Below are 57,671 nucleotides of genomic sequence, written 5' to 3' on the forward strand. Positions count from 1 at the left end.
TCCCATCGGCGAGCCGAAGTATTTGGTAAGCGGCAATTCATCAACCGGACGACTCACGATATTTGCCGGTAGAAGCAGCATCTCCATCACTGAATCAATCGTTCCCGGCACATATTCTTTGAGGAACATATCCCGAATATAAGGGTTTTCATACTGAGAGGCTGCAAGCATCGATTGACTCAGATATTTCCAAGTTGTATTCGGAAGCGTATAGAGATCTTGATACGAATCCCCATCACGCAGCAGTTGTCCATCCGGCCGGCGAGTGTAGATAGCTCTCATCAGAACTTCCCCTTGCTTTTCTGAAAAGATATCCTCATGTCCCATACGGCGCATAATGATCTGCGAATACAGCTCCGGTTCATATCTCCCTTGCATACCGTAGGAGTCACCTTGATGATGCATGCCCGATTCATACCAGAAATTGCGTACGGGAGCATATTTGTTGAAAATCGGTTCTGCAGCTTTATTGTAAATTTCGGGATCCTCGTCATAAACCGCGACGCCAGCCGCAAACAGGTCTTTCATCACCATACTCTCGCTGGGATGACCTTCCACGGCATTCGTTATCAAATTCGTATATCCAATTTCCGAATATTCCGCCATAGCCTTTATCTTATCTCTGAACGCCTTTCGATCCCCGTCGGACAGCAGATCGTAACACCAATCATATACGATGGCAATCGCGTTGATCGTACTTCCGATTTGATTATATTGCTCAGGGCTTGTGAAGATAATCGAATTCAGAAAGTTCTTCATGATGGAGATCGCTTTATTCCCCTGCTGCACGTCTCCTAATAACACATATCGCAATGCAGAAGCCTCGATGGCCTCACGAATACTTTTGTTATAGTTAGGTCCAACCGACGGCAGTTGACCCACATTAGCCGGTCCCATACCTAGATCGACACGAGTCCATTGTTCACCATCTGCCGATACATCAATGTCAAAGTACGCGTTGCGTACGTTTCCTCTAAACCAAGCCAAGGCAACGGCATGAATGTATTGTAAGGAACCTAAATCATACTTTAACCATACGCCTGAACCTTCTGCTGTCCAATAGGTTGTCATATTTCCATCAATCGATTTCGTTCCGTCATAGTCGCTGCCATTCGCTGCGCTCCACTGCACATTTTGAATGGGTAGGCTTGTAAATACGCCAGCTTGCTTCTGTCCATATATCTTCGTTTCCAGTATGGAATTCCACACACCTTGACTGGTTCCTCTGCCAACGATTCGCACATAGCGGGCCTGCTGTACACTCGGCAACTCATAGGTTTCAAGCTCCTGGGTTGTGCCGCTGCTCTTCGCCGTATAGGAACCTGCCTCGCTCTTACTGATGACTTGATCCCATACTTTTTGGAAAAGGGGATCCGTCATCTTGTCCTTAATCCCTTGGATATCCGATTCTCTCAGGTACAAACGGGGATGTACGTCCTCCGGCGGCTTGGGCATCGCTTCTAGTGATACCGTTTCTTTCACCGGCATTGCGATCACTTCATCCGTCTTATCCGACTGCCATACAGCAACTGGAGAGGTTGTCGGAATGTAGCCCGTCCGCTCCGCTTTCAACCTGTATCGACCGTTAAACACCTGAGGTTGTATGGTAAACGAACCATCAGCCGACGTCGTAGCCGTACCTAGCACCGTTGTAAAGGTAAGATCAGCATCACCAAATAATTTCACAACTGCCCCAGCTATGGGAGCCTTGGAACTGGCCTCAAACAATTTGCCGCCGATTGTATACCACTTGACTTCAGGATCTTCAGACATCGTCAGAACTGCATTTCCAACACCGGAAGTAGAAACCGTAAGAGGCTTCGTCACCGTAATAAGTCCGGTTTTTACCGCTCGCAACACATAACTACCGCTTGTAATAGCGTTAAATGTGTAGCTGCCATTCACGCCCGTAACGCTGCTGGCGATCGGGTTAAGAAAGCCTGTATCGGTTGCATCGTACAATTTCACATCGACCCCGGAAATCGGGGATCCGACCCCATCCAGTACCACATTTCCGTTAACTGGAAGCACCACATACCCGGAATCAATTAACATAGTTAGTTCCGTATTTCCAATAGCTGATGCCGAAACCACAATCGGGTTGCTCACCGTTAAGTACCCTGGTTTTATTGCCCGTAGCACGTAACTGCCGCTTCCAATGGTATTTTCAAATAAATATTTTCCATTCGTTCCCGTACTAGCAGTGGCAATTGCGTTGAGGAAACCGGTATCGCCTGTATGATACAAACTCACATTCGCACCTGAGATTACGGCCCCTGTATTGTCTCTTACTAATCCGCTGAACTTACGGTCCATCTTCACATAATCGATATCAATTGTTCCTGTATTTTCTACCGTCTCCAACGTGAAATTATTCAAGCTGACAAGCCCGTTTGTCGAAAATGTCTGATCTTTAATAACTGCCGAATTCGCATCAACTCTTACCGCCGGCGGTTTAATATACGTTCCTGCCTGAATGAAATCACTCGTCATATAGGTATCATATTTCTTGTTATCCAGATCAATGGCAAAACGAACCGTATACCATTTATCCGAAGCCAGAGGCCCATTCCCGTTCGGAATGTCATTAAAGGCTGTGGCACTTACCACTTTGGCCGGGCCGGCCTTCACAATCCGGAGCTGAGCTGCTGGCTGCAACACGCCTGCTGCGGTTTTCCCCATCACTTTCAGGTTAGCAGCCAGCACCTGGTTCGTCAGTGGCGAATCAGATACATAGCGAAACCTAGTCTCGAATTCATAACTTCCGTTTGTAACCGGCTGAAAAGTACGAGTTGCAACAACACCCGCATTTGACCCTTGCTGGTCATGAAGTGTTAAACTACGGTTCCCTCCTCCTGGCATATCCGTTACTGTTACATCCCCTTCTCCGTAAGCCGTGTATGCATTTGGCATCGATCCGACAGAAGCATTGTCAAACGTATCGTGAAAGGGCAGAACGGCTGGAGCGCTTTCATACACTCTGATTTCGTCGTAATAGCTCGTCCCTGTATTTGAATTTCCTGTGTTCAAATAAATGCTCCACTTCATCGCATTGGCTGGGGCATCCGCCGCAATGTTAATGCCCGTCCATGCGCCGATCGGGGTAAACACATAGGCCATAGGAGGAGTTCCAATCACATTATTCGCGCCATCATAGAATCGGAGATTGACTGTCGTCGTACCGGATGCCAGATATACTTGACCGGTTACCGTGTAGAAATTCCCAGGTATGGCATCCAACCTTGTACTCTCCACGGCCACGGTTGTGCCGGCGCTTGCATCTACAACTTTTAAACTATTAGTGCCCGAGAATTTCTGTTCAGCGCTAACCGAAACACCCGTTGATCCAACCGTCTGTGTCCATCCTATCAAGCCGTTCTCAAATCCTCCATTGATAATCTCCGTTTCAGCCGCTGACACAGTATCCGAGAAAACAGGGATAAAACCAAGGAATAGAACAAAAACCAGCCATATACTTAACAACTTTCTCATTCTTTCACACCTTTCTTCATAAATTTGTCTATTGGTCTTTCCGAAGACCCAAATTTCAATTTTCGACTCATCAAATGGTTGGGACTAACCCCTTGCCAGTATGTTCTTCTTTTGATTTTAATTATTAAGGATATGATCTTCTATTCATAGAGGAGTGATTTGACTTTCAAATGGCACTTTTTTGACAAACTTGGATTTGAGTTCGTTCCATATGCTATTAGAAAAGAAAAGAACCGTCAGGGATATACCCTGACGGTTCTTTTCCTACACCTTCACTCTTTTCTTGATCAAATTAATCTGGCCTCTGTGATTGATTTCATCTTCAAACACATGAAACCACATAAAATAATGATTCGCTTGTTTCCTGTACCAGAACTCTTCTTCTTGGTATAACCATTCGTCATCCACCGTTTTGAATAATTCGTATGTACGATTTCTAATTTCATTTAACCTATCTACATAGTAGGCCAGATCATTTCCTTTAATCTTTTCTCGCCCTTCTGCACCTAGATTCACAGCGGGACCCCATATTGCCATGTCTTCGTCGTTCAATTCTCTTTTATCAAAAGTTTCCAACTGATACGCATATTCAACTGCTGCGAAATGCAGTAATAAAGCGCCAATTGAATTACTCTCCTCATCCAGAAGATAATCTAACTCATGTACGGTAAGATTTTTCACGGACTCAAGCGTTGTATGCCTGACATAGTTCATCATCGACAGTAGACGACTTATTTGTGGGGGATAACCAGGTAGGTCTGTAATGAGATAAATTTGATTCATATTTAACATGCGTATCCTCCTTATTTTATAGAACCACTTGTAAGCCGCATTCAGCTAAAATGACTTCTCCCTGAAACATCAATGCCGCCTCTTCCTTTAATAACTGAATATCCCCGAAATGTGGCAAGTGTGTTAGAAGCAATTTCTTTACTCCTGCTTTCGATGCTAGCAACCCAGCTTCAGTTGACGTCATATGACCATACCGAGCGGCGTCGAAGTTGGCATAGAATGAGGCTTCTGTAATAAGGAGATCCGCATCTTTCAGGTAAGGAACAAGTGATTCATCGTATCGTGTATCCGCTGTATACACCAGACTTTTGCCCTCATATGATAATTTCACGCCTAAGCAATAAACATCATGATCGGTTTGAAAGAATGTCAATGTCAAGCCATTCTCAAGTGATACGACAGTGTCTTGGTTAATTTCATGTTCGATTGTTCCATTCAGTACAGGAATTGTCCATTCGTCTTTCGCATCCTTCGCAATGAATAAAGGCAAGGGTGTTTCGCGTTGTTTTAAATCCATATCAATTAAACAAGCATACTGTAGAGCACCTAAGTCTGCCATGTGGTCAAAATGATTATGTGAAATAAAAACAGTCGTTAGTTCATGAAGTTCAATACCATTTTGTAAGACGGACAATACACCACTGCCACAATCAAGCAAGATTTTATGATTTCCTACTTCTACAAGAAAGCCTGCGGTTGCCTCTCCTCGCTTTGGATAAGCGCCCCATCTACCAATAACTGTTATTTTCATATGGTTCTCCCCCCATTTTCACTCAACTTGTTCGATAAAGAGAAACGCTTTTCCTGCTTATATCTAATGAATCACCTTCTACAAACCTAGGCACGATTAGAATATAGCATGAATATGGTGTTAGACACAGTTCTCACAGTTCTCACAGTTCATCTCGGTTATCCAAATTGATTCAAAGGGAGTACAACATGACACCAAATAAGACAGGATTACTCAGTTTTGAACATACTGTGGCCAAAGACGCCATTCGAGGTCCATTTCATGTACATTATTCGGAAAGCGAGCTTGCTCAATTACGATGTCGCGTAAACGCGGCAAAATGGCCTGAGAAGGAAACGGTCGCAGATGCCTCTCAGGGTGTGCAGCTTTCAACTATTCAAAGACTCGCCCACTATTGGACAACAGGTTACGATTGGCGCAAGTGTGAGGCAAAGTTAAACTCCTTGCCGCAATTCTTTACACACATCGACGGTCTGGACATTCATTTCATGCATATTCGTTCGAAGCACGAAGATGCTTTGCCGCTCATCATCACACATGGATGGCCTGGTTCGATCATCGAAATGTTGAAGATTGTTGATCCTCTAACGAATCCTACCGCTTATGGTGCGAATGCATCGGACGCTTTCCATTTGGTTATACCGTCGTTGCCCGGCTACGGGTTTTCTGGCAAGCCTGCTACGACAGGTTGGGACACTGTCCGAATTGCACGCGCCTGGGCAGTACTTATGAAGCGACTTGGTTACACGAAGTATGTGGCACAAGGCGGCGACTGGGGAGCGATTGTTACCGACATGTTGGCATTACTGTCACCACCTGGGCTGATTGGCATGCACACGAATATGCCTGGAGCAGTTCCCCCCGCTATTGATAACGCACTCCAAGCTGGCACCCCGCTTCCTTCAAATCTATCCGACGAAGAAATGCGTGCATGCATGCAATTAAGTTTCGTGTATAAGCACATCGGCTATGCCAAAATTATGGGTACTCGACCGCAGACACTGACTGGATTGGTAGACTCTCCTGTTGGTTTGGCTGCTTTCATGCTTGATCATGATGCATGTAGCTTGGAGTTGATTACACAAGCCTTTAACGGACATCCCGGTGGACTTTCTCGAGACGATGTTCTTGATAACATCACGCTGTACTGGCTGACCCAAACTGCGATTTCTTCTGCACGTTTGTTTTGGGAAAACAAGCTCTCTTTCTTTGCTGCCAAAGGAGTCACTATTCCCGTAGCTGTGAGTGTGTTCCCATATGAACTATATCAAGCCCCACTCAGTTGGAGTAAAATGGCCTATCCTAATCTGATCTATTACAACAAGCTCGACAAGGGTGGACATTTTGCAGCCTGGGAACAGCCAGAACTATTCTCTTCAGAACTCCGAGCTGGCTTCAGGTCGCTACGCTAATGCACCTTTTCCATAATATGCATAATCCAATATCATTTGAGAGAAGATACTGATGATAGGGTGACTAATCCCCTGTCCATTGTGATGCAATCGTTCTTAAGGAGATGGAGTGCCATATCTACTGTACTTAACTCAAACTTAACCCCTACATCTCCTGAACATGCGCTAAATGAATCCATAAGTAAATCTTTAGAGATGAATGAACACAACATCCGACAACTATTTGCCAATTGTTATGATATTGTGTTTCGACATATACAAATATTCGGGAAAGTCCATGTGTTGTTCGTTTATTTGGATGGTTTGGTGGATACCAAATCGCTAGATAGCAATTTGTTAAAACCTTGGATGCTAGAAAGTCCGCCACCAGGATTAGAGAAACTGAATCCAGTAGATTGGATACTTGAACAACAGCTGGTTTCCATTGCCAAAACAAAAACGACGAATACAATGGTCGATATTGTTCAGGGCATTTTAACCGCAAGTGTAATCATCCTGTCAGAAGGAATAGACACAGCTGTTATTGCAGAGCTGGCAGGATTTGAGAAGCGTGCCATTGAAGAGCCCACGGGGGAGACTACTCTTCGTGGACCTCGAGAAGGCTTTACAGAAACCCTTTCTGTGAATACAACCCTTCTTCGCAGAAAAATTCAAAGCCCCAAGTTAAAAATGGAATCCATGACTATTGGCAATCTTTCCAAGACCACGATTGTTATTGCTTACATAGAGGGTATTGCGCTTGAATCCATTATTGAAGAAGTTCGTAAACGTATTGCTCAAATTGAAATCGATACCGTGCTTGGCGGGAATTTTATTGAGGAATTTATTGAAGACCACCCTTTCACCTTATTCCCACAAGTGCAGAACACCGAACGCCCTGATATTGTAGCAGCCTGTCTAGCAGAAAGAAAAGTTGCCATTTTCATTGATGGTACCCCATTTGTACTCATTGTTCCCTGTACATTATGGAACGCATTTCAATCTGCCGATGACTATTACGAGCGATTTATATATGCAACTCTCATCCGTTGGGTACGCATGCTATTGATTATCACTTCGATGTTCTTACCTTCTATTTATGTAGCCATCACAACATTCCATCCTCAATTGTTACCCACTAATTTCTTGCTCAGTATTACTTCCGCTCGAGAAGGAGTGCCCTTTCCTGCTGTCATTGAGGCTTTGTTGATGGAATTTCTATTTGAAGGTTTACGCGAAGCAGGTATTCGAATGCCGAGACCAGTTGGTTCCGCAGTTAGTATCGTGGGTGCTCTAGTAATAGGACAAGCAGCCGTACAGGCAGGGATTGTTTCGGCTCCGATGGTCATTGTTGTTTCTCTTACCGGCATTGCATCTCTAATTACCCCTAGATACAGTATGGGAATGCCGTTCAGAATGCTTCGCTTTCCTATGCTCATTTCTTCAGGCATCCTAGGACTGTACGGTGTGACCATGGCGTCTGTCTTCCTGCTTATTCACCTTACCAATCTCGAGTCATTCGGCATCCCCTATCTAAGTCCAATAGCGCCACTAACGAAAAGCGAATTAAAAGATGTATTAATTCGCGCACCAAGATGGAGTATGAATACGTTACCCCTGTCAAATTCAACTACAACTAACATGCGATTTCGCAAAGGTCAGCGAAGAAAAGGGAACCAAGGAGATGAAGTGAAATGAACGTTCACCTCACAAGGCGCATTATTTTACTGCTTTTCATCCCTCTCACAACAGGGTGTTGGGACCGAAATGAGCTTTCAGACAGAGCGTTCGATCTTGCCGCATCTGCAGATCTTAATAAAGATGGTACATATTTAACAGCAGGTCAATTCATAGTCCCTTCCCGAATAGGTTCAGGCTCCACTAACGGGAGCGGTGGCGATAAACCTTATTTTATTGAGTCTGGCAGTGGAAAAAGTACGATTGAATCTATCCAAAAAACGCGGCAAAAACTTTCTCGAATCATTACTCGAGGGCATCGACACAATTATTACATCGGTGAGGATCTCGCGAAAAACGGCATCAAAGACATGTTGGATGCATTTTCTCGCGATCCAGGTAATCGCATTCGATTAGACATTTGGGTGGTCAAAGGAAGTACAGGCTTTGAAGCGTTGCAAGTACCCTACCCGCTTGAGAAAATTCCATCTGTGGCTTCTGTTAAAATACATAAAGCAATTGGAGGTACGACCGGTACCTCGTATCTCGATTTTATGATGGCCGCAAGTACCGAAGGTAGCTATCCTACTTTGCCTGTGGTAGACATCGTACAGGGAACTTCACCACAAAGAACGATTCGATTTTATGGACGGGCTATCTTTAGCCACGATTATAAACTAGTTGGTTATTTGAATTTTGTCGAAGGCGCTTATCGGCAGTGGATTCGCAGACGAATCTCTTATTTTGACTTAGTGGAAGCTATCCCCGAAGCAAATGGGGAAGTCGGGGTCATTCTTACCAAATTCGGCAGTAAAGTTAAGAGCAGTATATTACCGAATAACAAGGTGAAGTTGGATATAGAGCTTACTGGCGTTGGACATGTTGGCGAGAACACAACGAATTTGGATCTTAGCCAGCAGCACAATCTGATGCTTGTTCAGCATACAATCAATATGAAAACGAGCGAGCATGTACGAGATATGATTACGAAAGTTCAAAAACAATTTGGTACAGATGTATTTGGTTTTAATCAAACTTTGAATCGTCAGCATCCCCGCAAATGGAAACAATTAAAAGGACAATGGGATACTATTTTTCCAGACATAGAAGTCAATGTAAGTGTACATATCACGCTCAAATATATCGGTTTAGTTGGTCCATCACTTCAATTAAAAGAAAGTGAGATTAAGAAATGAAAATCTCCGGATATCAACTATTTTGGCTGATTTTCTCGATGGAATTTGGAATGACTGCACTTTTCACGATTTCCAATCCCGTATTTCTTGCCAAACAAGATGCTTGGATTTCAATGATTTTCGCCATGTTAATTTGCTTATTTACGACATTCGTTGCTGTCAAACTTAGCCTCCTCTACCCCGAGCAAACCTTTATTCAATACACGCAAACGATACTTGGGAAATGGTTAGGAAAAATCATACTGCTACTATACTTTGTGATGTGGCTATCCGTTACCGGAATCATACTCAGAGAATATGCGGATTTTGTCTATCTTGCCTTATTTAGCTCAACACCTCTCTGGATTGTTATTTTCATCATGTTAAGTGCCATCGTCTATGTTACCTATAGCGGAGGGCTTAGAAGTATCGGTCGTTGTGGTGAGATCATCGGTCCTATTAGTGCTTTAGGTTTTATACTCATCCTTCTATTTAGTATGAAGGATTGGGACTGGTTGAACATACTGCCGGTATACGCGAACTCTGGAATTATCCCAATTGTGAAAGCAAGTTTTACACCTGCCTCCTTTCTAGGAGAATCTTTTATAGTGGTTATGTTAATTGCCTTTATGTCGAAGCCTAAACGAGCAATGATCTCATCCTTATTGGGAGTTGCAGCCGCTTCCATCGCCGTTCTGGGAATGGTATTAGTTGTAATTCTGGTCTTTGGTCCAAATTTACCGGCTAATTTTATATATCCCCTTTATTCCGCTATGTCCTATATTTCTGTCATGGATTTTATCCAGAATGTTGATGTTTTGGCTGTTCTCTTATGGATCATTGGCATTTTCATTAAGCTCTCTCTCTATACATTCATAACCAGTTATGGTGCTGCACAAATATTTCATTTAAAAAAATGGCAACATGCCATTTGGTTGATAGCGCCTATTGTGTTTGTTATTTCCCTGCTGCCGCAAAACACGAATGACTCCATGAATTATGCGAAGTTTTGGCTAGCCGTGATATTTCCCATTAATCTTATTGGGATTCCATTACTTTTATGGATAATTGGCAGTATTCGAAAAAAAAGCACGGTGCAATAATAAGCTGTCTACCGCAGGTTGCGGCTACTAGCGAGCTACTTTAGTCAGATTATTTATCTACTCCAAAGGTTTGTCCCATGAAAGAAGGTAACGATAATAGAATCGTCGTCGGACTTTTGCTCCAGGAAGAATCTCTTTTGCAACTTGACGAATCTCCCTTAAGGTTTCTTTTGGAGCTGAAATCCTAACTTTAGGGTTGCCTATCCCGCCGTGAATTCGATCCATAATGCGGATCGGGAGAAGCAGGGATCCAGAAATCACCAAATCCATTAATGATTTATCCTCTGCTAAACCGATGATGAGGAGTCGACCACCAGGTGCGAGTACTTGCCTCATTCGTAAAAGTGCGCTTCTCAAATCCATATGATGTAGTGTCGCAACACTGATTACAGTTGCATATTGTTCCTCTTGCATTGGCACTGGCACAGTAAGGAAGTCGCTGTTAATGAGCGCCACATTCGAGATTGCAGCAAGTCGCCTTTGCGCAAGCGCAATCGCTGTATGATCTGGGTCGATCCCGATAACCTGGGGTACGCATGGCGAGAGGCGTTGAAGAAGTAGTCCGTCCCCACACCCAATGTCGAGCACGCGTCCTCCGCGTAACTTAGCATCTGCTATTAACTCATCGTGAAATGCTGTATTGTGATTCCAATAGCTGTCCATTTCCAATGTCACTCTCCTACATAATCGTCCGTTTTAACGAAAACTTCCCCTCATGGGATTGGTAAAACTCCCCTTACAATTAGACGATCATTCGGATCATCTGTTCAAAAATTAAAAAAAGCCCGCGAAAGACACGGACTTGTTTCTACAAATATACATTTGTTCTAGTGTATTAACACCTTACATGTTTACGCTTGAATCCGATTTGAGCTCTATCTACGGCTTTTTGAATATTATTCGTAGCGTTCAGAAATTTACTCTTCGTCTTGTCCTGTGTGACTTCAACTGGGCCTACAACTCTTGCAGTTTCAATTGCCTTATCATGAAGCGGCAAGAAGGATACGGCTACTGTATAGATGAAATTATTCATCGCATACTTCGCTCGTTCGGGTGCATCGTGAATCGTATTTGTCACCAATTCAAGCAAATTGGATATTTTGCTTACCTCAAATTCAGTGTCTTTGCGATTCCCCAGAAGCCAACAGTAACAACTCCATCCCGCTGACATTCTCAGTTCCTCACCACTGGCAATCCATGTATCCGCAACTTCCTGCGCAATATCCGCTTCAGATAGCGTTACAGCAACGACATAATCAGACAACATATAGAAATACGCTGCATCCATCCAACGTTCATAATCCCCAACCGTCATTGCTTTGGGATCTGCGATGATGCCGGCAAAGTACATAGCGTCATAGTTCCCTGTTGCATAAAGTTCTTCCGCTAATGGCTGGTTTATTTTAATTTGCTTTACAAGCGGTTTCATCGCGCCTGTTGCTACGCCAAATACGGGCTCATGAGCGCCATTCGTCATGTACATTTTCTTCATTCGTTCCTTGCCAAGTGCTTCAAGTTCTTGCATAACTACTTCTGCATTGATGATGGTTGCTGTCATAATGACTCCCCCTAGATTACTATGTCATGTAGCAGTTAGATCACTGAATTGTATTAACTTATCTTGGGTACTTAGCCTCAATATAGCTGATGAATTTCTGTGTTGCTGGGGACAGAAACCGATCTTTCTTGACATGCACACCGACTTCCCACTGCCACCCTGCGTCTTGGATCTGAAGCCACTGCAATCCATCTAGTTTCAATCCAGCTGTTTTCGGCAACACAGATACGCCAAGTCCTGCTGCCACGAAACCTGCCACTGTGGGGAGATCCTCCGCATCGTAGGATGAAGCTAGCGTGAAATTCATATGATGTACACGTGTTAGCAGCGAGTCCTTTAAAGAGCAGTTCTGTTTTAATCCTACAAACGGCTCCCCGGTAATTTCTTTTAACGAAATGAACTCCTTACCCGCAAAAGGGTGATCGGAGGAGACTACGACGTACAACGGCAGTGTCAGAATTGGCAACCAATGAAATGCTTCACTGACAGGTCTTTCAGAGGTGATCATAATATCCGAATAACCTTGCTCAACCTGATCTAGAATAGCGCCTTTGTCTCCTTGTGTTAGTTCAAAATTGATTTTCGGGTTGGCAAGTTGATATTCACGTATCAAATGAGGTATTAAATCTACACCCAAAATATTTAAATATGAAAGATGTATGATACCTGATTCCGGGTTAATGTATTCTTCAATTTCATTCTTCCCTCGCTCCACCTCTAGCATAATCTTCTCCACTCGCTTCGCGAACAAAGTACCGTAACGGTTTATTCGAAGGTTCCTGCCTTTTCTTTCAAACAAATCGACGCCAAGCTCAGTTTCTAGCTTCGAAATGGCGTGACTCAGCGCAGGCTGCGTAATAGATAAAGCTTCAGCAGCTTTCGTCAAATGTTCCATCTGGGCAACCTTTAAAAAGTACTCTAATTGCGTAAGTTCCATACACGAACCCTCATTCATTTTACTTATGTCTTATGAGAATATCATAACTTTTCTTAATGATTGGAGCAAGGAAAGTTTAAGCTCTTACCTATTATACATGAATTTTATTAATTAAATTTATTAGAATTATAAATTAGACGTATGTAGGGTTTAAGCGTAAGCTTACACATGTGATTGCATGTATGCCATATTATTTAAAAGAGGAGAATTTATAATGAAGTATTCTTATGAGAATGAATTTACAGGGAAACGTGCATTAGTAACAGGTGGTACCAAAGGAATGGGATTTGCGATTGTGAAAAGGTTGGCTGAAGCTGGAGCCACAGTATTAACAACTGCACGTACAATTCCCTCAGATGACCATATACAGAATGTACATTTCATCCAAGCTGATGTTACGCAATCGGAAGGTACGGCGCTTATCGTTGAGGCTGTGAAAGAACAACTGGGTGGTATCGACATCCTTATTAATACGGTAGGCGGTTCATCCACGCCACCTGGTGGAGCATTAGCATTAACAGAAGAAGACTGGTTGCAAACGTTAAACTTAAATCTACTTGGTTCCGTTCGTCTGGACAGAAATTTGTTACCATTCATGGTAGAGCAAGGCAAAGGTGCTATCATTCACATTAGCTCTATTCAGAGAACAATGCCATTATACGAAACGACACTGGCGTATGCAGCAGCCAAAGCCGCCCTAACCACTTACAGTAAAGGCTTATCTAAAGAGTTCTCCCCGAAAGGGATCCGAATCAATACCATTGCACCTGGCTTTATTCAAACCGAAGCAGCAGATCGTTTAATCGATCGAATTGCAACCGTTGCAGGAAGCCGCGAAGCCGCTTTGCAAGATCTTATGAATTCTTTAGGCGGAATACCGATTGGACGGCCCGGCTCGCCATCGGAAGTCGCCGAGCTCGCAGCATTCCTCGTATCGGATCGTGCAGCTTCCATTACGGGAAGCGAGTATGTGATTGATGGCGGCACTGTGCCTACCATTTAACAGGGTTCCCCATTTGACAAAAACTTAAAAATCCCCATCGCATTCAATGCGATAGGGATTTTTATGGTCGTGAGTAACCGAAGTTATTCAACGTTATCCGTTTGTTCATCTTGCGCATTCTTAATCCCATAACCTATCTTCTTCATCAACGCAATAAGTTGGAGCTTTTCCTCATCCGTTATATAAGACAAATTGTTCGAAATGGTTTGCACATGAGTAGGGAAAATCGTATCGAAGTAGTTGCGTCCAGCTTCAGTTAAAGCCACATTCGTTTTACGTCGATCTCCTGGAATGGGAAGTCGTTCTACGAACGCTTTCTTTTCCAACTTATCAACCACATACGTGATACTTCCGCTTGGGATTGCAAAGGTATCACTTATTTTCTGAATCGGGTGTGGGCCTTTATTGTAGAGTAACTCAAGAATTTGAAAGGTTTCTCTACTAAGGCCATAGCTGTCAATGTCGCGTTCTAAGCTTCCATACAATACGTTCACCATGTTTTTTAGTACGCGTGTAAGCCTTAAATCAAGTGCTTTACCTTCAGCATCGCGTTCAGTCATTCTTCAACCACCTTATCTAGCTTTGTTATACAAAGGATAATCGACTTTAGTAGGAACTTCAATTAGAAATATTCGAAGTGTCTCTCCAGCCGCACGAATGATGGTATCTTTCTCTTGGTCCGTTTGAGCGATCGCAAAGTCTTTATTCACAAATTGCACGGGCTCTTCTCCCGTTATCATGAATGTTCCACCGTTCCCTCTAATCGCAAGACCGCCAAGTGTGCGGTTGGGTAATAACCGATGAACATAGGACGCACCTGCTTCAACTTCGATGTCAAACATACGCGCGTCACTTACGAGATTACGGACAGGGGATCCTTCACCCAGAATGGTCTTAACCTTAACGCCATTCTGATTCGTTATAGGGAACTCCTCGGACTTGTAAAGTGAATAGGTTGGCTCTCGCCGCACAGCATCATTCAAGTAAGGCTCCAGCCAAATTTGAAAGCTTTCGAAGCCCGCATCAACGCTCTCAGCATGCTGCATACCCGAGCCCGCTTGCATGAGTTGAATATCTCCGGGCTGAAGTGTGCTTTCCGTACCTAACGTGTCGCGGTGAAAGCCTTGACCTGCGATCCCATAAGATAGAATCTCAAACCCCTGGTGAGGATGAAAGCCAATCCCTCCTGCCGCCGCTGCACGTCCCCAAGCCCAATAGAATAGCGGTCCCAATCTTACCGTAGCAGCACCTTGGCCAGAGAAACCTAATGGTTTCTGCGCCGTTATTTTACCACCATCAAATTCTTCTTTGCCTTGCTGTGCTGGTCCTAATATTTGAATTGTCATATGAATTGCTCCTTATCAGATAGGGTATAATGTTTATCTATTCTAATATCCTATAATTATTTATTCTAATAATATTAAATATAAACCTATTATAGCAATCAGTCAACATGCAAAAAGTTGAAAATAGTTAAAATAAAAAGACCGCATTCACCTAAGAGGAATAGGTGATTGTAGTCTTTTGAGTTGCCCGAAAATATTCATTACACACACGAATCACCCATGGTTGCATAGTTAATGATAGGTTGCTCCAAGACTTCTTTCGTTTGCTGCCCATCCCATGTCTCTACTTGATATCCATCTTTAAACAGCATTAAGGTTGGAACGCTCGACACACCGTATTCAGCTGCAAGTTCTTTTTCCTGTTGGATATCAACTTTAGTAATGGTAGCCTTATTTCTTACATCCAGAGCCAACTTCTCATCAATGGCAAGCTGCTCTTGACAAGTTTTGTTGCTAGGATCATAAAAGTCAACAAGTGTAATCCCATGATCGATCTGTCCCCTAAAAGTCTCTTTGCTTAATGAAAGGATTTTCATCTTTACCCTCCTCATTATGTACACTGTAAAATGGATATAGAAGCCTGAATTCCATATGTAGGTTTAAGATAATGAAAACCCCGCTTTCGGCAAGCGGGGTTTTTGAGAAATAAAACGTTAGCCAATCACATTCGTTATAACTTCGATATTGCCTTGTGTTGCTCTGGCATAAGGACAAACTTTATGGGCTTCATCGACAATTTCCTGAGCTACACTGAGATCAATGCCTTTTACTGTAATGTCGAAATGAACGGCAAGTACATAGCCGTCATTGGCATCCTTGCCGAGTGAAACGTTTGAAACTATTGAGATGCCTTCGGTTTTAACACCTTTTTTCCTAATAATAGTTCCCATTGCACCTTCAAAGCATGCAGCGAATCCAGCTGCAAACAGCTGCTCCGGATTAACTCCATTACCTGGGCCGCCTAGCTCCTTCGGATATCTCAAGTCCAAGTTAAGGTTGCCATCGGTCGAAACTGCTTTACCTTCTCTTCCACCTTCAACATTTACAGTAGCCGTGTACAATTTCTTTTCCATTGTTATCATAGTAACATCTCCTCTTTTTGACTGGTTTATTTTTCACAAGTTGTGTGCAGCTTATCCTGCCATACTGCAAATTATCAATGATCTAATTTTGATCCGCGTATGCGCAACTGTCTACCTTCCAGCTTCAACGCCATTATTATTCATCAGATGCGCCGCGGTTATAACAAGGAGTTTATTATTGCGACGTAATTTTAGTGAAATAACGATTGAACCTAACGGAATAAATTAACACATAGATGACAATTAATGCTGCGAACAGATTGAAAATAACCAAAGATACATTTAGATTAAAAAATTGAGTCAGGACGCCAACGCCAACAGGTGGCACAATAAACCCGAAATAAGCACATAAATAAAATGCTGAAATTACTCGCGGACGTTCTTCCGGCTTCGGCAACTGCCCGGCAAACCGTAATGCAACCTGAAAGGTCCATCCGGCGCCAATTCCTTGAATGAATATACCGGCCCATAGTAAGAACAAGCTCTCAGCCTGACCAGAAAATACAATAACCCATGATCCAGTGGCTAAAGACAAGATTGCAATCCGCATCCGTGTAACGGGATTACGCGGCCAAGGGAAGAACTGCATCAGCGCCCCTCCGCCTAATAGCAATAAGATTAACAATCCCGATATAGACAGATTGTTCGTGTGAATAACATGTTTGACGAATGATGGGATAAGTGAAAACACTACGCCACCTAATGTAAAGACGGTAAAGATCGGAAGCCCGATAAAAGACCAGAAATGCGTACGTATCTGATCAGGCACGCCCAGTGAAATCTTTGCTTTAACTGACTTCTGTGCCTCTAAATCCTCGTGTTTCGGCAGCAGTTCCAACACAACCAAAGAACTAAACAACATAACGAGCAGAATCCAAAACGGTAAACGAAGCGGTTGAACCTGCAGATATTGCACGATTAAACCCGAGATAGCTGGTCCCAGTCCAAAACCAATGTTCACTACAACCCCTGATAACTTTAGTGCTGTTCCCACTTTTTCTTTAGCGGTTTGTTTTAACAGAAACGCGCTGGCTGTACCTGTAAAAGCGCCATAGGCGATGCCTTCCAATATCCTCCCCGCATATAGCATCCAACTGTTGGTACTAATTATGAACATCAACGTTGACGCGATTGATATCCAAATACTATATCGAAGTACGTTCTTCAATCCCCAGGCATTCCCTCTCGCACCTACAACAAGTAAGGTTGGCAGCAAAGCAGCGGCATAAACGGCAAACAATATCGTGATTTCCAAACTGCTCAGTCGATAATGTTCCCCGTATAGAGGGAATATGGACGATATAAACGTGGCACCGCAAGACATGATTAATACAACCCAAAGCATTCTTTTCATAAGTTTCTCCTCTTTAAGAGCCCGTGCTTTATTTCTTTCTAGTTTGCTACAAATTGAGCTGTTTATTGCAAGTTAGTTATCGAATTTTAGTCTCATATGCCCCTATTAAGCATCACACAATACTGACCAAGTCATTATATTTCGCCATAGGCATACATCCAATCGACGAGAATGATAGATAATACTAAAATTATGATCATTACCGTCGATATTCTCATAGTTCTTCAATCATGTATGAAAACTGATGTTAATAACGCCATCCATCATTTTCCTCATAGAATCTGCATTGTCATTGCCAAATTTCCTTTCAAATTCAGCTTGGGCGCGCTCCCAGCCCCGTCTTCCTAACTCCATACGCCTTAGACCTTCATCGGTAATTGAAACAATTCTAGCACGCCGATCACGTTCACTTACCTGAATACTTACCAAACCATCACGTTCCAATGGCCGTAGATTATGTCCAATTGTTGCACGATCCATTGTCATAAGCTCCGCAAGTTCATTCATTGTCTGCGCTCCTCGGTTCTTCACGTATCCTAAGATGGCGTACTGCGTTGCTCGCAGCCCTGAACCCGACTCTGACAAGCAAGTATCATAGAAACGCGAGATATGACGTGCTGCGCGTCTTAGCTTTGTACAATTACACAGATCCATGTTGGTGATCATCATTTTACACCTCCAAACGTTTGTTGACTCATCGCATAGATTGATTTTAGTCTCATATTCCCCTAATTACAAGAGGAAGAACATGGTTCACATGAAATTGTCTTAATCGACTCTGTTTTCCTACATGACAAGCTCTTTATTTGTATAAATTTGGTACTAAAAGTCAATACTTGGAGCAACCTCTCTGAGGTTAGGAGAGGAGTGTAACGATGCAAACCACAGAAAAAATTACAGTTAATCAGTTTGGTATTATCCTTTTCTCTTTTGTAGCTTCAACGATCATCTTAACGCTTCCTGGGTTAATGGCGATGTATGCCAAGCAAGATGCTTGGATTTCCGTATTCCCATCCACATTGACCGGATTATTAAGTATTTGGGTGATGATCCTACTTTCGAAACGTTATCCTGGTTTGACGATTATCCAATACAGTCAAAAAATTCTGGGGAAATGGTTAGGAACATGTCTGGGCTTATACTACATCTACTTTTGGTATATGTCCATTTCCATTATGACCATACAGCATACCTTTTTCATTAAAGCACTGTTATTACCAAGAAGTCCGGCCATCATAGGAAGTCTGACATTATTAATTCTTTGCGGTTTAGCTGTCTATATGGGAATCGAAGTCATAGGAAGATGTACAGAGTTTTTGACACCAATGAAATTGATTTTTTTGATCCCTCTCTTGATTTTGACGATTGGATCTGTAGATTCTGAACAGTTAAAGCCTATTATAGGCGATGGAATTCTGCCGGTTTTACAAGGAGCAATCCTTCCGGGAGGCGCATTTATGAATCAATTGTTTATTCTGGGCTGGCTTCTGCCTTATTTGAATCAGCCCCAAAAGGCATTCAAAGTCTCTCTATTTGCACTTTTAGCTATATTTATATTTGTTTTTATCGTTGTCATTTCGGCGATTATGATACTCGGATCATTAACAGGTCAACTGAACTATTCGTATTTAAGTGTCATGCAATACATTGGAATTGAAGGTTCATTTGAACGTCTAGAGGCAATCGCTGTTATGATATGGGTTCTTGGAAGTTTTTCAAAAGTGTCCGTGTCGTTGTTTATATTATGTATTAGTATAAGCCAACTATTCCGCATCCAAAATTATCGTGATCTTGTTGCACCAATAACCCTATTGAGTCTCATTGGATCGGCCTGGGTTTTCAAGAATGGTGCGGAACTTCAAACCTATCTGACTTTGATTTACCCAAGCGCTGGTTTAGTCACACAAAGTCTTATCCCACTGCTACTTCTCATGATCGACACAATCAAAGGAAAAATGAATCGTTCACTGCATTAAAAGCAGGGTTCCAATAGGTTCAAATATAATTTTGAACGGGACAACCATGCTCGGCAGGTTGACCCGAAAAATTAATAACGAACCAACAATCGAGGATACACCAATCAAAGTACCGAATACAGCCGCTTCTTTGTTTTTTTGCACGCTGAGGAAAAAGCGAATTCTAACAAAGGACCATACAAGTAGGAAACCTACGAATACGATTGTATAGAAAATCATTTCTTGATCTCCTTTCTTTCCAAATGTAAAGGAGGACCTGCCATCCCGCTGCCTAAAATATTGATCGACACTTCAAGGGAAACGTCTACCTCTGGAAACTTATCATTCCATTCAGCTTTCAACATTTTCCACTGTTTCGGCTTATTTCGGTAAATTTCTCTGCCGAAACCAACACTATCAACTTTGTAAAGTGATTGGACTTTGGATAGTGCTTCATGGACTTGTCTTTCAACGGAGTTCTCCAATGACTTCTGTACAATTTTAATATTATCTGGTTTTCGAATATCTAAATTGGTATTATTTTCCCATATATTGCCTTCACCTTGCAGTTTTAATTTAAATGTAACCTTATCACCGTTGATTAGCGGGGTAATTTTACGGCTTGCTTTTGACAGTATCATCCCCACCGTTCCACCAGCTTCTGGGATACTAGCGTTTAAACTGCCATACTTCATTCGATCTGTCACCCATAGGAACCCATTGGTTTCACTCTCATTTAGAAATCCTGCTAATTTGAAGTCTTTGAAAATGGCTGATCCAGCTAGCTTAAAAATATGGCCTTCTTTTAAACCTTCTGTTATGCCATCAGGTGTTATAGCTCCCAACACAGGACTTATTCCTTCTCCAGATGAAGCTAGAAAAAAGTCGCGCAATGTGATCGCTAACTCGCTATTTAAAGCTTCCATTTCTTTAATTGCCTCGCTGGGCACTTGTTCAAAGGGGTATTTGACTTTCAATATGTCCCGCCCTTCTCCCCCCTTAACCACCATCATGTATGTTTTTAAACGTTGTTTCGAATCGTGCGTATAAATGTCGAGAATATCGGCAATTCCGCTTTTGGATAATCGCTCACCAATGAAAATAACAACGCGATGTGCCGTAAACAACCTGCGTGAACTCTTCTTCTGGAGCCTATAGAACGCTTCATTAATACTCTTGCCAACAGCAGATATCACAAAAAACTTCTCATTGCCGCTCCCACCACTCCCCGGTCCTCCCTGGGAGGAAGAAGGAATCGCAATTTGATGAGATAGGATATAGTCCCCATCATCCGTTATATCAAAGGCAGTCCCCATGATGAAAGCAAGATCATTAATCTCTGTACGATCCCAACATCCACTTGTGATCAATAATGTGAATAGCAAGCCAATGTAAAGGAATGGTTTCATTCTGAAGCCCCTTTCCCTTTCCCCGCATTTTCTGGACTTGGTTTCTGACCTGCTGGCTCACGGAACGGGTTGCTCGATCCTGTTGATTGTGGACGAAGCGTTTTTGCCCATATCGGCACCCGGATGAAAACATCCTTCAAATCCGAGAAAGACATCGGGGCTGCTGGTGTGAAATAGGGAACACCGAATGATCGAAGCGACGTGATATGTAACACAATGCCCATAAACCCAATGACAATGCCATATAGACCGAGTGTACCTGCCAAAAACAGCATTGGAAACCGTAGTAATCGGATGCCATTTGCAAAGCTATAGCGAGGAATCGTAAACGCGGCAATCCCTGTAATCGATACAATAATAACGACTGGAGCGGAAATAATACCCGCAAGTACAGCCGCTTGACCGATAACCAATGCCCCAACTATGCTAATCGCTTGGCCTATCTGTTTCGGTAATCGAATCCCTGCTTCCCGTAAGGCTTCAAAGATAATTTCCATGATGAATGCTTCGATTACAGCAGGCAAAGGAACAGGCTCTCTTGAGGAGGCAATACTTAACACCAGATTGGTAGGAATCATTTCCTGATTGAAGGTCGTAATCGCCACATATAGCGGAGGAGCAAATATCGCGATACTGATGAAAAGGAATCGAATCCACCGGACAAAAGTTGCAATAGGCCAGCGAACATAGTAATCCTCACTTGCTTGGAGACCCGTCCAGAACGTCATGGGAACAATGAGTACAAAAGGAGAAGTATCGACGATAATAGCTATTTTCCCTTCTAGTAACTCGGCAGCAACAACATCTGGTCGTTCCGTACTGTGCACAAGTGGAAAAGGAGAATACGGACTATCTTCAATGAATTCCTCCACATACCCGGAGTCAATAATGCCATCAATTTGAATCCGAGATACCCTTTCTCGGACTTCCTCAATGACCGTTTCGGAAGCAATACCAGCGATATATGTAATTACGACTTCGGTTTGGGTAAGCTCCCCTATCGTAAGGCATTCCATTTTAAGCCTTGCTGTTTTCAGCCTGCTGCGGATTAACCCAATATTCGTTGAGAGATTTTCAATAAATCCATCCCTTGGACCTCGAATGACAGGTTCAGATGAAGGTTCTTCAAGACTTCGATGTGATTTACTATTCACTTTGACCATCATGGCATCACTGTTCCCAATGGTTAGAACAGCTGCTTGGCCTTTTAACACTTGTTTGACAATTTCAGCTACTTTGGATGTAACACACGTCAATCCAGTGGAAATAATAAGATCATCCAGTGAGTCTGTTTTCTCAATGACGACCTGTTCCTGTTTGTCAGATTTGGCTATCATCGGTTTCAATACGTAGTCGTCAATCAGCACTTCATCAACAAGTGTTTCAAAGTAGATAACCAGCCAATGGTTTTGTCCACACATTTGAACTTTACGAAAAACAATATCATCACTGTTGTGGAATATACGTCTAAAAATGATTTCATTCTGCTCTAAATCCGTTGTTAATCCGGAGTTCTCTTCTTCAGATAAATGATCCTCAGGTATAATGGGATACCCAGGTTTCGTGTATAGCCATCTCCTAAACCATTTCACTGAATTGCCCCCCAAACACTAATAGAATTATTTTTCCAAATTTTTCTGAAAATATTCTCAACATGAGAAAGGATCCCAGTGCCATAATGGCTCTGGGATCCTTTTCCTAACTCGATGAATACTTAAGAACTTTTAATTTGAGTGAGAATGGTTTGTGCTTGGTCAATAGTTTCCTGTATGATATGCCCTGCACTTTGGCCAGCAGTCAGCAGTCGCAAACCTTGCCCTGCCCATAATGACATATAATCGGAATTATGTTCCTTGGCAGCAGCATTTCGAATATCTCTTGTGGCCGTATTTTGAGTCGGAAACGGTAGCGGTTCTACCCCGTTCTGATCCCACATTGTAATAAATTCGTTCGAGATCCCTCTGGCAGGTCTACCCGAAAAAACATTCGTAATCACTGTACTCTCCTCGGTACTAGCAAGCAGTTTATGTTGATACGCGATATGAGCTCCCGATTCAATGGAAGTCAGGAATCGTGTACCCATCTGAACCCCCTGTGCTCCGAGTACCAGCGCGGCGACTAGTCCACGACCATCCATAATTCCTCCTGCCGCGATAACGGGAACCTGAACATGAGCAACGATTTGCGGCACTAATGCCATTGTACCAATATTAGAACCCATAGGACGATGGGTGATGTCAAATGTTCCGCGGTGACCGCCAGCTTCACTTCCCTGAGCAACAATCGCGTCACATCCGGCTTGTTCAGCAAGAATGGCTTCATCGACCGTAGTCACCATCGTCACAATTCGAATCCCTGCCGCTTTAGCTTGCTCTGTCATGTGAGGTGGAAGTACGCCGAAAGCCGTACTGATCACTGGCACTTTTTCCTCTAGCAGAACGGCGATTTGTTGTTCAAAATGATCGGGTGTCTTCACGTCTTCTGCCACAACCTGCGGTATGCCAAGTTTAGCTCTCATCGCATTCAGTTCCTGTTGAACCTCTGGCGTTCTCGAATTGTCATCCGGAGTTCGAGCGACAAATACATTTACGCCAAATGGAGCGTTCGTTAACTTACGAATGTCCCGTATGGCTGTACGGATCGCTTTGGGTTCCATATAGGCGGCTCCGAGTGTCCCCAGTCCACCTGCGTTCGACACGGCAGCTGTCAAGCTGACCGTACCTGGACCCCCTGCCATGCCCGCTAAGAAGATGGGATAACGAATATCAAATATGCGGCAAAGTGCTGTATTCAGATGAATGATCTTCTGCCTCCTATCACTTGTGAGAGGATCGCTGATTGCGGAATTCAAGTGCTGGTAATCCGCCCCATCCCCAATTGTCCAACTCAACTTCCTCAATAATAACATGAGTTGATTCCAATGGCTTGTTAAGCACGTTAAGGAGAAGCTCGCTAACACCTTTGATAAGTGCAGCCTTTTCTTCTGCTGTAACAGATGAATGCTCTGGTGTTGTTCCCTCACGGGTTACTTTAATCGTAACGACCGGCATGGTAATAACCTCCTTAAGATTGTTAGTCACAATCCATCTATCTACTGAAAGGTAAATCAATTATACATCAATTCGTAACTACTCATTTCGTAACTAAAACCGGCTTTACTGTTTGAAGATGCTTAATGTAATCCTTGCTGCTTTGTGCTAACCGCTCATCGGTAACTGTAGACGTATCGCTTAGTGCAAAGTGAGGCAGATAGGAAGCGCTGATAAATTGGGCAAGTGCTTCCATTGGACGTAATATTTCTTGAAGTGTAAAACGGTTAGAGCCAGTATGCTGATAAGAAGCTTCCGTGCCATATGTCGATATCGCTACACCAATCTCTTTGCCAGCAGTTTTATTGCCATCTGGACCAAAAGCCCACCCATATTGCAAGACGGTATCGAACCACTTTTTAAGTAAAGATGGCGTACTATACCAAAAGAGCGGATATTGGAAAATAACTCGATCATGTTCTTCAATTAACTTTTGTTCTTTGGCAACATCGATATTTTCGTCTGGATATTCTTTATACAATTGATGAATTGTGATATCACCTTGTGTTTCTAAGGCTTCTAGCCAAGCTTTATTCCAGTTGGATTGCTCGATATTTGGATGAGTGATAATAACTAATGTTTTCATAGTAGGTTTGCTCCATTTCTAATTATATGATGGTTTAGATATAGTACTGTCAGTTTCATTTGTTCTGGAAAAAGGATGTGTCTTTCATAAATATACTTTCCTGATTGTTAAGATAAGGTCCATCCATTTCAGAAATCCGTTTCACTTCAATCCACTCCGGATCGTTTCGGAAACGTTCGTAATTTTGATTGCGGGTTTCCATATTGTCATGTTCAACAACATAATAGAGTCGGTTGTTTGACTCATTGATATCTTCCCAATAATGCGTAATCTTCATGCCATGTTTTAAAAATAAATCGATCGCATGATCTCTGAATCTCTCATGAAGAACCTGCATTTTACCAGGATTAACATGATAAATCCGTAGTTCATACAACATGATGTCTCACCTCCTCTTTGAAGCATATTAAATCATCTATCTATTAAAAAGTAGACAATTGATATGAAAAAATCCGCCTTCTTTTTCAAGTTAAAGCGGATATTAAACCCTCGGCAATCTTATCATACTTGCTTACATCATGGAAACTTCTTGCCAGTAATTGTGCACCTTGCAGTGCAGCCAGAAATTGGTGAGCTTGTGCATCCGTTGCGCCTTCGAAATTCAAATGTCCTTCACGTCGTCCCTCATCGAGCACTCGTTCCAACCAATCTAGATTGGCGGTAAAAAACTGAGATAACCCGTCCTGCACTTTGACGGATAAAGTAGCCAAATCCGTCGAAAGCATGACACTTAGGCAAGCGCAGTAATCTTGAACAGGACCACTGTAGAGTAAGATGAATTTGCGTAGCTTCTCTAGATTGTTCGTTATCTCTGCATCAATTCCAGCAACATATGCTTTAAAATTAGTGAGATAGCGAGCTATCAGAGCTTCTCCCAAATCCTCCTTATTCGGGAAGTAATAATGAATACTGGCATTGCGTATACCTACTTTTTCGGCAATATGCGAATAGCTGAATCCGTTAAACCCATATTGCTGAACAAAAGCTTGAGCTGTGTCCAGAATAAGTTCTGATGTGTTTTTATTGTTGTTGTTTTTGGTCATGTCATTATTCTACCTTTTAGTAGATAGTAAGTCAACTTGGATTTTTCCGTTTGCATCATTGGCACATATGGCGTTAGGCATAAATATTGAAATGCCAGCATAACGATCTAAATCAGTGATATGTGTACAGGAGGTTATGAAATGGAAGATAACAGAGGATTACCCCAAAAGCCTATTCAACAGAAGGGTGCTTCTGAATGGTCAGGAGACGCACCTGCGAAATTTCATTCCCAAACTGTTGGGAGTCAAGGACCTGTCCTGGAACAAGATAGTGTCTTACATGAAACCTTAGAAACTTTCGTGCATACCAAAATTCTTGAAAGACCTGTCCATGTGAAAGGTAATGGTGCTTTTGGTTACTTTCAGACCGTGAACTCGATGACAGCTTATACGAAGCTTCACTTTCTGCAAAAACCTGGCCAGCAAGTTCCTGTCACAGTCCGATTCTCCCTTGCTGTAAGCAATAAAGGTACACCAGACACGTCTCGAAATGTGCGCGGTTTCTCTACGAAGTTTTATACAGAACAAGGCGTGTTCGATTTGTTATGTAATCATATCCCTGTCTTCTCTGTTCGGGATGCTATTCGATTTCCAGAGTCTATTAAAGCCTTTCTGCCATCTCCAGTTAATAATTTGATTGACCCTGAACGATTCTGGAGCTTCATAGCCCGCGCGCCAGAAGCCACTCATTTCCTTGTCCGATTATACTCCGATGCTGGAACCATCAAGAGTCTCCGGCATATTCCAGGTCATAGCGTTAACACGTATGTCTGGCGGAACGAGCAAGGTGTCCGTACATTTGTGAAATATCACTGGTACCCAATGGCAGGTATACAGGTTATTGATAGCCGCGAAGCAGCTAAGTTAGCTGGGGAAAATCCCGATTATGCAGGTAAGGACCTCTTTGATACACTAGCCGCAGGTAAAACTGTCGAATACGGGCTATATGTTCAATTAATGGACCCGGACGATGGAACTCAGCTGCCTTATGATCCACTTGATGATACCAAAGTTTGGGATGAAAGGCAGTTCCCACTGATGCCGGTAGGCAGGCTTGTACTAAACCGCAATCCTGATAATTTTATGGAGCAAGTCGAGAAAATCGCCTTTTCTCCAGCAAATTTATTAGAAGGAGCCGAGTTATCGGACGATAAAATGCTGCAAGGACGTACGAATATATATTGGGACTCACAGCGACATCGCTTAGGCTCTGATTTCCGGAAGATCCCTATTAATCATCAGCAGAACTGGACGCCACGTTCACTCGAGACCAGCGGCGAAGGTAGATATGTTGAAGGTCGGCTCGTTCGGTCCGATATACCTGATCCGGATAATTTCACACAAGCGGGACAGTATTATACCTCCCTCCCTCCTGTTCAACAGGAGCATTTGGTGGAGAATCTTGCTGCCGATCTAGCTAGTATATCCACTGACATCCAACATATTGTTCTAACTTATCTATACCAAGCGTCGCATGAATTGGCAAACAGGGTTACTCAACGCATTCAGCTTCATAACAAAGCTTAATACAATGAAATGGCTGCCCATCAGGGTAGCCATTTGTGTTTCTACTACTCAGATCCATGTATTATTTGGCAGGATTGGTTCTATTTACACGCCTTAATAATGAAGATTTTAAGCTTATTTTCATCTTTGCTACAGTTTCATTTTGTATACTTATATTAGCTTGAACTGATTCAAAATTAGTAGAAAGTAGGCACTTATTATCATGAAGCTAGCGGGAATTACTTACAAACATGAGCAAAGCGTGAGCTGGCTGAAACGTTCCTTACTCATTTTTACGATAATTGCATGTGTATCTATAAGTTTTCTTTTCTTAACTCCACCAGGATCGAGAATTCGCCTGTTCCTTGCGGACACCTTTATTGCTACCCAACATCGGGAGTGGGCGTGGATCTTCGTAGGTGTGAAGAAACGGGATGAAATGATTCAAAACGTCCAGCAAATGAGCGAAAATAACTCGATTGAGAAGCAAGATTTGAATGCAATCACGATTCAGAAACAAGATGGCAAGATCATTGATGTTGAAGATATCGCTGGGCGTGGCTGGATTGGCAAAAAAATGGTTGTCTACGATCCAAGAGCAATCCGAGTAGTAGTTCCAAGTAAAGTGGGGCAAGGCGAAACAATCAGTTCAATGGTAAATCGTACAGGCGCACTTGCAGGCGTTAATGGTGGAGGGTTTGATGACCCACAAGGACTAGGTAATGGGTTTGCTCCTATTGGAGTTATTATGTCTGGAGGTAAAATTCTATATACGAGCGTTGACGGAACTGTACCTCAACAAGTCGTAGCGTTTGACCATACGGGGAAATTAATTATTGGAAAATATTCGATTGATGAGCTGTTAGCCTTGCATGTGACTGATGCTGTATCCTTTTACCCGCGGATCATTGCGAATGGAAAGGCACTTCCCATCGTAGGTGATGGTCTTAACCCGCGGACAGCCATTGGTCAACGGGCAGATGGCGTAATTGTTATCATCGTCATTGACGGACGTCAGACCAAGAGTATTGGCGCTTCTCTAAAAGATGTTCAAGACCTCCTTTTAAAAGAAGGTTGTGTTAATGCTGGTTTCCTAGATGGAGGTGCTTCCTCCGAAATGGTCGTAGGTGGCGATCTGATCACACATCCATCAAGCCGATATGGCGAGAGAAGACTGCCTTCTGGTCTGCTTATCTTTGAACACCCTGATCAGGTTGATGTTGCGAATATTTGGGATGGTGTGACCGACATTGATCCTGGTGGTGCTTATGATAATCCAGGTTATCTCGCGGAACAAAATCAATTAAATAATAAGTAAAACAAGAAAAGAGCTGTCCATTGGGCAGCTCTTTCTTCCTGTCGAACGGTTTTATGTCCATCTTTAAAACGTATTGTAGACATTTTGACATTCTTTGGCGGTCGGCTCATAAAAACAGTGCTTCTTGTAACGACCAGCTTTCGGCTGATTGTACCAGGTATCCGGACATGGTCCAGGATTATCGAACGTTCCCGGTCGGAAATACCAGAGTGAGAATTTACCTGGCCAAACCCGCTCGCCATTGACAGCTCTTTGTGCTAAGCGACGCTCTCTTTCTCTGGCGTTTTGATAGTACAACCCATGTTGTAACGCTTCAAACGCATGCGGTTGATTGATCATTTGGGGAATTGTCCGGAGATTTTTAAAATCAGAGCAATTTGCTCTTATTCGATTTATACCAACATTTCCAACAAGCAGCATACCTGTTTCGCCTTCGGTCTCCGCTTCAGCTCGAAGCAACCTTGCTAACATGTCGATATCCTGCTTTCTAGCTTTTACGACTGCCATTCGCTCACCTCAATTGAGTATATGTCTAGACCCATCATATTGTAGGTGAAGTGGAAATGTGACTTACTTACCGCGAAACGATAATATAATCTGGTTGTTCTTAACTTGCAGCGCGCAAGTAGAATCCATTGTTCCCTGCAGCAATTGAAAAGCTGTATATTCAAATTGGTCATACTCCATTTGCAATTCAGTTGCAGTTGCACGAATGATTCTTGGCAAGCTTTGCGCATTCGCATCATACTTAGGTATCCACACGACTTGTTGAGCATTTCTTTCAATCCAGACTCTATTTCAAGCATTTTCCCAGCGGGACTCCTTTTTGCAATTGGATGCGATCCCTAACTTGATCTCATTGCTGGCGCTTATCGGACGAACTGTACAGCAAGCCAAATCTCCCTTGTACGCCAATCACAAGCGAATTGAACAATCTCTGCGATACATTCACGAACATTTTCATACACAACTCACGCTACAGCAATTGGCTGACATGGAGCATCTGAGTGTTAGTCATTATCGAACGGTCTTTACCGATATCTTGGGCGTCTCCCCATATGAATATATTCTTCTTCAAAGAATGAATCGTGCTTGCGATTTGTTGCGCAATTCCCTGCTAAGCTGTGCGGAAATAGCGGAAATGATCGGTTACGAGGATCAGCGTTATTTCAGTCGCTTATTTAAATTAAAAACAGGTATGACACCACTATCCTATAAGCGTCGTAAACAGGAATAGGGCAGGCGCCGCTGGCGTCCTGCCCTACTCTTACTAACTTTTTACACGATAAGTAAATTAAACTTGTTTTCCCCATACGAAACGGTTTCCATATTAGATTCCGCAGCATATCGAACACTGTTTAGTAATACATGTTCTTGTAAGACATGGTCAAACCGTACTAAAGCAGTTTGTACTTGTGCGTCTACATCTAGTACAAGATCGACGCGTTTTTCGATCGGGAGCCCTATTTTTTTACGATAATCTTGAATAGCTCGAATGACCTCTCTAACTAACCCTTCCTGTTCTAACTCTTCCGTCATGGCTGTGTTTAAGGCAACCGTCATTTGGTAATGAGATGCCGAGGCGTAGCCTTCATTCGCTTGTTTCTCAATAAGAAGATCCTCGAGCAGAATGTGCAGGATTTCACCATCGATCTCCATCTCCAAGAAACCATTGTCTATCACCGCTTTAGCATCTAGTGGAGTTAACTGCTTCAAATGAGTTTGCACGGGTCCAACTAATTTCCCGAATTTCTTTCCAGCAGTTTTCAAGTTTAACTTGAACGTGAAACGAACGAAACTGGCATCACTTGATACGATTTGGATCGATTTAACATTGATTTCATCTTGGATAATATCTTCGAATCCTCCGATGGTAGATGCACCGTCAAACGAAACGAATAGCTCCGACAGTGGCATCCGGGTCTTGATCCCCGTCTCATTTCGAATATTGCGAGCCAATTCCACGATTTGCCTCACAGTTTCCATCGATTTCTCCAATGTTGCATCAAATAACGTCTCATCCATTTTTGGATAATCGGTCAGATGTACACTTCCCTTGCCTCCTAAGTTCGCATATAGATCATCTGCAATTAGCGGTGTATAAGGAGCGATCAGTTGTGCGAGTGTTAGCAAGACTTGACGTAATATTTGATAGGCTGCAATTTTATCTTCGGTCCATACGCTTCCCCAGAAACGATCTCGCGAGCGTCTGATATACCAATTGCTAAGTTCATCTACGAAAGTTTCGATTTGCTTCGCGGGATTCAAGAAATCGTTGACTTCTAGTCCTTTTACTACATTCTGCAAGGTACTGCTTAATCTTGATAAAATCCAGCGATCTAACACATTCACGGAAGTTATTTGCGGATAGTCCTCGGGTTCATACTGATCAATTTGTGCATACAACGCATAGAAGGCATGTGTGTTGTTGATCGTATCAATCACTTTGGATTTCGCCTCTGCGACTATCTGCTTGGAGAATTTCTTGCTGCTCCAAGGTGCACTATCCGATAACAACGCCCAACGGAATGCATCTGTGCCAAACTCATTAATGATTTCCCAAGGATCAATCCCATTGCCCTTGCTCTTGGACATCTTCTGACCTTTCTCATCCAGAACATGCCCCGTCGATAATACGGATTTATAAGGGATTTGCCCATTATAAAGGGTAGAAACCGCCAGCAAGCTGAAAAACCAGCCGCGCGTCTGATCAATCCCCTCGCAGATCATATCCGCGGGATACTGCTCTTGAAACAATTCCTTGTGTTCAAATGGCTGATGATATTGGGCAAATGGCATGGAGCCGCTATCGAACCAAACGTCAATGACTTCCGAGGTTCTATGCATGGTACCGCCACAAGAGCAGCGCAGCTTCACATGATCCACGTAAGGCTTATGCAGCTCAAGGCTTTCCTCGATCGGATGTATTGATTTATCACGAAGATCCTTATGGCTGTGTGGCGCATACTCTGCGTTGCAGTCTTCACAGATCCAAACATTGAGTGGTGTTCCCCAATAGCGATTCCTGCTGATATTCCAATCAACGAGATCTTCTAAAAATTTTCCAAATCGGCCTTCTCGCAGATGAGAAGGATACCATGTAATTTTACTATTGTTCGCGATCAACTGATCTTTGATAGCCGTTGTTTGAATGAACCAACTCTCCGTCGCGTAATAGAGAAGCGGCGATTTACAGCGCCAGCAAAATGGATAGCTATGCTCATAACGTTCCTTAGAGAACAACAAACCACGTTCAGATAAGTTTTTAACGATATCGATATCGCAATCCTTCACAAAACGACCAGAAAAATCGGAAATTTGATTGGAGTAACGACCTCTAGCATCAACAACATTCACAAAATCCAATTCATGCTGGCGTGCTGTGCGATAATCGTCTTCCCCGTGAGCTGGCGCTATATGGACAATCCCCGTCCCGCTGGTGTCGCTAACATAGTCCGCGTCTACGACGATATGACCCTTTGTCATTTCTACATAATCAAATGGTGCCACATAGGAGGTTCCTACAAATTCAGAACCTTTATGCGTGGATAGGAGCTCATACTCCCCTTTTATGATTTTTTCAACAAGGTTGCTTGCAACAATGTAGACTTCGCCGTTCTGTTTGACTTTGACATAATCAACATTTTTATTTACAGCTAAAGCGACATTGGCAGGCAATGTCCATGGGGTAGTCGTCCATGCAAGAAAATGTTCGTCTGCGTTCTTGCTTGTGAATTTCACAGTGGCACTCAAATCTTTCACATCTTCATAACCTTGTGCCACTTCGTGAGAGCTGAGCGTTGTTTGACAATCCGGGCAGTACGGGCTTACGCGATGGCCTTTGTATAAATGTCCTTTCGCATGAATCGTGGATAAAATGTGCCAAACACTCTCGATATAATTATTGGTAAGTGTGACATAGGGGTTCTCCATATCCGTCCAGTAAGCGATCGCTTCGGTCATTTCACGCCACTGCTTCTCATATTCGAAAACGCTGCGCTTGCACGCCTCCACGAATTTGGCGACCCCATAAGATTCGATTTCTTGTTTACCAGAGATACCCAGCTTTTTCTCTACACCAAGCTCAACAGGTAGCCCATGTGTATCCCAACCTGCTTTGCGTATGACACGAAAGCCTGACATCGTTTTGTAACGACCGATGAAATCTTTGATTACGCGTCCTAGGACGTGGCCGATATGAGGCTCACCGTTCGCTGTTGGAGGACCTTCATAAAATACAAAATTGGGTTGTCCCTCCCTGTTTTCAATCGATTTGCGAAATGTATCGTTGCGTTTCCACTGTTCAAGTACACGGAGTTCTCGCGTTCTTGCTTTCTCTTTCACATCCACTTTTCTCATCTGTCCCATCCTCTCATTTCATCCCACTTAACGTTCGCTTCTTGACGAAAAGGTTCATTGAAAAACACAAAAAATCCCGTCCCATAAGGGACGAGATTTCATCTCGCGATACCACCCTAGTTCCGTAGTGATTATGACTACCATAATCCTACGACACCTCTAACTACGTACCATCATACGCATCCTTAGTAACGGCTGGAACCCGGGTCAGCTTACTTACCTACTTCAGCTTTCCTTCTCGGAGAGGATTTTCTACGAAGTCTTGAACATTGGCTCTCAGCATGTGCCAACTCTCTGTGGATCAAGGGCTCCTTATACTCTTTCTCGTCAATGAATTTATTCGAACATTCAGTTAACTCATTCTTACATCTTCATCCCCAAATGTCAACAGGCACTATTTATTTCCTTCCAGACATAACTTCACCAAATCATCCACGTGTGCAGTTGCCAAACATTCGACGGTATCCGCTGCCCCATAGTAAATTTTCACTTCACCATCATCTTCTAAAATCATTCCACCTGGGAAAATAACATCATTTCGGAAGCCCCCATCTGTTTCATAACTAACTTCAGGTGCTAATAATGGCTCCTTATACAGTCCGATAACCTTCTTCGGATTATCCAAATCAAGCAGCATAATACCCGCTGTATAACGCTTTTTCCACGTCGGCTCCCAACCGTTTTTACCACGGTTTGGGTCAATATCAACGGCATGAATCGTCGTTAACCATCCCTTGGACGTACGAATTGGCGGTGCAGCAGGACCAATTTTGTCATTCGCATACGGTACATGTTCCACACCTAGGACGAGATCTGTATCTCCCCAGTATTTGAGATCAGGTGATTGCGAAAGCCAAATATCAAATTGATCTTTCCCGCGGCTGTAAACCGGGAAAGGACGTTCCAAACGCACATAATTGCCATTAATTTTCTCAGGAAACAGCACCATATTCCGGTTGTCTGGAGCTGACATGGATAAAATTTCAAATTTATCAAAGTCATCCGTTACTGCAATCCCACCTCGAACACCGTGGCGAGTATCAACAGCGAAACACATGTAAACACGTCCGTCCATCACCGTTAACCGAGGGTCATATACGCGCGTAATCTCCTCGTCATACAGCTTCCAACATGGTTTCGACTGTACATCCCAATGAATGCCGTCTTTGCTGTAAGCAATGCCTAGATCTGTTGTATGCGAAGGTTCTATCGTTTGATCTTTGATAGAACCATGATCATTCCGGAATACCATGATATATTGACCTTGGAACTTGGTAACTCCTGCATTGAATGTAAGCGCTGTAGGATAGGGCACGGAATCTGCCGTGAGGATCGGGTTAGCAGGATGTCTTGTTATCACTGAGCTTGATGTTAATGAACCAATGGTTAATGTCATGAGAGTTCCTCCTTCAATCTTATCTATCAATAGGTTACAATAGGTGTGCTTACTATACCTATCAATCCTTGAACAAACCTCTCATTTCTTGAATAGGCTGTGATTCTCATGACGTTTCCCATCAATAAGCAATTATCGGACTATCCCAATATCGGGGCATTCCCCTTTCATTTATCCATTAATCGAGTTGACCAGCACTTCCCCAGCCATCGTCATGATTTCTTAGAATTCTCTTTGGTTGTTGAGGGTTACGGGTATGAAACCGTAAATGGTCAAATTCATCCCATGCAACCTGGAACTTTTACCCTATTGCTTCCGTATCAAGTGCATGAAATTACTGCGAATCCTGGCAGTCCGCTCATTCTCTTCAACTGTATGTTTGGTTTAGAGCTGCTTGGGGATCCAGCGGAGCGCATGCTCCTCTCGGATAACAATCCGTTCTTGACTCACTATGACTTGCGTACTGAACAAAGTGAGCTCGTAAGGCAGAAACTGCAAGGTATGCTTCGTGAATATGAGCAAGCCGCTGATATCTGGCAGCCCCTTCTCTTGAAAGGTGAACTTCAACGCATACTTGCGTTCCTTCACAGACTTCACCCCAGCAACGCAGTCGTACATCCAAATGTGACCGAATTAGCTTCCAAAACCGCCTTACCTTGGGCAATTCTACGCTACATTCATACGCACTATCGCGACCCGCTCACGTTGGAGCTTATCGGTGCTCATTTCCACTGTCACCCTTCGAGGGTGACACAGATTTTATCGCAGCATCTTGGCGTAACTTTCGTAACCCTGCTTCAGGAAACACGGATTCGACACGCCTGTAGCTTGCTAGCTACAACGGAGATGAAGGTAACAGATATCGCGTTTGAAGTCGGTTACGAATCATTCGCCAGCTTTAGTCGTAATTTCCTAAAGCTTGTGGAGCTTTCACCGACCATGTATCGAGCCTCCATGAGGGTATAAATGAAGTGAAACAGGTATAGTAATAACCGACTGAGCTGGTGCTCGGTCGGTTATTTTTTGCAAGCCAGTGGTGAAAGTTTTGGAATTCTCCTATGTGACGTGATGTAGATCTGATGAATAGATGGATTATATACAGTTAAATAGTGGGATTTTCTGAACAAACGCAGAATAAATGGAAAACCTGTAGTTAATTTTGGCCATATAAGTCAATCTGAACAAAAACGATAGTTATACCTACATATTTTACAGTTAATTCAACTTTTCAAAGAAATCCATCGGAATTAGCTGTATATTTTCCAGTTAAAACAGATGCGTGAACTGGTGACCCTTCACAACCATGCACAACCAACGCATCCGATCAGCAAGTTCTCGCTACCGCTTTCAGAACGTTCATACCCAGCACCACTTGCACTACTTCTGCCCCTGTTTCACTCGCTCGGCAAGCACGGCTAGGTCTTGCCCTTTCAAAGCGCCTTCAATCAACTCAGGCAACTTATCTGGCGAACAACCAAAACATGGAATGCCCTGCTGCGCAAGCTTTTTCGCAACAACATCGTCGTATGAAGGAACACCTTGGTCGGTTAAAGCAAGTAAACAAATGGTTTTCACACCCGATTGGTGCATGTCGATCAATCGTTGTATCATTTCTGTTCGGTTGCCACCTTCGTAGAGATCCGAGACCAAAATAAACAACGTTTTCTTCGGCTCTGCGATAAAAGAAGAGCAATATGCCAGGGATTTGTTAATATCCGTCCCTCCGCCTAGCTGAATCCCAAACAACATATCAACCGGATCCGTTGCACATTGTTCGCTTAAATCAACAACCTCCGTGTCAAAAGCTACCACACGTGTATCCAACGCAGGCATACTGGCAAAGATCGAGCCGATTATAGAGGCATAAATGACGGATCCCGCCATGGAACCGCTCTGGTCGATATCAAGAATGACGGTCCACTCCTTACTGCGCCTTGCGCGATCGAAGAAATAAACCTTATCTGGCAACAAGAGTCCTCTCTCTTGATTGTAGTTCTTCAAATTCTTACGGATGGTTGTGTTCCAGTCCAAACCTGATGCAGACGGCAGTGGTGAATGCTGCCTGCGGTTAAGGGCACCAGTAACTGCTCTTCGTAAATCCTGCGATAGTCGCTTCACGATTTCATCGACAACGGCTTTTACGAGCTGCCTCGCGGTTTCTTTCGTTTTCTCTGGTATTTTCCCTTTGAGCGCCATTAATGTCGCTACCATCTGAATGTCTGGCTTAACTTGAGAAAGCAGTTCCGGCTCAAAGAGCAGCTGCTTCAAGCCCTTGCGTTCGATGGCATCATTCTGGATGACTGAAACGACATCTGGCGGGAAAAATGTGCGGATATCCCCAAGCCACTTGGCCAGCTTGGGTGACGATGGCCCAAGTCCGGCTGCTTTGCGTGAATTGCCAGTCGGAATCGCATCCTCTGCGATGGTGCCGCCCGTGTCATCATAAATGGCGGCAAGTGCCTCATCCATAAGACGAGACTCTTCGTCGAGCATAGCTTCTCCTACACCGAACGACTGCAACTTCTCCTCGGAAGCTGCGCCTAAGATCAACCGCCAACGTTTCATTTGCTCTTGATTGAACATTGTCATAGGCTACAAATCCCAAAAATCAAATTCATTGAGCTCATCCAGCTTCTCCTTCTCTTCCTCACTTAAAGGTTGCTGTAAAGCAGCACCAGCTGTATCTGCACCTACACCCCAAATATCACCCATCATTTCTGCTACTGCTGCTTTCTCCCTCGGATCAAATGAGCTGAAAGCACGGCGAAGAAAGACAAGCGAGCGATGGAAGGCGTCCTTCTCCAGGGATCCGATATACGCATCGAGTTGTTGCCACAGCGTTACCCTCGATAACAGGGCATAGCGGTTACGCATGGACATCCCTTCGAACCAACCTGCACCTAAATCGACAGGAATCCCAGGTGACAGACGGCGAGAAACCTCCCGTTCGACCTTCTCATCGGTTATTTCATTACGCTCAAGCAGAATGGCGAAGGCGAAACCTGATAACTTGGCATTCCGATCATCACGTGAAGCCAAATCCTGCAGTTTGTTGAACCATAACCCGTCATCGACTTGGCTATAATGTTCTTGGGCAACGGTATGGAGCGATTGAATCCCCCGCACCATGCCCCCAGCCGCATCATCATTGCAGCCAGAAGCATCGACAAGCAACAGCGTTCCCCGAAGAAATAGCTGCTGGAGCAATGGAACGAGCGTTTCTGTATCAATGCGACGAATGGATCCGTATCGGATCAGAACGGATAATTCATACGCTGCGCCAGCGATCTGTTCAAAGTTGCCAGCGTCAACGGCAAGACCTTGCAGTGTGGTTATAGCTTGATCCATAAGTTCCGTTAAATTACAATCGCAGGTGATACGAATCAGGTGTGAAGCGTCCGCGATGTCAGCACAAGCCTCAAGCTTCTCCTTCAGCACGAAAGCTGCTGCCAGCTCGATGGTCTCCCCTTTCAAAGTGGACTCCACCGCCTGAATTTCGCTCTCTGGTGTCCAACGGAGCACCCAATTCTCTGCCCAGGAGGCGGAAGTTTGGTGGACTCGTTCCTTCCTAGCAAACTGAATTCCGAGCACTTCCAATCGCTGTAAAAGAACAGAACGCTTTAAGTCCAAATACGCGGCTTCCTCGGACTTCACTCTTCGGTTTTCTCGCAAATCCAGCTCTAGCGTCGTGGCCACCGCTGTTTTATACTTGTCAAGCTTAAGTCGCTTAAGCTCTCTATTCAAATCATCTTGAATTGGCGTTTGGCTAACGCCTTCGGGCAAACGACCAATGGCTGTGCCGATATCCGTTCTAGCCAATGCCTCGGCAATCGTCGAAAGTTCGCCAAAACCAAGGCATACCATCGCCGCGTCACGTAAGTCTCTCCAGGTCGGTAAGTTTCCGTCGTGCATGGAGGCAAGCGCCTCCGCAAGCCTAACAGCTTCGATCAGCGAAGCTGTCGACCGATACGTGCCATGCGCTCTTAGATATGCCGCTACTTGTGAGAAATAGAGTGCAGGTAGCCTCTGAAGATCACCGCTTTGCAGACACTGCCAAAACAACTCGTAATACGCAGGAGCCTGATTCCCAGCGCCATAACCGGAATGGGAAGAAAGCTTATAGTACGAGTAAGGCATCAGTGTCAGCTTCGTTGTTGTTTTCGGCAACTTCTTCAGCTCTTCATCTGTCATAGCTGAGGCTTGCAAATTCATTGCTGAAGCGTGATGTGCACCAGTAACGACAACAATTTTGTCAGGAGCATGACCGTCAGCAATGGCATCTTGAATTTTACGCCTCATATACGATTCTCGGATTTCATTATAGGCGGCTTCCTGAGGGGCAAGCTGCATCTCCTGACATGAAGTTAGCTCACGCATTTGTAAAGAAAACTGACCAATACTTTGCCGATAAGCATCTTGATTCAAATTATGTTCAAAATGCCGCTCCCAATAAGCCTCATAGTCCGGCTCTTCGGACAGCTCGGCAATCCGTTGGTAAAGCGTGCTTTGTTCCTCAGCATACGTGGAAAAGTCTTTAGCTACTTGCGCTTGAGGATCGATGGCATTTCGCTTAAGCTGCCGCTGTTCATATAGCGCTAGAGCATGCACAGATGGCAAATCAATAAATGCAGCTTGCGCCTGGTTATGGCTAGCCCATACAAAAGCCTGATATTCTGGCGAATAATTGGCATACGGATAGAGGAGTGTCCTTACCGGCAGTTCATCCGTGTAAGCTAAAATAGCTATCGGCGGCACAACACCAAGCGATGTCATCTCCCGAATCAAATGACTTGCATCGCTGGGACCTTCAATGAGTACAATCGTAGGCTGTATCTCTTCTAAAAAAGCTAGAAGATGATGCGCCCCTGCAGGTGATAAATGCCGTATACCAAATACATGAAACCCCGGACTTGTGTCTACTTGTTCATCTCCGAACACGCGAAGTACAGATTTCTCCATGTCGATCCCCGCTTTTTCATCACATTTTCAAGATATTCCTTCCAGACGACGCGATCCTTCTCTTCGTCCTTCACAATCGCACCCTGAAGTCCAGCTGCGATATCTTCCTCACTGATGCGCCCGCTGCCAAAGCTTCCAGCAAGCGCCATACTGCCGGTCAGAAGTGAAATCGCTTCTGCTGTCGAGATAACACCGCTCGGTCCTTTCACCTTCTCTTTGCCGTCAAGTGTCATGCCGCTTCTCAGCTCGCGGAAAATCGTCACAACCTTCCGCACCGCCTCCTCATCCGGAAGCGTAGCTTTCAGTTCATAGCTGGCTGAGATTTCACTAACCCGCTTGCGAACAATCTCTACTTCCGTCTCGATTTCCGAAGGCGACGGCAGCACAATGATGTTAAAACGGCGTTTCAATGCCGCTGACATCTCGTTTACCCCACGGTCACGCGTATTGGCCGTTGCAATGATCGAGAAACCTCGGGTTGCGAATAACTCTCTACCTAATTCCGGAATCGAAATGGTTTTCTCCGATAGAATCGAGATTAAGGCATCCTGCACCTCCGATGCGCAGCGGGAAATCTCTTCGAATCGTGCGATCTGGCCAGTTTCCATCGCGCGGAAAATAGGGCTTTTGATAATCGCCTGATCAGATGGTCCTTGTGCCAGCAGCATCGCATAATTCCATGAATACCGGATATGCTCCTCGCTTGTACCTGCTGTACCTTGGATGACTTTGCCCGAATCCCCGGTTATTGCAGCGGTCAAATTCTCCGAAAGCCACGACTTCGCCGTCCCTGGCTCTCCAATTAACATCAAGGCTCGATCAGTTAATAACGTAGCAATTGCCATTTCCACTAATCGTTTATTCCCGATATATTTGGGTGTGATGGTAATCCCTTTCACTTGTCCGCCTGTTAGAAAAGTAAGCACGGCTTTCGGTGAAAGCTGCCAGCCAGCAGGCTTGGCATCCTGATCGAATGCTTTTAATGCCTCTAATTCTTCAACATATAACCTCTCGGAGGGTAATCTTACGACATCTTGCTTTTGATCCATCCCCATAATCCCTGTCCCTTCTCTTCATAATTTGAACGATCTTCAGCTGCTGTTTCTAGCTCGATTTCCTGCTTGGCCGCAATGCTATCAGCGATATCCAGCAATTGACTTTTCATGCCATGATACGATAAGCCTTCTGCGAATTGTCGCAGTCTTTCCGCATATGGCTTAGGAAGCAGATTAAGCAGCAATAGTTGGATTCGATCCAAGTAGTAGAACTGCTTGTTTCCGCCTATCTCCAGAAGGTTCATGAGAAGTTTAGGTGCTTCTGGAACGTTCTGCCGGAATAAGATCAGCAAGGCATGTGATGCTTTGGACTGCATAAAGTTAGCATATTCTTCACACTTCTTAACGAGATAAGCTGTCACTTTCGGGTCTGATTCATGAGCAAATCTACACACCAGCTCTTCCTCATCTATTTGGATGAAGAGGTTACTCCATCTAGGATCCCATTGCGAAAGTTCAGAAGAATCTACAGTGTCGTTGGCATATAATTGTGCATGCAAAGTTGGCGTTACCTCGTACAGCACTCGAAGTAAATCCTTGGCTGCTGTTGATTTGTGGTCTTTGAGCACTTGGCTATAACGATCATATACTTCCGCAGGAGAGTGTATTCGCAACGCCGCTCGAAAACTGTAAGCAATGAATTTGCGGTTGTAAGCCTCGTGCAAGGATACTGCGAAATGATTCGCCTCTAGCAAATCCAATTCCAATAACAAATTTGCTGCTGCCTCCTGCAGAGCTTCCGTTTCTGGAACAATAAAGCTCGGTGATGACAGCATAAGCTCGACTAAACTAGCGACTTCAGGCACTCTCTTACCATGTAAACTGCGGATGTCGGCCATCAATTGTTGTGTAGATTGGGCGACATCAGCACGATTGTTAATGTGGTTAATCATCGTAGTGGCATGCGCAATAATGTTTTGCGTCAGCTCATTTGCCTTACACAATTGGATCGGCTCAATGGCGATATCCTGATCCTTGGAGTTGAGCGCTTGATATAGGCGGGCAATCGCTTCCTCTGTTCCAAGACGAGACAAGGCGAAAAGTGCGGCTCTACGGATCTCCTTTTTCTTATCATCGGCCTGTTCCAAAATGAAAGCTTCTTGCTCTGGGAAGTCACTCAGAAGCTCTATGGCCATAGAGCGGACTTCTGTCGATCCATCTTTTGCAGCTTGTAGAAGCAATCCTAAGTCTGACTCAGGTTGCAGACGATGAAGGAGCTCCAGCCTTCGAGCGTCCCCTTTGCCACCGTCCAACTTGAATTGCTGCTTCAGAGCAGGAAGCGCTGCCAAGCCAAGAGCTGGTATTACCTTATTTTGAAGAAAATCAGGAATTTCCGCATAGCTGTCTTCTAATGCAGCCACGGCTGCTGGAATAACGCGAAGATCATGATACAACAATTCTTCATACCCAATACGCAGCTGCTCCATACGGCCTTGCCCCTTTTGCGTCAACGCCTCAATCAGCGGATAGACTTTGCGGTACGGATTCGTTGTGGGAGGTGTACCTGCTGTATGAACTGCCAATACTGGCGTGAGCTCATCTTGGGTCTCCGTCTTCCCTTGTGTATACAGGACCGAGTTCAGTAGTGTTCCCAGTTCCAACAACTTCTCGGCTGAATGGCTTATTCCCGGTTCTAGGACTTGATTAACGGACTGTGCAATTCGCTTAAAAACCGGTGCTGATTCGCCAAGCTTGTTTAATTGTGGCAGCATTTTCTGCAAACGTATATCGCCCGTCGCCATTCCGCTCCCAGCGATAAATAAACGCCGTATTTCCTGCTGGAGCTCAAACAATATGTCTATACTCATGGAATCGTCTCCTATTTCTATTCATCAAAACAGCAGGCGAATGATTTCATTGGCAGCAATAATACTAAGCGGCTGTGCTTCGAGCCGATTAGTCGCCCAATTGTGTTCAAACATGACAAGCATTGCCTGATTCTCAAAGTGCTGCCTCCCTAACATAGCAATTAAAGAGGTTGTTGGCTCATTCAGATACGGAATGTCGGCTAGGGGAATTTGCTTACCCTGTACATCTATTAATACGTAGCTCGTTTCTGTCTTTTTTATTCCTGCATAATAAAGCAATACAACTGGATGCTTATCGGAAAGTGGGTTTTTAATGAGATTTTTCACTTGTTTAATGACATCTGTGTATGATTTTGAAGCTCCTTGTTGGATATGCTGATAATCATGCGGTCCCGCATCGCGGTAAGTCGCTTCTTCAAATCGCACCCTTGTGTTTAGTTCACCAGGGTAAACTGCAAGTTCTTTCGCATGTACTACGTGAAAAATAGAGTCTTCTTCACGTATATATTTGGCGGCTCGAAAAGGTCTGTACGTTCGGGTTAAGTGAATTTGGCCACTTTGAAGATCAGCCCAATATCCCTCATCAATGAACTCCCCCCTAGCAGGGTCCGAGTAAGATCGGAACGATAACTGCAAGAGCTCAATATCGTAACGCACACGGGAAAGTTCTCTAAGCTCGGCGATTTGCCAGGCATGTCCGATCCATTCTTCCAACGTTGATTCTGCATCGATAGGCAGATCCGGATTTTCTAATCTGTTGGTCAGGTACTCTTTACTTTTCTTAAGCAACGTATGTAAAGTAGTCAGCTGTTCTATGCTAACAGGATACACTTTCTCTCGTTCTAGCTCACTTCTGAATATCAATATGAACTCTCTTAGTGCTGATTGGATACCTGGGATGAAGTAGTTACCTAATTGTTTCGCTTGCTCATCAGCCGTTTGAAGCGCTTTTTTATCCAAGCTGCCAAGCCCAGAAGTAACTAGTTGAAAAATCAATTTCTCCGCTATATGGATTCCCTCTAGCTGAGCTGTTATTTTTTTGATTAGTGCCGACTTGTTCGGTTTACGCTTTGGAGCAGGTGAATCTGTCGTGGTAGCTTCCTTCTGCTTCTCTTCTCGTTTTTCAGCTTTTGTTCTCTTGTCAGCAATATCTTGAGGAATAGGGGCAATCGCAAATGGCTTACCTGAAGTGAAAGCATACATCAATCCGAGATTGTGCTTGCAAGGGAATTGGCGGCTTGGACATGTGCACCGGAAGACCGGAATGCCTTCTTTTATAACATCGACTGAACATTGATAGGGATCCTTGCCGCTTCCCTTGCACTCCCCAAAAATAATCGTTCCATCTTCTGACTGACAGAGCTGCGGAAAGCTGTTCTTCTTCACCAAATCTTTGCCATTCTTGATCGCACTGCTATTGAGTGCCAGGCTGTCCACATAAGCTTCCGTTAAATGGTTCATCTTGTTCTCCTCTTAACTTGGTCATACAACCTTTTTCCACACAATTCCTTAATTTCCTTTCTCATGGATAAACTTTGCCATAATGCATGTGTATGTAAAAAACCTGAGACATAGTCTCAGGCTCCATTTTCTGATTCTTTTATCAATACACTACACAGACATAAATCGGATCAACCCTAATATTGCGAAACCGAATAACACAGTACCAGCACCAATCCCCGTTATTGCACTATTCGCCACTTGGAGTTTAGGAGCAACACGTATAGCAATAATCGAAACGGCTACCATTAACGCGGCAAGTATCCATAAGCTTGGATCATCAAATACACTTTTCAAGCTAATGAAATGAATGCCTACAATGAATGCGATCCAAGGGGCGACATAGGCTTTACGTTTTTTCCGGATCAGTACAACCGCACCTGCACCACCCAGAATAAATTCAGCGTAAAAAGAAATGAGATAATTTCGGAAGGCGGATGATTCCGCTAATGCCGAGGGTTCCTCCCAGTTCTTAATGCTTAAATAAACACCAATTAAACAAATGATAAGAGCAATCCCAGAAGCGATGCCAAGATACAATCGCCAACTAGATCTCGGATTTTCTTGCGCCCAACCGAACCAGACAAAGCTGAACATACCGAATACAGAAGCATACATGGCATAATCCCTCACGTATTCCACTTTCACACCTCCTCGTTTCCTAGTTCTTGAGCTCCTCTTCTTCTCTGCCCTCAATAGTTAATGTGATTAATTAATTCAACCGTCGAACCGGTGCTCCTGATAAATAAGCTTCAATATCTTCTACCACTTGTTTGTAAAAGGCTTCATAATTCGCTTTGGCTACATAGCCGATATGTGGTGTCGCGAGCAAATTCGGAAGTGACCGATAGATATCATCCTTGGGCAAAGGTTCCACTTCGAACACATCCACTGCCGCTCCGGCGATCCATCCGCCTTGCAAAGCTTCCGCAAGTGCAGCTTGATCCACGATAGGCGCTCTTGAAGTATTGATTAGAAAGGCTGATTGCTTCATTCGCTTAAGGTCTTCCGCACGAATCAGCCCGCGTGTACGATCGCTTAAAACAAGATGAATAGACACAAAATCACTGTTCGCCATTAGCTCTTCTTTGGAATGTGCAAGTCGTACGCCAACTTCATCAGCTCGCTCTTGCGTTAAATTCTGACTCCAAGCTATTACATCCATACCAAATGCATGACCGAATTTGGCAATTTTCGTACCCAAATTACCAAGTCCAATGACCCCAAGCGTCTTGCCGTAAAGATCCGCGCCAACCGTACTTTGCCAGTGTCCACTACGAACTGCATTGTGTTCCGTGACAATGTTACGAGCAAGTCCTAATAACAGCGCCCACGTAAGTTCGGCTGTTGCATTGCCAGCCCCTCCCGTGCCGCACACGATTATGCCTTGCGACGCAGCGGCGGTCATATCGACAGAAGCGTTGCGCATGCCTGTTGTTATAAGCAACTTCAGCTTAGGAAGCTTAGCAAGCAATTCCGCGCGGAAAGGTGTCCTTTCACGCATTATGACGACAATTTCGCAGTCTGCGATCTGTTCGACCAGCTCATCAACAGAGTCGATATGCCGATCGATACGCTTGACCTCCACCTTATCCAAAATCTGCGACCAATCCGCAGCAGTCAACGCTACTTGCTGATAATCATCTAAAATTGCACAGCGTAGTTTCATAATAACGGTATCTCCTTCGTTTTAATCGATTTGGCGAGCTACTTTGAAGTTATCTCCTCTATCTTCCATTTCAAACAATTTGCATCTCGATTGAGGCATTCGAAAAGGTTGATGCAGGATTAGCAGCCAGGTTCCTTCGAATGTCTGGAACATCATACCATGACCACTGTCATCTTTCACAAGAGGAGGAAGTTGTTCCCATGGTCCTTCCAATTGACCGGTCATTGAGCGAGCGATGGTCTGTACATAACTACCCGCTTGATAACTGGACCAAAGCATCATCAACTGACCACCTGAAGTTCGGTACAATTGGCAGCCGTCCGTTACATAAACACGAATGTCACCTTCGGGAAGCGCCTCTTCGTTTTCCCAAAGCGCTTCCGACCCATTGAACAAATGAATCGGTTCACCAACCGCTCCGGATAAATCTTCCTTCAAACGTACAGCTTCGATCGTACCATCAATGGTTTGAATCCACTCATGACAGTATACCATCCAAGGTAGTCCCTTTTCGTCCACATAAAATGTTCCGTCAAGTGTCATCATTGTTTCTGGAAGAACATGGGACTCTTCATTCAGCAGTCGAAACGGTCCTTCCAATGAATCGCTAACGGCAATAACTGATCCTCTCCAATGTTTGGCGAAACCCTGAATCGGCTCCCCTTCTAATGGTCTGTCATTATTATGTAAGGTGACGAACAGATAGAATCGCCCCTTATACACATGCACTTCTGGTGCCCAAGCGCCATGCTGCGGATGAGCCCATCCTCCCTCAGGAACAGTGAATACGATGTAGGGTCCTTCCCATTCCCTTAAATTCGTACTTTTATATGTGAGGACACCGTAGCTTTCCATCCTGTGTAACCTTGGTGACCCTCCTGTGTACAAATAATAAAGACCATTCAGGCTATCTGCAAAAATGAAGGGGTCATGCGCAGGAATCTCCGACAGTTGGAGTCCTTTTTGCGGATTGTTTACATCACAAGCTGAATTGTATACAGGCATTATGAAATCAACTCCTTAATAAGGTGTGATCAAAACGGACTGTAATTCTACTCTTTTTTTGCCAAATCGATTATAGATTGAATGAAAGGTGCTTTCATCTGTGTATATGTCGCTCTATCTTCTACATATAAGGAAGCGAGGTGCTTTTTGAGCTCGGCATATGCTGCTGCTTGCTCAGGATGGCTTCTAAGATAGTTCCTGAAGAGCAGGTTATGGCTCCATTCATCACTACTCTGTTCATAAACATGAAGGTGATGTGTGCCCTTCTTCCGCGCACCCTTGCGAAAAAACCTGCGATTGGGAAAATCTAATTTAGGAACATATTCATAGCCAAGCGTTTTTAGTGGTTCAATAAATAAGTCGGCTTCATCCAGACTATTCACACTAACAGCAATATCTAAGATGGGTTTGGCAGGCATCCCAACGATCGAGGTGCTTCCGATATGCTCGATTTGATGGACATTGTTCGCTAAAACTTGAGATATCTTCTTTTTTTCACTCTCGAACTCTTCAATCCAAGCTGAATTATAGGCTTCGATGACAACTTCTTGTACCACATGCATCCCCCTTTCATTTCGGAGAAAAAGACTTCGTTTAGATTATAAAACTTGAAAAATCGGTTTTTCTTTCACATAATGAACAGGAATCTCGCTGTACATGCTTCTAAGTTTATTTGCCAGGATTTCCATACCCGGTTCTTCACTCTCTGCATGACCTAATACGATTAATGCCTTATGTCTACCTTGATGGACAGCATCCCTAACGTACTCAGGCGTTTCCCATTCAGGACCTTCCCCATACATAATAAGATCCAATTGCTCTCTCTCAAACAGCGGAAGCGCATTATGACCACCACCACGATATCCTGCGAGCAAGCCGATCTTCGAACACGCCATTTCACGATTGCCATGTGCTCTTACGAAAGTAATTCCAAGGCGTTTCTTCACATGCTCTGCAATATTGCTTACAGTTTCTATAGGTATTTGCAAGATGGAGTACGCTGCATGATGCTCTTGTACGTAAGACATCCAATCGAGTTTCTGAATCAAGCCTTCCATGATACCATCTGGTGTATAGCGATGCAAGTAATCGTGGAACCGGAATAACGCGATTCCTGATGTTTCTAAGAGCCTTCGCTTTTCCTCATAGACAGGATCGTTTTTCAGTATGGCCGTATCATCATGATGCGAAAAAAAGGGTCCTTCGTGAGCAATAATAAGATTCGCTCCCCGCCTAATTGCTTGCTCAATCACAAATTGCGTCGGCATGAAAGCGATCATAATGCCGGTCACCTCGGTATCTGGTTGGCCGAACTTCAGTGTATCGACTGTGTTCTCGAGCCTCGCGACCGGGGATATTAAACCATCGATAACGGTTTGTATGTTTATTCCCATTGTTTGTCCCTCTAATCATTCATGTATTTGCAGCTTCCAACCATAAGTATAATCAGGATACTTCCGTGCTTACCTCTGACAAAAAAGCTGCCATATAAATCGTTGTTTTCATACAATCACCGTAGTTTGAATGATTTCCTTATCATGGGATTAGTTAACTATTCGTGATCTTATAAATATTTCCTTTGTCATCAGCCCCCTTAAATCTGCAATTGAACAAGAATACTATACAGACGTGAATGCCACCTCCCCACCAAGCCTGATTACAATTCAAAGGAGGAAACAAGTAATGTTCAAACAATTTGATAAGTTATTCGGGATTGATTTAGGAACTTCCAACACAGTTATTTTCGAAAAGGGTAAGGGTATTGTGCTTAATGAACCCTCCGTTGTCGCATATGATCACCATACAGGTGAATTAATAGCCGCAGGATCGGAAGCGCAAGCGATGATTGGACGAGCACCCGCGCATGTGGATATCACGTATCCTTTAATACATGGTGTCATTGCTAATTTTGACAAGACCAGCACGATGCTGAACTATTTTATAAAAAAAATTCAAGGTAGACCCTCTTTTCTGCGTAGTTCGCAAATTTATATTACGGTGCCATGTGGCATTACGAATGTGCAAAAACGAGCCATTGAAGAAACGATCGTTCATCGGGGAGCCAAAAAAGCGATTGCAGTCGAGGAACCCATTGCAGCGGCGCTTGGAGCTGGGCTTTTGCTCGACGAACCCATAGGGCATTTAGTCCTCGATATTGGTGGCGGAACCTGCCAAGTAGCCGTGTTATCACTTGGTGGCATCGTTGCAAGCCATACGATCAACCGTGGTGGCCTTTCAATCGATCGTGATATTATGGATTATGTGAAACGTCAATATAACATGGAAATTGGTGAACGAACCGCTGAGCTCATCAAAAAAGAAATCGGAACAGCTATCCTTACAACGGATGAACGCTCGATAGAGATCCGTGGACGTGATTTGGTTCATGGTTTACCTCGCTCTATCCGATTGGTCTCAAGCGAAATATACACGGTAGTTAATGAATTCTTAGATGCATTGATCGAAGCCATCAGGGCTACGTTAGAACTTTGTCCGCCAGAACTGGCAGGCGATGTCATGGAACAAGGGATCTTGCTTTGCGGTGGCGGGGCGTTGCTAGAAGGAATTGATGAACGTATTCGCGCGGATACTGGCGTTGCCGTTCATATTGCAGAACATCCACTCGAATGCACAGCACTGGGAACAGGATTAATGCTCGGTGTATATAGATCGAAGAGCAAACCTCTTATGAAGGAAAATTCGACTGAAGAACAAATCGCTGTAAGTTAATAATAAAAAGCTTAGTCTGCGAGGCGATGTCCCGTTGACTAAGCTTTTTGATTATACGGACCAAAGTGGCATGATCACTTTCAGCTCCGTACCTTCTGCCGTACTATTTACGATTTCAATATAACCGCCATGTGAGTTAATAATGCGCTGCGAAATTGACAAGCCTAAACCCATACCTGCTTTTTTGGTTGTATGGAATGGTGTGAAAATGTGATCCCATTCATCTTGAGGAATACCAGAGCCAGTGTCTGAGAGCAGGATATGAATCTCATTATTTTTCGTATAATAGTCAATCTTGAGAACCTTTCGAACGGACTTCTCCATGGCATCAATACTATTATTGATTAAATTGATAAAGACTTGTCTTACTTTATCTCGATCTATTGAAACGATAATATTTTTATGAGAGTTGAATTCAATGCATACATTCTTTTCTTTCGTATGGATGGAAGTCAAGGCAATGGATTCATGAAGCACATCCAGAATGTCAGCTTCTTCCGTTTGAATTTTGCCACTTTTGATAAAATGATTATAGTTTGTAAGAATGCTGTTCATATGGTCGCCAGCAATGCCAATATGATTAATCATCCCTTTGGCGCTGCCATCCAACTCCTCATTTCGTGATAAGAGGTCGGAATATCCTTTCACGACAGTAAGCGGATTATTAATTTCATGAATGAGTCCAGAAGTCGATATTTCAATTTGTTCTTCTTTCTCTTTCCTTTTCAAAATTTGCGACGTATCTCTGATCATTCTTGTACTCATATGAACAAAAATAAAGAAGATAATGATAGAAAACATCATGACGGCAATTTGGCTTGAATAAATGAAAGTGCCTGCTTGTAAATTCAATACGCCGATCATATACGTTAAAAGGAAAGTAAGACTAAATAAAGTCAGGAAATTTCTCACATATTTATCTGTTACTTTTCTACTTGCAATTAATGTTAATAGAATACTTACAACCAATAATTTAATGTGGTTAACAAATAAACTGCCCCATTCACCATAGATCGGGTACAAGACGGTAACCTGATTTCCGATACCTTGAATTGACTTTAACCCAAGTACACCAAGATCTGTCCAATTGATGATATAAATAAATACAGACCACAAACCATACGCGGTAAGCGTATACTTATTTATGATGAGATTCATCCATTGAGCTTCATCCTTCGATAGATGTTTTAATGAAATATAGCCAACATATAGAAAAGCTGGAGGAAGCATAATCGAACCCATTCGCAAGAGTTGGAACAGAAATAAGATCGAATCTGTTTTCAAAATGTCGTTGCTATATAACACACTGACATCTAATTGCCATATACTCATGAAGCACATGAAAAGTACCATGGCATTGGTTAGTTTCGTTTTAAACAACATTTTGCAAGATAATCCGAGAAACAGAGGCACCAAAGACATAGCAGCCATTAGAATAAAATTCATAAATGATCCTACTTTCAATATCACAATTGTTTAATAATTTCCGCATACGTCTAAGTTGTTATTGCGATATCTAGCACATTCCTGAAAAAAAGACCTACAACCAAGGGTGGTTGTAAGCCAGTTATTATGACTCCGTGAATTATAGCATATATCTCACATCTCGTGGAATAGGTGTTCTTACACATATTTTTGGAAAAATGATGCTCAAATGTGTGGTCCTGCCCATTTAGAAAAATTGATATCCGTTCTTTCCGTTTGCTTTAGCCCGATATAAGGCATTATCCGCATTTTTAAGTAACGTTTTTAACAGGTTGTTGTCATCTGCCGGATATATCACTATGCCAATGCTAACTGATAAATTGAACGCTTCTAACTGGGTATCCCAAGTTGATAACCTTGAAAGTAAAAAATCTGCTAGTTTACTAATTTCTTCGCGGCTTGTGAGATCAACTAAATTAACTATGAATTCATCTCCGCCTAATCTAACCGCAAAACCATGACGCTGTTGAATGAAATTCTCAAGTCTTAATGCGACTTCTCTTAAAACTAAATCCCCAGTTTCATGTCCGTACAAGTCATTTACCTTCTTAAAACCATCCAAATCTAGAAACAATAATGCGCCTCCAGTGGTGGAGATGTCTTCGAAATATTTATAAAGAAACTGCCGATTATAAAGTCCCGTTAAGGAATCCCTGTAGGCAAGTCGTTCCAAATCTAAATAGTAGGAGAATAACTTAGCTATTCTTTGGAGCATGGTTATGCTCTTTTTGCTGATTTTTTTGGCATTTGTATGAACGGCACACAAGGTCCCAAAAGTATCTCCATTCGATAGAATAATGGGAATTCCTAGATAAGAATTAATATTAGCGGCAACAAGCGCTTGCCTTAAATCATCTAACTTCGTTTCTCTACCCATATCTTCAAAAACTAATGGTGTATTGTTCTCGAAATCAATTCGGTTACAAACCGTTTCATTAATCTCGATAACCATACCTTCATTTATCCCGATATTTACGTTAATTTCCGATAGTTTTAAGATGATTTGTTGTTTCTTGGTAAAAGAAGTCAAATAAATCAAACGATCCGGCATCGTTTCTTTGGCCATCTCTAGAATATCTTTTGCAAGCTCATCAAAGTTTTTATAAAATTGCAATTCATTTAGTGCTATTAGCATCGTAATCACACTCCACAATTTGATTTAAGCACTTTTCCGATGCTACCTTGTATTCAACAGAAAAAGACTCTACACCTGCTTAGAACAATCTTGCCTTACCGTTGGATGCACAAAAAAAAACGAACCAGCGCATGAAGCGCTAGCTCGTATTCTTCAATTAAATGTGAAAACGTTGAATCTGTATATGCAATTCATTCGCAACCTGGGTTAGTGTTGCCGCATGTTCCGTTGCGATTTCTACGGTTTCTAATTGTTTTTGCACCATATCAGACACAAACTTCGTGTCTCTGCCAGTATGCTTACTAATATCAGCTGCTTCGCTGAATGATGCATAGATTTGCTCTGATCCCGCGGCCATCTGTTGTGAAACGCCGGATACTTCTAGTGTATTTTGAAAGATTAGCTGGATATCGTTGCGAATTTTCTCAAACAATTCTCCCGCATGCTCCATGCTTGCTAGGCCTGTACTGACCTCTGCCCCTCCTTGATCCATTGCCACATCTGCTTCCGTTAAGTCCGCTTGAATTTGCCCAATCAATTGTGTGATATGTTCAGCCGATTGCGCGCTCTGACTAGCAAGCTTTCTAACCTCGTCAGCTACAACAGCGAAGCCTCTACCGTGCTCTCCAGCATGGGCAGCTTCAATAGCTGCATTAAGGGCCAAAAGATTCGTTTGGTCGGCTACCTCTCGCATCCATTCAATCACCTGATAGATGGCTTGTGATTTCGCGTTCACTTTCTTCACGGCTTGATTCGCATGCTGCACGGATTCTGTAAGTGCATACATACCGGCTACTGCAGATGCAATGGATTTACTCCCCATCGTTGCTAGTGAAACAGATTGTTCCGATTGCATAGCCATCGTCGACATATGATCAGCGACTCGTTGGATGTCTGAAGCTATTTCCCCCATGGCATGCGAGCTCTCTTCGATCCCTTTGGCTTGTGAATTCGCCCCTTCCGCCATATTCACCGCTTTCTGATCAATATCACGTGTAATCTTTGACGTTTGCTCGGAGGACGAGACTAAATACTTTGTTGCAAGATTAACTCTGTCGGCAGATTCCCTCACTTGGTGAATGAGTCCTTGAATCATATCCATCATCCTGTTAAAAGATTGCGCTAATAGGGCAATTTCATCTTTGCCTTGGATTTGAATTCGATCTCGTAAATCACCAGAACTTCCTGATAACTCGTCCAGTTTGGATTTCACTTGGTTCATCCGAAAAAGGATATGCCTAGTTACCCATAATGCGATAAGTATTGCCGTTAAAATAGAACATGCCAGCACCACAAGTGCAATTGCCGACCGTTGCTTCACTAGAGTTGCAGTTTGAAGGGAACGTTCCTCGATATGCTGTTCCTGCAAGTGTTGAAATCGGTTTAATAAATCAGCAAATTGTATCCGAAGCTCCGCATAATCACCTGCAAAAATGCGCAACGTCTGCGCTTTATCGCTTGCTGCGAGTTCCATCATTTTGGTTTCCAACTCAATCAATTTTACATTACCCGCATCCAAATCACGAAAGATCTGCCTCTCTTCTTCTGTCTGCAGGAGGCTAACCGTTTCCTTGATGTGGTTATCGATTTGTATAGCATAATTGTTATAAGTATCGCTTTCCAACTTGTTTCCAGGATCAATAATTATCCCTCTCACCGCATCCGTTAACCGGATATCTTCGTATCGTATTTGATTAGCCAGGTTAAGTAAATGAACGTCATCATGTGCAAATCGTTCAAATGAAGAAGACGTCTGACGAAGTGACGCATATAGAATGGAAAGCGAAATTAAAAATAATCCAACAATTACGCCAAAACCTAACAAAAGCTTTCTTCTAATCGTCATCAGAACCCCTCCAATAAGTCACTTTATCCAAAGATAAAATAAAAGCCCGAAAGGTATCAGAATCGATAACCTCCCGGGCTTTTATCCCTCCGTGAACACAGCGTGCTGTGTGTTTTCTCTCGGACCTGACCGGCGGTTACGCCGCGGAACCCTAGAAAACTTTTATTATGTTAGATAATATAACATATAATTCGACATAATCAAACAAAAAGTTTACCTGATTATGAATGCGTGATTTAACCTAACATGAAACGTTTTTTTTTCACAAGATATCCTGATGCTCCATGCATACTGACTATTTCTGATCGTACACTTGCATCTTTTTAAGCAAAACATCGGAAGAGACATAGGGCATCCCTGCACTAATGCGTGAAATTTCCTCACTGTTCCCTGTGTTAATGTCCTCCCTCGTCGTAAAAAATAAAGAAAATCCAAGTAGTTTCGCTTCCTCAACTACAGACTGATTGTATTCCCCTAATGGGAAACAAAGGAATGAGAACTGATTGTGAAGCTTGGTCTTCAGAAATACCTCACCCAACAACAAGTCTTCTCTCACGCGCTGCTTCCTCTCTTCATCCGTCTACGTTCTTTTCTCTTTAGGCAACCAGATTCGATTCGACAGAAGAGGTACTAAATTACCAGACTCATCCCGTTTTTTCTGATGCAAATCATAGGTATGTGAGTAAAAACTATAGCCATCACGTCTCATTTCAATGATTTGACTCCAAGTCAGAAAAGGCAAGGATGGATTATCGGTGTCTACATCGCTCAGGATAAGGAAATTCGTCGCCGAATAGCCCATCTGTTTCAGCAGAGGATATGCTTTGTCATAAAATGATCGGTAACCATCGTCAAACGTAATCACCACCGCGTTCGGAGGTAATGTGGACCGATGTGCGTGGAAGCAAGCGTAGTCCTCGATGGAAACAACATTGTAGTGCTTATCTTTAAGAGCCTGCAGGTGCTGCTTGAATTTGGAAGGTGTAATTGTGATGAAAGACTCCTGATCATCGAGATGATGATAGGTTAGAAACAATGCTTTATTTTTGTAGTGAATGGAATTGGTGTCTATGTTGCCCTTTGTGGCAGCATTTATTTGTGAAGCCGAACATAGGGAATCCAGTGGATTTGCATGTTGATCCGTGTGTGTCCAACCCCCTGTGAGCAGCAGCATGAGCATGAAGTATACAGGCAAATATGATCGACCTCCCTAACGGTTCCTGTACTATCCCTACAATATACTCACGGAGATTACAGTTAGAACGTTAAGGCAACAAGTCTGTATTAGCTGCATGAACTACTTCACCTCATTACAACACTACGATCCATTTAGCATTTGCCCGAGAGCAGCTTTAGTCCGATTATGCCGACTTAAAATGAGAACTACGCGGAGGAAATCACCTATAATCCGATTATTCCGAACTAAATCCCCATTTTCAGTGCGCTAGCGTTGATATGGTCGATTTAGTTGGGCAAAGTCTGACTAATTATGATTTATTGTCGCGTGCAGCATGATTAATTCGGCAAATTTGGACTATAGTTGCTGGTTAGTAGACAGACTGAAATTGAACGAGATTATCGATTGAGACTAGATAGAATTGACTAATTTCATGCGAGGCAGAGTCTTTGCGGCTCTGTAACTCGATTTTTTCGAGTTACGGGTGTGCGACACCGCACTTCAAAAGCAAAAAGGAGCCAAGCGCACGCATGCGCCAAGCTCCTTATTCACTCAAACAAATCTATTCCTTTAAACCTAATCGAGCAAGGTTCGCGTAACTAATCTCCAAGCTTTCGAACGGATTACGTCCATAGCAGTCGTCCTGCTCGACAGCCGCCCATTCCACGCCGATTTCCTCGCAGGCTTGAATAATGCCTCTGAAATTCATATTCCCTTCACCGACTTCGGCGAAACGCTGTTTCCGATCTGGCGTTATACACATATCCTTGAAATGGACAACTTTCATTCGTCCGTCCACTTTGCGAATCCACTCGATGGGATCGGCTCCACCAGCCTGCACCCAATACACGTCTAATTCAAAATCCACCGCTTCGGGATCAGACTCGTCGAATAGAATCTCCATACCCGTTTTTCCATCATAGTTGGCAAATTCGAAATCATGGTTATGATAGATGAACTGTAAACCAGCACTTTTCAATTGTCTGCCAAAATCAGATGCTTGCTTGGCAAAGGTTGCGTAACCCTGACTTGTTTCGCGGAATTCCGGTGGAAGTCCACCTAAACCAACATACTTACAATCCCAAGCCAAATGTTTCTCAATGACCGAGTCCATATCGTTTAACAAATCGTTATACCCGATATGGGTAGCACAAATGCTCAAACCTGCTTGATCCGTAAGCGCTTTAAACTCATGAATACCAATAGGGCCTACACCTGACGCTTGCACGGAGTTGTACCCCATTTGCTTCACTTTCTTCAAACTGTCGCTAATGTCCTGAGGGGTTTGCAGAAAGTTACGAACTGTATACAATTGCGTGGCGATTTTCATTCATCTCACTCCATTCAACATATTTGGTTCTTTACATATATAACATGGAATGGACGGATGAGCTATATGATTCTATTATTTTTTTCAAATTTACATATTTCTGCGATACTGTCCGCCTACTTCATATAAGGCATTGGTGATTTGCCCGAGCGATGCTACTTGAACCGTTTCCATCAGTTCTTCGAATAGGTTTCCGTTATTGCGGGCCGTCTGCTTTAATCGTTCAAGAGCTGCAGGACACGCGAACTTGTGCTGTTCATGAAACGCTAGAAGCCCAGCAATTTGCGTTTCCTTCTCCTCAATGGTTGAACGTGCCAACTCCATATCGACAGCAGGCTGATCATCGCTCGGCTTAATGAACGTATTCACACCGATAATCGGCAGCTCTCCGCTATGCTTTTTGCCTTCATACAAAAGTGATTCTTCTTGGATCTTACCGCGTTGATATTGGGTTTCCATGGCCCCTAACACGCCGCCACGTTCATGAATTCGCTCGAACTCAACTAACACGGCTTCCTCTACAAGATCCGTTAGATCATCCACTATAAAAGCGCCTTGCAGTGGATTCTCGTTTTTCGTTAAGCCTAATTCCTTATTAATGATCAATTGAATCGCCATCGCTCTGCGTACGGAATTCTCTGTCGGCGTCGTAATTGCTTCATCATAGGCGTTCGTATGCAAGGAATTGCAATTATCGTAAATCGCCATGAGTGCTTGCAGACTGGTACGGATATCATTGAAATCCATCTCCTGCGCATGTAAGGAGCGGCCTGACGTTTGAATATGGTACTTTAACTTCTGACTACGCTCATTACCGCCATATTGATTTCGGATGACTGTAGACCAGATACGGCGTGCAACCCTGCCCATGACGGTATATTCCGGGTCGAGTCCGTTGCTGAAAAAATAAGATAAATTCGGCGCAAACTCGTCGACATGCATACCGCGGCTCAAATAATATTCTAGAAATGTAAATCCATTTGCTAATGTAAAAGCTAACTGCGTTATGGGGTTTGCTCCCGCTTCTGCAATATGATACCCGCTAATAGAGACGGAATAGTAGTTTTGCACCTTATGATCTATAAAATATTGCTGCATATCACCCATCATTTTCAATGCGAATTCTGTTGAGAATATGCACGTATTTTGCCCTTGATCCTCTTTCAAAATATCCGCTTGCACGGTACCACGAACGGTTTGAAGCGTCGACGCTTTTATTTGAGCATACTCTTCATCCGTAGGTTGATTCCCTGTGTTCTGAACAAATTTTTGTACTTGCTGCTGAATCGCCGTGTTCATGAACATGGCCAAAATCATCGGCGCAGGTCCATTAATGGTCATAGAAACGCTTGTGGAAGGATGACATAAATCAAATCCAGCATACAGCTTAGTCATATCAGTTAATGTGCACACATTTACTCCACTATTCCCTATTTTCCCATAAATATCGGGGCGATAATCGGGATCATGACCGTATAAGGTGACACTGTCAAATGCCGTTGACAATCGTTTCGCTTCTTCATTTTGACATAAATAGTGGAATCGTCGGTTGGTGCGCGCTGGTGTTCCTTCACCGGCAAATTGCCGCTTAGGCTCTTCATTCGTTCGTTTAAAAGGAAACACGCCTGCCGTGAAAGGAAAGTATCCTGG

The 57,671-nt window shown here is 43.5% G+C and carries 52 protein-coding genes, 1 riboswitch and 1 other annotated feature (2 of these 54 running past the window's edge); of the genes, 11 read left to right on the forward strand and 41 right to left on the reverse strand.

Annotated elements, in window-relative coordinates; translation table 11 throughout:
• From hepB to HQN88_RS04705, 3 genes are all read right to left on the reverse strand, one after another.
• Positions 1 to 3,492 carry the 5' portion of a heparin/heparin-sulfate lyase HepB gene (gene hepB, locus HQN88_RS04695; protein WP_173109080.1) on the reverse strand. The gene continues 2,583 nt to the left of window position 1, outside the view, so 3,492 of the gene's 6,075 nt are visible here — the first part of the coding sequence; it begins with the start codon at positions 3,490 to 3,492; the stop codon falls past the left edge of the window.
• A gap of 264 nt (positions 3,493 to 3,756) precedes the next feature.
• Complete coding sequence (locus tag HQN88_RS04700) at positions 3,757 to 4,284, reverse strand: DinB family protein (RefSeq protein WP_420794198.1); 528 nt, start codon at positions 4,282 to 4,284, stop codon at positions 3,757 to 3,759.
• Between the two features lie 16 nt (positions 4,285 to 4,300).
• Positions 4,301 to 5,035 (reverse strand): MBL fold metallo-hydrolase, encoded by a 735-nt coding sequence (locus HQN88_RS04705; protein WP_173109081.1) that lies wholly within the window; start codon positions 5,033 to 5,035, stop codon positions 4,301 to 4,303.
• 188 nt (positions 5,036 to 5,223) lie between these two features.
• Here HQN88_RS04705 and HQN88_RS04710 point away from each other — a divergent pair, with 188 nt between their 5' ends.
• From HQN88_RS04710 to HQN88_RS04725, 4 genes are all read left to right on the forward strand, one after another.
• Positions 5,224 to 6,447, forward strand: a complete 1,224-nt coding sequence (locus HQN88_RS04710; RefSeq protein ID WP_173109082.1) for an epoxide hydrolase family protein — start codon at positions 5,224 to 5,226, stop codon at positions 6,445 to 6,447.
• A 195-nt stretch (positions 6,448 to 6,642) separates the two neighbouring features.
• Positions 6,643 to 8,124 (forward strand): spore germination protein, encoded by a 1,482-nt coding sequence (locus HQN88_RS04715; RefSeq protein ID WP_246320045.1) that lies wholly within the window; start codon positions 6,643 to 6,645, stop codon positions 8,122 to 8,124.
• A complete protein-coding gene (locus HQN88_RS04720) occupies positions 8,121 to 9,299 on the forward strand; it encodes a Ger(x)C family spore germination protein (RefSeq protein ID WP_173109083.1) in 1,179 nt (392 codons plus the stop codon). Before HQN88_RS04715 ends, HQN88_RS04720 begins: the two co-directional genes overlap by 4 nt.
• Complete coding sequence (locus tag HQN88_RS04725) at positions 9,296 to 10,381, forward strand: GerAB/ArcD/ProY family transporter (RefSeq protein WP_173109084.1); 1,086 nt, start codon at positions 9,296 to 9,298, stop codon at positions 10,379 to 10,381. The genes HQN88_RS04720 and HQN88_RS04725 overlap by 4 nt, the downstream gene beginning before the upstream one ends.
• Before the next feature lie 57 nt (positions 10,382 to 10,438).
• Here HQN88_RS04725 and HQN88_RS04730 read toward each other — a convergent pair whose 3' ends face one another.
• The 3 genes from HQN88_RS04730 to HQN88_RS04740 all read right to left on the reverse strand — a co-directional run bounded on the left by HQN88_RS04730 (position 10,439) and on the right by HQN88_RS04740 (position 12,876).
• Positions 10,439 to 11,044: a class I SAM-dependent methyltransferase gene (locus tag HQN88_RS04730; protein WP_173109085.1), complete on the reverse strand. Its 606-nt coding sequence runs from the start codon at positions 11,042 to 11,044 to the stop codon at positions 10,439 to 10,441.
• A 172-nt stretch (positions 11,045 to 11,216) separates the two neighbouring features.
• Positions 11,217 to 11,924: a DNA alkylation repair protein gene (locus HQN88_RS04735; protein ID WP_173109491.1), complete on the reverse strand. Its 708-nt coding sequence runs from the start codon at positions 11,922 to 11,924 to the stop codon at positions 11,217 to 11,219.
• A 73-nt stretch (positions 11,925 to 11,997) separates the two neighbouring features.
• Entirely contained in the window at positions 11,998 to 12,876 is an 879-nt protein-coding gene (locus HQN88_RS04740) for a LysR family transcriptional regulator (RefSeq protein WP_173109086.1), read from the reverse strand.
• A gap of 214 nt (positions 12,877 to 13,090) precedes the next feature.
• Here HQN88_RS04740 and HQN88_RS04745 point away from each other — a divergent pair, with 214 nt between their 5' ends.
• The gene (locus HQN88_RS04745) at positions 13,091 to 13,879 is read left to right on the forward strand and encodes an SDR family oxidoreductase (protein ID WP_173109087.1); all 789 of its coding nucleotides are present in this window, start codon (positions 13,091 to 13,093) and stop codon (positions 13,877 to 13,879) included.
• Between the two features lie 83 nt (positions 13,880 to 13,962).
• Here the strand turns inward: HQN88_RS04745 and HQN88_RS04750 are convergent, their stop codons facing one another.
• From HQN88_RS04750 to HQN88_RS04775, 6 genes are all read right to left on the reverse strand, one after another.
• A complete protein-coding gene (locus HQN88_RS04750; RefSeq protein WP_173109088.1) occupies positions 13,963 to 14,439 on the reverse strand; it encodes a MarR family winged helix-turn-helix transcriptional regulator in 477 nt (158 codons plus the stop codon).
• 12 nt (positions 14,440 to 14,451) lie between these two features.
• Complete coding sequence (locus HQN88_RS04755) at positions 14,452 to 15,225, reverse strand: pirin family protein (protein WP_173109089.1); 774 nt, start codon at positions 15,223 to 15,225, stop codon at positions 14,452 to 14,454.
• A gap of 200 nt (positions 15,226 to 15,425) precedes the next feature.
• Positions 15,426 to 15,761, reverse strand: a complete 336-nt coding sequence (locus HQN88_RS04760) for a thioredoxin family protein (RefSeq protein ID WP_173109090.1) — start codon at positions 15,759 to 15,761, stop codon at positions 15,426 to 15,428.
• A gap of 117 nt (positions 15,762 to 15,878) precedes the next feature.
• A complete protein-coding gene (locus tag HQN88_RS04765) occupies positions 15,879 to 16,307 on the reverse strand; it encodes an organic hydroperoxide resistance protein (RefSeq protein ID WP_173109091.1) in 429 nt (142 codons plus the stop codon).
• A gap of 175 nt (positions 16,308 to 16,482) precedes the next feature.
• Positions 16,483 to 17,727 (reverse strand): MFS transporter, encoded by a 1,245-nt coding sequence (locus HQN88_RS38290; protein ID WP_337995229.1) that lies wholly within the window; start codon positions 17,725 to 17,727, stop codon positions 16,483 to 16,485.
• A gap of 162 nt (positions 17,728 to 17,889) precedes the next feature.
• Positions 17,890 to 18,330 (reverse strand): MarR family winged helix-turn-helix transcriptional regulator, encoded by a 441-nt coding sequence (locus HQN88_RS04775; protein WP_173109093.1) that lies wholly within the window; start codon positions 18,328 to 18,330, stop codon positions 17,890 to 17,892.
• Between the two features lie 206 nt (positions 18,331 to 18,536).
• Here HQN88_RS04775 and HQN88_RS04780 point away from each other — a divergent pair, with 206 nt between their 5' ends.
• A complete protein-coding gene (locus tag HQN88_RS04780) occupies positions 18,537 to 19,637 on the forward strand; it encodes a GerAB/ArcD/ProY family transporter (RefSeq protein ID WP_173109094.1) in 1,101 nt (366 codons plus the stop codon).
• On the opposite strand, the gene HQN88_RS04785 is transcribed toward HQN88_RS04780, so the two are convergent.
• The 8 genes from HQN88_RS04785 to HQN88_RS04820 form a co-directional block, all read right to left on the reverse strand.
• Entirely contained in the window at positions 19,626 to 19,856 is a 231-nt protein-coding gene (locus HQN88_RS04785) for a hypothetical protein (protein ID WP_173109095.1), read from the reverse strand. The two genes, HQN88_RS04780 and HQN88_RS04785, sit on opposite strands and share 12 nt — an antisense overlap.
• Positions 19,853 to 21,025 (reverse strand): Ger(x)C family spore germination protein, encoded by a 1,173-nt coding sequence (locus HQN88_RS04790; protein WP_173109096.1) that lies wholly within the window; start codon positions 21,023 to 21,025, stop codon positions 19,853 to 19,855. Before HQN88_RS04790 ends, HQN88_RS04785 begins: the two co-directional genes overlap by 4 nt.
• Positions 21,022 to 22,617, reverse strand: coding sequence for a spore germination protein (locus HQN88_RS04795; RefSeq protein WP_173109097.1), 1,596 nt, complete (start codon positions 22,615 to 22,617; stop codon positions 21,022 to 21,024). Before HQN88_RS04795 ends, HQN88_RS04790 begins: the two co-directional genes overlap by 4 nt.
• A gap of 122 nt (positions 22,618 to 22,739) precedes the next feature.
• Positions 22,740 to 23,876: an NAD(P)H-dependent flavin oxidoreductase gene (locus HQN88_RS04800; RefSeq protein WP_246320046.1), complete on the reverse strand. Its 1,137-nt coding sequence runs from the start codon at positions 23,874 to 23,876 to the stop codon at positions 22,740 to 22,742.
• Positions 23,842 to 24,075: a tautomerase family protein gene (locus tag HQN88_RS04805; protein WP_173109099.1), complete on the reverse strand. Its 234-nt coding sequence runs from the start codon at positions 24,073 to 24,075 to the stop codon at positions 23,842 to 23,844. The genes HQN88_RS04800 and HQN88_RS04805 overlap by 35 nt, the downstream gene beginning before the upstream one ends.
• 82 nt (positions 24,076 to 24,157) lie before the next feature.
• Positions 24,158 to 24,700 carry an NAD(P)H-dependent oxidoreductase gene (locus tag HQN88_RS04810; protein ID WP_173109100.1) on the reverse strand — a complete coding sequence of 181 codons (543 nt, stop codon included), beginning with the start codon at positions 24,698 to 24,700 and terminating at the stop codon, positions 24,158 to 24,160.
• A 55-nt stretch (positions 24,701 to 24,755) separates the two neighbouring features.
• Positions 24,756 to 25,079: an NIPSNAP family protein gene (locus tag HQN88_RS04815; RefSeq protein WP_173109101.1), complete on the reverse strand. Its 324-nt coding sequence runs from the start codon at positions 25,077 to 25,079 to the stop codon at positions 24,756 to 24,758.
• A gap of 85 nt (positions 25,080 to 25,164) precedes the next feature.
• Positions 25,165 to 25,743 carry a TetR/AcrR family transcriptional regulator gene (locus HQN88_RS04820; RefSeq protein ID WP_173109102.1) on the reverse strand — a complete coding sequence of 193 codons (579 nt, stop codon included), beginning with the start codon at positions 25,741 to 25,743 and terminating at the stop codon, positions 25,165 to 25,167.
• A 141-nt stretch (positions 25,744 to 25,884) separates the two neighbouring features.
• Here HQN88_RS04820 and HQN88_RS04825 point away from each other — a divergent pair, with 141 nt between their 5' ends.
• A complete protein-coding gene (locus HQN88_RS04825; protein WP_173109103.1) occupies positions 25,885 to 27,270 on the forward strand; it encodes a catalase in 1,386 nt (461 codons plus the stop codon).
• A gap of 202 nt (positions 27,271 to 27,472) precedes the next feature.
• Complete coding sequence (locus HQN88_RS04830; protein ID WP_173109104.1) at positions 27,473 to 28,567, forward strand: phosphodiester glycosidase family protein; 1,095 nt, start codon at positions 27,473 to 27,475, stop codon at positions 28,565 to 28,567.
• Positions 28,568 to 28,630: 63 nt separating this feature from the next.
• On the opposite strand, the gene HQN88_RS04835 is transcribed toward HQN88_RS04830, so the two are convergent.
• The gene (locus HQN88_RS04835; protein WP_173109105.1) at positions 28,631 to 29,074 is read right to left on the reverse strand and encodes a cell wall hydrolase; all 444 of its coding nucleotides are present in this window, start codon (positions 29,072 to 29,074) and stop codon (positions 28,631 to 28,633) included.
• Positions 29,075 to 29,137: 63 nt separating this feature from the next.
• Positions 29,138 to 29,329 carry a hypothetical protein gene (locus tag HQN88_RS04840; protein WP_173109106.1) on the reverse strand — a complete coding sequence of 64 codons (192 nt, stop codon included), beginning with the start codon at positions 29,327 to 29,329 and terminating at the stop codon, positions 29,138 to 29,140.
• A gap of 64 nt (positions 29,330 to 29,393) precedes the next feature.
• Between HQN88_RS04840 and HQN88_RS04845 the strand changes: the two genes are divergently transcribed.
• Complete coding sequence (locus HQN88_RS04845) at positions 29,394 to 29,804, forward strand: helix-turn-helix transcriptional regulator (protein ID WP_173109107.1); 411 nt, start codon at positions 29,394 to 29,396, stop codon at positions 29,802 to 29,804.
• Positions 29,805 to 29,845: 41 nt separating this feature from the next.
• Here HQN88_RS04845 and ileS read toward each other — a convergent pair whose 3' ends face one another.
• Together ileS and HQN88_RS04855 are read right to left on the reverse strand one after the other, a co-directional pair.
• On the reverse strand, positions 29,846 to 32,926 hold the full coding sequence (gene ileS / locus HQN88_RS04850; RefSeq protein ID WP_173109108.1) for an isoleucine--tRNA ligase: 3,081 nt from the start codon (positions 32,924 to 32,926) through the stop codon (positions 29,846 to 29,848).
• Positions 32,927 to 33,009: 83 nt separating this feature from the next.
• Positions 33,010 to 33,266, reverse strand: a binding site (T-box leader).
• A gap of 54 nt (positions 33,267 to 33,320) precedes the next feature.
• The gene (locus tag HQN88_RS04855; RefSeq protein WP_173109109.1) at positions 33,321 to 34,322 is read right to left on the reverse strand and encodes a glycoside hydrolase family 130 protein; all 1,002 of its coding nucleotides are present in this window, start codon (positions 34,320 to 34,322) and stop codon (positions 33,321 to 33,323) included.
• 108 nt (positions 34,323 to 34,430) lie between these two features.
• Between HQN88_RS04855 and HQN88_RS04860 the strand changes: the two genes are divergently transcribed.
• The gene (locus tag HQN88_RS04860) at positions 34,431 to 35,288 is read left to right on the forward strand and encodes an AraC family transcriptional regulator (protein ID WP_173109110.1); all 858 of its coding nucleotides are present in this window, start codon (positions 34,431 to 34,433) and stop codon (positions 35,286 to 35,288) included.
• Between the two features lie 411 nt (positions 35,289 to 35,699).
• Here the strand turns inward: HQN88_RS04860 and HQN88_RS04865 are convergent, their stop codons facing one another.
• The 10 genes from HQN88_RS04865 to HQN88_RS04910 all read right to left on the reverse strand — a co-directional run bounded on the left by HQN88_RS04865 (position 35,700) and on the right by HQN88_RS04910 (position 47,712).
• On the reverse strand, positions 35,700 to 36,911 hold the full coding sequence (locus HQN88_RS04865) for a VWA domain-containing protein (RefSeq protein ID WP_173109111.1): 1,212 nt from the start codon (positions 36,909 to 36,911) through the stop codon (positions 35,700 to 35,702).
• A gap of 3 nt (positions 36,912 to 36,914) precedes the next feature.
• A complete protein-coding gene (locus HQN88_RS04870; RefSeq protein ID WP_173109112.1) occupies positions 36,915 to 39,281 on the reverse strand; it encodes a DUF5682 family protein in 2,367 nt (788 codons plus the stop codon).
• Positions 39,239 to 40,330, reverse strand: a complete 1,092-nt coding sequence (locus HQN88_RS04875; protein ID WP_173109492.1) for an ATP-binding protein — start codon at positions 40,328 to 40,330, stop codon at positions 39,239 to 39,241. Before HQN88_RS04875 ends, HQN88_RS04870 begins: the two co-directional genes overlap by 43 nt.
• Entirely contained in the window at positions 40,306 to 42,144 is a 1,839-nt protein-coding gene (locus HQN88_RS04880) for a HEAT repeat domain-containing protein (protein ID WP_173109113.1), read from the reverse strand. Before HQN88_RS04880 ends, HQN88_RS04875 begins: the two co-directional genes overlap by 25 nt.
• Positions 42,145 to 42,168: 24 nt before the next feature.
• On the reverse strand, positions 42,169 to 43,605 hold the full coding sequence (locus HQN88_RS04885; RefSeq protein WP_173109114.1) for an SWIM zinc finger family protein: 1,437 nt from the start codon (positions 43,603 to 43,605) through the stop codon (positions 42,169 to 42,171).
• A gap of 150 nt (positions 43,606 to 43,755) precedes the next feature.
• Positions 43,756 to 44,286 carry a hypothetical protein gene (locus HQN88_RS04890; protein ID WP_173109115.1) on the reverse strand — a complete coding sequence of 177 codons (531 nt, stop codon included), beginning with the start codon at positions 44,284 to 44,286 and terminating at the stop codon, positions 43,756 to 43,758.
• Positions 44,287 to 44,356: 70 nt separating this feature from the next.
• Positions 44,357 to 45,313 (reverse strand): D-2-hydroxyacid dehydrogenase family protein, encoded by a 957-nt coding sequence (locus tag HQN88_RS04895; protein WP_173109116.1) that lies wholly within the window; start codon positions 45,311 to 45,313, stop codon positions 44,357 to 44,359.
• 21 nt (positions 45,314 to 45,334) lie between these two features.
• Positions 45,335 to 46,318 carry a glycoside hydrolase family 43 protein gene (locus HQN88_RS04900; protein WP_173109117.1) on the reverse strand — a complete coding sequence of 328 codons (984 nt, stop codon included), beginning with the start codon at positions 46,316 to 46,318 and terminating at the stop codon, positions 45,335 to 45,337.
• A gap of 47 nt (positions 46,319 to 46,365) precedes the next feature.
• Complete coding sequence (locus HQN88_RS04905) at positions 46,366 to 46,875, reverse strand: GrpB family protein (RefSeq protein WP_173109118.1); 510 nt, start codon at positions 46,873 to 46,875, stop codon at positions 46,366 to 46,368.
• Positions 46,876 to 46,917: 42 nt separating this feature from the next.
• Positions 46,918 to 47,712: a Nif3-like dinuclear metal center hexameric protein gene (locus tag HQN88_RS04910; protein WP_173109119.1), complete on the reverse strand. Its 795-nt coding sequence runs from the start codon at positions 47,710 to 47,712 to the stop codon at positions 46,918 to 46,920.
• A 289-nt stretch (positions 47,713 to 48,001) separates the two neighbouring features.
• On the opposite strand from HQN88_RS04910, the gene mreB reads away from it, so the two are divergent.
• A complete protein-coding gene (gene mreB, locus HQN88_RS04915; RefSeq protein WP_173109120.1) occupies positions 48,002 to 49,048 on the forward strand; it encodes a rod shape-determining protein in 1,047 nt (348 codons plus the stop codon).
• Positions 49,049 to 49,099: 51 nt separating this feature from the next.
• On the opposite strand, the gene HQN88_RS04920 is transcribed toward mreB, so the two are convergent.
• From HQN88_RS04920 to icmF, 7 genes are all read right to left on the reverse strand, one after another.
• Positions 49,100 to 50,494: a sensor histidine kinase gene (locus HQN88_RS04920; protein WP_173109121.1), complete on the reverse strand. Its 1,395-nt coding sequence runs from the start codon at positions 50,492 to 50,494 to the stop codon at positions 49,100 to 49,102.
• Between the two features lie 226 nt (positions 50,495 to 50,720).
• Positions 50,721 to 51,668 (reverse strand): diguanylate cyclase domain-containing protein, encoded by a 948-nt coding sequence (locus tag HQN88_RS04925; RefSeq protein WP_173109122.1) that lies wholly within the window; start codon positions 51,666 to 51,668, stop codon positions 50,721 to 50,723.
• A 157-nt stretch (positions 51,669 to 51,825) separates the two neighbouring features.
• Entirely contained in the window at positions 51,826 to 53,514 is a 1,689-nt protein-coding gene (locus HQN88_RS04930; protein ID WP_173109123.1) for a methyl-accepting chemotaxis protein, read from the reverse strand.
• Between the two features lie 68 nt (positions 53,515 to 53,582).
• Positions 53,583 to 53,680, reverse strand: a riboswitch (guanidine-I (ykkC/yxkD leader).
• 129 nt (positions 53,681 to 53,809) lie between these two features.
• Positions 53,810 to 54,070 carry a polysaccharide deacetylase family protein gene (locus tag HQN88_RS04935; protein ID WP_173109124.1) on the reverse strand — a complete coding sequence of 87 codons (261 nt, stop codon included), beginning with the start codon at positions 54,068 to 54,070 and terminating at the stop codon, positions 53,810 to 53,812.
• A gap of 24 nt (positions 54,071 to 54,094) precedes the next feature.
• Positions 54,095 to 54,709, reverse strand: a complete 615-nt coding sequence (locus HQN88_RS04940; protein ID WP_173109125.1) for a polysaccharide deacetylase family protein — start codon at positions 54,707 to 54,709, stop codon at positions 54,095 to 54,097.
• 544 nt (positions 54,710 to 55,253) lie between these two features.
• Positions 55,254 to 56,021, reverse strand: a complete 768-nt coding sequence (locus tag HQN88_RS04945; RefSeq protein ID WP_216855631.1) for a sugar phosphate isomerase/epimerase family protein — start codon at positions 56,019 to 56,021, stop codon at positions 55,254 to 55,256.
• A gap of 90 nt (positions 56,022 to 56,111) precedes the next feature.
• On the reverse strand, positions 56,112 to 57,671 hold the final stretch of the coding sequence (gene icmF / locus HQN88_RS04950; protein ID WP_173109126.1) for a fused isobutyryl-CoA mutase/GTPase IcmF. It continues 1,719 nt past the right edge of the window; only the last 1,560 of its 3,279 coding nucleotides appear in the window; its start codon lies off the right edge, out of view — the gene reads right to left on this strand; the stop codon is at positions 56,112 to 56,114.

The sequence above is a fragment of the Paenibacillus qinlingensis genome, from assembly GCF_013204845.1.
Classification (GTDB): domain Bacteria; phylum Bacillota; class Bacilli; order Paenibacillales; family NBRC-103111; genus Paenibacillus_E; species Paenibacillus_E qinlingensis.

Bases quoted from the DNA above. Each gene is read 5' to 3' on its own strand.
- HQN88_RS04755 (WP_173109089.1), bottom strand. From the start codon at position 15,225: ATGACAATTCAAATATTAGGACCAGCACAGCAAGGCAAAGAAGAATTT.
- HQN88_RS04700 (WP_420794198.1), bottom strand. From the start codon at position 4,284: ATGTTAAATATGAATCAAATTTATCTCATTACAGACCTACCTGGTTAT.
- HQN88_RS04880 (WP_173109113.1), bottom strand. From the start codon at position 42,144: ATGAGTATAGACATATTGTTTGAGCTCCAGCAGGAAATACGGCGTTTA.
- HQN88_RS04865 (WP_173109111.1), bottom strand. From the start codon at position 36,911: ATGACAATGTTCAATCAAGAGCAAATGAAACGTTGGCGGTTGATCTTA.
- HQN88_RS04920 (WP_173109121.1), bottom strand. From the start codon at position 50,494: ATGAATTTTATTCTAATGGCTGCTATGTCTTTGGTGCCTCTGTTTCTC.
- HQN88_RS04875 (WP_173109492.1), bottom strand. From the start codon at position 40,330: ATGGATCAAAAGCAAGATGTCGTAAGATTACCCTCCGAGAGGTTATAT.
- HQN88_RS04870 (WP_173109112.1), bottom strand. From the start codon at position 39,281: ATGGAGAAATCTGTACTTCGCGTGTTCGGAGATGAACAAGTAGACACA.
- HQN88_RS04780 (WP_173109094.1), top strand. From the start codon at position 18,537: ATGCAAACCACAGAAAAAATTACAGTTAATCAGTTTGGTATTATCCTT.
- HQN88_RS04740 (WP_173109086.1), bottom strand. From the start codon at position 12,876: ATGGAACTTACGCAATTAGAGTACTTTTTAAAGGTTGCCCAGATGGAA.
- HQN88_RS04885 (WP_173109114.1), bottom strand. From the start codon at position 43,605: ATGAACCATTTAACGGAAGCTTATGTGGACAGCCTGGCACTCAATAGC.
- HQN88_RS04760 (WP_173109090.1), bottom strand. From the start codon at position 15,761: ATGAAAATCCTTTCATTAAGCAAAGAGACTTTTAGGGGACAGATCGAT.
- HQN88_RS04750 (WP_173109088.1), bottom strand. From the start codon at position 14,439: ATGACTGAACGCGATGCTGAAGGTAAAGCACTTGATTTAAGGCTTACA.
- HQN88_RS04710 (WP_173109082.1), top strand. From the start codon at position 5,224: ATGACACCAAATAAGACAGGATTACTCAGTTTTGAACATACTGTGGCC.
- HQN88_RS04745 (WP_173109087.1), top strand. From the start codon at position 13,091: ATGAAGTATTCTTATGAGAATGAATTTACAGGGAAACGTGCATTAGTA.
- HQN88_RS04775 (WP_173109093.1), bottom strand. From the start codon at position 18,330: ATGATGATCACCAACATGGATCTGTGTAATTGTACAAAGCTAAGACGC.
- HQN88_RS04930 (WP_173109123.1), bottom strand. From the start codon at position 53,514: ATGACGATTAGAAGAAAGCTTTTGTTAGGTTTTGGCGTAATTGTTGGA.
- HQN88_RS04860 (WP_173109110.1), top strand. From the start codon at position 34,431: ATGACGTTTCCCATCAATAAGCAATTATCGGACTATCCCAATATCGGG.
- HQN88_RS04705 (WP_173109081.1), bottom strand. From the start codon at position 5,035: ATGAAAATAACAGTTATTGGTAGATGGGGCGCTTATCCAAAGCGAGGA.
- HQN88_RS04785 (WP_173109095.1), bottom strand. From the start codon at position 19,856: ATGATTTTCTATACAATCGTATTCGTAGGTTTCCTACTTGTATGGTCC.
- HQN88_RS04895 (WP_173109116.1), bottom strand. From the start codon at position 45,313: ATGAAACTACGCTGTGCAATTTTAGATGATTATCAGCAAGTAGCGTTG.
- HQN88_RS04835 (WP_173109105.1), bottom strand. From the start codon at position 29,074: ATGGCAGTCGTAAAAGCTAGAAAGCAGGATATCGACATGTTAGCAAGG.
- HQN88_RS04825 (WP_173109103.1), top strand. From the start codon at position 25,885: ATGGAAGATAACAGAGGATTACCCCAAAAGCCTATTCAACAGAAGGGT.
- HQN88_RS04805 (WP_173109099.1), bottom strand. From the start codon at position 24,075: ATGCCGGTCGTTACGATTAAAGTAACCCGTGAGGGAACAACACCAGAG.
- HQN88_RS04715 (WP_246320045.1), top strand. From the start codon at position 6,643: ATGAATGAACACAACATCCGACAACTATTTGCCAATTGTTATGATATT.
- HQN88_RS04765 (WP_173109091.1), bottom strand. From the start codon at position 16,307: ATGATAACAATGGAAAAGAAATTGTACACGGCTACTGTAAATGTTGAA.
- HQN88_RS04730 (WP_173109085.1), bottom strand. From the start codon at position 11,044: ATGGACAGCTATTGGAATCACAATACAGCATTTCACGATGAGTTAATA.
- HQN88_RS04815 (WP_173109101.1), bottom strand. From the start codon at position 25,079: ATGTTGTATGAACTACGGATTTATCATGTTAATCCTGGTAAAATGCAG.
- HQN88_RS04725 (WP_173109084.1), top strand. From the start codon at position 9,296: ATGAAAATCTCCGGATATCAACTATTTTGGCTGATTTTCTCGATGGAA.
- ileS (WP_173109108.1), bottom strand. From the start codon at position 32,926: ATGAGAAAAGTGGATGTGAAAGAGAAAGCAAGAACGCGAGAACTCCGT.
- HQN88_RS04830 (WP_173109104.1), top strand. From the start codon at position 27,473: ATGAAGCTAGCGGGAATTACTTACAAACATGAGCAAAGCGTGAGCTGG.
- HQN88_RS04855 (WP_173109109.1), bottom strand. From the start codon at position 34,322: ATGACATTAACCATTGGTTCATTAACATCAAGCTCAGTGATAACAAGA.
- HQN88_RS04910 (WP_173109119.1), bottom strand. From the start codon at position 47,712: ATGGGAATAAACATACAAACCGTTATCGATGGTTTAATATCCCCGGTC.
- HQN88_RS04900 (WP_173109117.1), bottom strand. From the start codon at position 46,318: ATGCCTGTATACAATTCAGCTTGTGATGTAAACAATCCGCAAAAAGGA.
- HQN88_RS04945 (WP_216855631.1), bottom strand. From the start codon at position 56,021: ATGAAAATCGCCACGCAATTGTATACAGTTCGTAACTTTCTGCAAACC.
- HQN88_RS04820 (WP_173109102.1), bottom strand. From the start codon at position 25,743: ATGACCAAAAACAACAACAATAAAAACACATCAGAACTTATTCTGGAC.
- mreB (WP_173109120.1), top strand. From the start codon at position 48,002: ATGTTCAAACAATTTGATAAGTTATTCGGGATTGATTTAGGAACTTCC.
- HQN88_RS04810 (WP_173109100.1), bottom strand. From the start codon at position 24,700: ATGAAAACATTAGTTATTATCACTCATCCAAATATCGAGCAATCCAAC.
- HQN88_RS04925 (WP_173109122.1), bottom strand. From the start codon at position 51,668: ATGCTAATAGCACTAAATGAATTGCAATTTTATAAAAACTTTGATGAG.
- HQN88_RS04790 (WP_173109096.1), bottom strand. From the start codon at position 21,025: ATGAAACCATTCCTTTACATTGGCTTGCTATTCACATTATTGATCACA.
- HQN88_RS04720 (WP_173109083.1), top strand. From the start codon at position 8,121: ATGAACGTTCACCTCACAAGGCGCATTATTTTACTGCTTTTCATCCCT.